This window comes from Galbibacter sp., from assembly GCF_048266365.1.
In the GTDB taxonomy this organism is placed as follows: Bacteria; Bacteroidota; Bacteroidia; order Flavobacteriales; family Flavobacteriaceae; genus Galbibacter.
Map to the genome: position 1 here is coordinate 230,687 of NZ_JBLWZP010000004.1, position 57,671 is coordinate 288,357.

The 57,671-nt window shown below is 37.7% G+C and carries 49 protein-coding genes and 1 tRNA gene (2 of these 50 running past the window's edge); 33 read left to right on the forward strand and 17 right to left on the reverse strand.

Annotation, left to right across the window (positions count from 1 at the left end; all coding sequences use genetic code 11):
• On the forward strand, nt 1–600 hold the final stretch of the coding sequence (lysS, locus tag ACN0TV_RS08235; RefSeq protein ID WP_417361926.1) for a lysine--tRNA ligase. It extends 1,092 nt beyond the left edge of the window; only the last 600 of its 1,692 coding nucleotides appear in the window; its start codon lies beyond the left edge, outside the window; its stop codon occupies nt 598–600.
• An 84-nt stretch (nt 601–684) separates the two neighbouring features.
• Here lysS and ACN0TV_RS08240 read toward each other — a convergent pair whose 3' ends face one another.
• Nucleotides 685–3,129 carry a ribonuclease HII gene (locus ACN0TV_RS08240; RefSeq protein WP_417361928.1) on the reverse strand — a complete coding sequence of 815 codons (2,445 nt, stop codon included), beginning with the start codon at nt 3,127–3,129 and terminating at the stop codon, nt 685–687.
• 265 nt (nt 3,130–3,394) lie between these two features.
• A complete protein-coding gene (locus tag ACN0TV_RS08245) occupies nt 3,395–3,994 on the reverse strand; it encodes a ribonuclease HII (protein ID WP_417361930.1) in 600 nt (199 codons plus the stop codon).
• Between the two features lie 153 nt (nt 3,995–4,147).
• Between ACN0TV_RS08245 and ACN0TV_RS08250 the strand changes: the two genes are divergently transcribed.
• Entirely contained in the window at nt 4,148–6,124 is a 1,977-nt protein-coding gene (locus ACN0TV_RS08250) for a putative porin (protein WP_417361932.1), read from the forward strand.
• Between the two features lie 30 nt (nt 6,125–6,154).
• A complete protein-coding gene (locus tag ACN0TV_RS08255; protein ID WP_417361934.1) occupies nt 6,155–7,249 on the forward strand; it encodes an aminotransferase class V-fold PLP-dependent enzyme in 1,095 nt (364 codons plus the stop codon).
• A 7-nt stretch (nt 7,250–7,256) separates the two neighbouring features.
• Here the strand turns inward: ACN0TV_RS08255 and egtB are convergent, their stop codons facing one another.
• From egtB to ACN0TV_RS08285, 6 genes are all read right to left on the reverse strand, one after another.
• The gene (gene egtB / locus ACN0TV_RS08260; RefSeq protein WP_417361936.1) at nt 7,257–8,420 is read right to left on the reverse strand and encodes an ergothioneine biosynthesis protein EgtB; all 1,164 of its coding nucleotides are present in this window, start codon (nt 8,418–8,420) and stop codon (nt 7,257–7,259) included.
• Nucleotides 8,421–8,531: 111 nt separating this feature from the next.
• Nucleotides 8,532–9,356, reverse strand: coding sequence for a thymidylate synthase (locus ACN0TV_RS08265; RefSeq protein WP_417361937.1), 825 nt, complete (start codon nt 9,354–9,356; stop codon nt 8,532–8,534).
• 134 nt (nt 9,357–9,490) lie between these two features.
• A complete protein-coding gene (locus ACN0TV_RS08270; RefSeq protein WP_417361939.1) occupies nt 9,491–11,107 on the reverse strand; it encodes a NupC/NupG family nucleoside CNT transporter in 1,617 nt (538 codons plus the stop codon).
• Nucleotides 11,108–11,233: 126 nt separating this feature from the next.
• The gene (locus tag ACN0TV_RS08275; protein ID WP_417361941.1) at nt 11,234–11,857 is read right to left on the reverse strand and encodes a bifunctional nuclease domain-containing protein; all 624 of its coding nucleotides are present in this window, start codon (nt 11,855–11,857) and stop codon (nt 11,234–11,236) included.
• 87 nt (nt 11,858–11,944) lie between these two features.
• Nucleotides 11,945–12,913 carry an electron transfer flavoprotein subunit alpha/FixB family protein gene (locus ACN0TV_RS08280; RefSeq protein WP_417361942.1) on the reverse strand — a complete coding sequence of 323 codons (969 nt, stop codon included), beginning with the start codon at nt 12,911–12,913 and terminating at the stop codon, nt 11,945–11,947.
• A gap of 87 nt (nt 12,914–13,000) precedes the next feature.
• On the reverse strand, nt 13,001–13,741 hold the full coding sequence (locus tag ACN0TV_RS08285) for an electron transfer flavoprotein subunit beta/FixA family protein (RefSeq protein WP_417361944.1): 741 nt from the start codon (nt 13,739–13,741) through the stop codon (nt 13,001–13,003).
• A 176-nt stretch (nt 13,742–13,917) separates the two neighbouring features.
• Between ACN0TV_RS08285 and ACN0TV_RS08290 the strand changes: the two genes are divergently transcribed.
• The 4 genes from ACN0TV_RS08290 (at nt 13,918) to ACN0TV_RS08305 (ending at nt 20,598) form a co-directional block, all read left to right on the forward strand.
• Nucleotides 13,918–14,895: a pyruvate dehydrogenase complex E1 component subunit beta gene (locus ACN0TV_RS08290; RefSeq protein ID WP_417361946.1), complete on the forward strand. Its 978-nt coding sequence runs from the start codon at nt 13,918–13,920 to the stop codon at nt 14,893–14,895.
• A gap of 60 nt (nt 14,896–14,955) precedes the next feature.
• The gene (locus tag ACN0TV_RS08295; RefSeq protein WP_417361947.1) at nt 14,956–17,448 is read left to right on the forward strand and encodes a DUF5686 family protein; all 2,493 of its coding nucleotides are present in this window, start codon (nt 14,956–14,958) and stop codon (nt 17,446–17,448) included.
• Nucleotides 17,449–17,599: 151 nt separating this feature from the next.
• Nucleotides 17,600–18,127 (forward strand): inorganic diphosphatase, encoded by a 528-nt coding sequence (locus tag ACN0TV_RS08300; protein WP_417361949.1) that lies wholly within the window; start codon nt 17,600–17,602, stop codon nt 18,125–18,127.
• A gap of 107 nt (nt 18,128–18,234) precedes the next feature.
• Nucleotides 18,235–20,598 carry a sodium-translocating pyrophosphatase gene (locus ACN0TV_RS08305; RefSeq protein ID WP_417361951.1) on the forward strand — a complete coding sequence of 788 codons (2,364 nt, stop codon included), beginning with the start codon at nt 18,235–18,237 and terminating at the stop codon, nt 20,596–20,598.
• Between the two features lie 431 nt (nt 20,599–21,029).
• On the opposite strand, the gene ACN0TV_RS08310 is transcribed toward ACN0TV_RS08305, so the two are convergent.
• Together ACN0TV_RS08310 and ACN0TV_RS08315 are read right to left on the reverse strand one after the other, a co-directional pair.
• Nucleotides 21,030–21,239, reverse strand: a complete 210-nt coding sequence (locus tag ACN0TV_RS08310; protein ID WP_417361953.1) for a zinc ribbon domain-containing protein — start codon at nt 21,237–21,239, stop codon at nt 21,030–21,032.
• A gap of 350 nt (nt 21,240–21,589) precedes the next feature.
• The gene (locus ACN0TV_RS08315; protein WP_417361955.1) at nt 21,590–23,119 is read right to left on the reverse strand and encodes a SulP family inorganic anion transporter; all 1,530 of its coding nucleotides are present in this window, start codon (nt 23,117–23,119) and stop codon (nt 21,590–21,592) included.
• A gap of 291 nt (nt 23,120–23,410) precedes the next feature.
• Here ACN0TV_RS08315 and ACN0TV_RS08320 point away from each other — a divergent pair, with 291 nt between their 5' ends.
• Nucleotides 23,411–24,226, forward strand: coding sequence for a hypothetical protein (locus tag ACN0TV_RS08320; RefSeq protein ID WP_417361956.1), 816 nt, complete (start codon nt 23,411–23,413; stop codon nt 24,224–24,226).
• A gap of 287 nt (nt 24,227–24,513) precedes the next feature.
• Here ACN0TV_RS08320 and ACN0TV_RS08325 read toward each other — a convergent pair whose 3' ends face one another.
• Together ACN0TV_RS08325 and nadE are read right to left on the reverse strand one after the other, a co-directional pair.
• Complete coding sequence (locus ACN0TV_RS08325) at nt 24,514–25,143, reverse strand: response regulator (RefSeq protein ID WP_417361958.1); 630 nt, start codon at nt 25,141–25,143, stop codon at nt 24,514–24,516.
• Between the two features lie 164 nt (nt 25,144–25,307).
• A complete protein-coding gene (gene nadE / locus ACN0TV_RS08330; RefSeq protein WP_417361959.1) occupies nt 25,308–26,096 on the reverse strand; it encodes an NAD(+) synthase in 789 nt (262 codons plus the stop codon).
• Nucleotides 26,097–26,269: 173 nt separating this feature from the next.
• On the opposite strand from nadE, the gene gldB reads away from it, so the two are divergent.
• Together gldB and gldC are read left to right on the forward strand one after the other, a co-directional pair.
• Complete coding sequence (gene gldB / locus ACN0TV_RS08335; RefSeq protein WP_417361961.1) at nt 26,270–27,226, forward strand: gliding motility lipoprotein GldB; 957 nt, start codon at nt 26,270–26,272, stop codon at nt 27,224–27,226.
• Nucleotides 27,226–27,564 carry a gliding motility protein GldC gene (gldC, locus tag ACN0TV_RS08340; protein WP_417361963.1) on the forward strand — a complete coding sequence of 113 codons (339 nt, stop codon included), beginning with the start codon at nt 27,226–27,228 and terminating at the stop codon, nt 27,562–27,564. Before gldB ends, gldC begins: the two co-directional genes overlap by 1 nt.
• Before the next feature lie 15 nt (nt 27,565–27,579).
• On the opposite strand, the gene yihA is transcribed toward gldC, so the two are convergent.
• The gene (yihA, locus tag ACN0TV_RS08345; protein WP_417361965.1) at nt 27,580–28,182 is read right to left on the reverse strand and encodes a ribosome biogenesis GTP-binding protein YihA/YsxC; all 603 of its coding nucleotides are present in this window, start codon (nt 28,180–28,182) and stop codon (nt 27,580–27,582) included.
• Between the two features lie 9 nt (nt 28,183–28,191).
• Nucleotides 28,192–28,956 (reverse strand): alpha/beta fold hydrolase, encoded by a 765-nt coding sequence (locus tag ACN0TV_RS08350; protein WP_417361967.1) that lies wholly within the window; start codon nt 28,954–28,956, stop codon nt 28,192–28,194.
• A 279-nt stretch (nt 28,957–29,235) separates the two neighbouring features.
• Here ACN0TV_RS08350 and mraZ point away from each other — a divergent pair, with 279 nt between their 5' ends.
• The 20 genes from mraZ (at nt 29,236) to ACN0TV_RS08450 (ending at nt 52,297) form a co-directional block, all read left to right on the forward strand.
• On the forward strand, nt 29,236–29,718 hold the full coding sequence (mraZ, locus tag ACN0TV_RS08355; RefSeq protein WP_417362215.1) for a division/cell wall cluster transcriptional repressor MraZ: 483 nt from the start codon (nt 29,236–29,238) through the stop codon (nt 29,716–29,718).
• Nucleotides 29,705–30,601 (forward strand): 16S rRNA (cytosine(1402)-N(4))-methyltransferase RsmH, encoded by an 897-nt coding sequence (gene rsmH, locus ACN0TV_RS08360; RefSeq protein ID WP_417361968.1) that lies wholly within the window; start codon nt 29,705–29,707, stop codon nt 30,599–30,601. Before mraZ ends, rsmH begins: the two co-directional genes overlap by 14 nt.
• 5 nt (nt 30,602–30,606) lie before the next feature.
• Entirely contained in the window at nt 30,607–30,927 is a 321-nt protein-coding gene (locus ACN0TV_RS08365) for an FtsL-like putative cell division protein (protein ID WP_417361970.1), read from the forward strand.
• 2 nt (nt 30,928–30,929) lie between these two features.
• Nucleotides 30,930–32,927: a penicillin-binding protein gene (locus ACN0TV_RS08370; RefSeq protein WP_417361972.1), complete on the forward strand. Its 1,998-nt coding sequence runs from the start codon at nt 30,930–30,932 to the stop codon at nt 32,925–32,927.
• Entirely contained in the window at nt 32,924–34,417 is a 1,494-nt protein-coding gene (locus ACN0TV_RS08375; protein ID WP_417361974.1) for a UDP-N-acetylmuramoyl-L-alanyl-D-glutamate--2,6-diaminopimelate ligase, read from the forward strand. Before ACN0TV_RS08370 ends, ACN0TV_RS08375 begins: the two co-directional genes overlap by 4 nt.
• A 29-nt stretch (nt 34,418–34,446) precedes the next feature.
• Nucleotides 34,447–35,676, forward strand: coding sequence for a phospho-N-acetylmuramoyl-pentapeptide-transferase (gene mraY / locus ACN0TV_RS08380; protein ID WP_417361975.1), 1,230 nt, complete (start codon nt 34,447–34,449; stop codon nt 35,674–35,676).
• Nucleotides 35,677–37,008 carry a UDP-N-acetylmuramoyl-L-alanine--D-glutamate ligase gene (gene murD / locus ACN0TV_RS08385; RefSeq protein WP_417361977.1) on the forward strand — a complete coding sequence of 444 codons (1,332 nt, stop codon included), beginning with the start codon at nt 35,677–35,679 and terminating at the stop codon, nt 37,006–37,008.
• A gap of 13 nt (nt 37,009–37,021) precedes the next feature.
• Nucleotides 37,022–38,224 (forward strand): FtsW/RodA/SpoVE family cell cycle protein, encoded by a 1,203-nt coding sequence (locus ACN0TV_RS08390; RefSeq protein ID WP_417361979.1) that lies wholly within the window; start codon nt 37,022–37,024, stop codon nt 38,222–38,224.
• Nucleotides 38,211–39,317, forward strand: a complete 1,107-nt coding sequence (gene murG, locus ACN0TV_RS08395; RefSeq protein WP_417361981.1) for an undecaprenyldiphospho-muramoylpentapeptide beta-N-acetylglucosaminyltransferase — start codon at nt 38,211–38,213, stop codon at nt 39,315–39,317. The genes ACN0TV_RS08390 and murG overlap by 14 nt, the downstream gene beginning before the upstream one ends.
• Nucleotides 39,318–39,324: 7 nt before the next feature.
• Nucleotides 39,325–40,677 carry a UDP-N-acetylmuramate--L-alanine ligase gene (gene murC, locus ACN0TV_RS08400; protein ID WP_417361983.1) on the forward strand — a complete coding sequence of 451 codons (1,353 nt, stop codon included), beginning with the start codon at nt 39,325–39,327 and terminating at the stop codon, nt 40,675–40,677.
• Nucleotides 40,661–41,380: a cell division protein FtsQ/DivIB gene (locus ACN0TV_RS08405; RefSeq protein WP_417361984.1), complete on the forward strand. Its 720-nt coding sequence runs from the start codon at nt 40,661–40,663 to the stop codon at nt 41,378–41,380. The genes murC and ACN0TV_RS08405 overlap by 17 nt, the downstream gene beginning before the upstream one ends.
• Before the next feature lie 3 nt (nt 41,381–41,383).
• A complete protein-coding gene (gene ftsA, locus ACN0TV_RS08410) occupies nt 41,384–42,763 on the forward strand; it encodes a cell division protein FtsA (RefSeq protein ID WP_417361986.1) in 1,380 nt (459 codons plus the stop codon).
• A gap of 64 nt (nt 42,764–42,827) precedes the next feature.
• Nucleotides 42,828–44,768 carry a cell division protein FtsZ gene (ftsZ, locus tag ACN0TV_RS08415; protein WP_417361988.1) on the forward strand — a complete coding sequence of 647 codons (1,941 nt, stop codon included), beginning with the start codon at nt 42,828–42,830 and terminating at the stop codon, nt 44,766–44,768.
• 98 nt (nt 44,769–44,866) lie between these two features.
• Nucleotides 44,867–45,316 (forward strand): GatB/YqeY domain-containing protein, encoded by a 450-nt coding sequence (locus ACN0TV_RS08420; protein ID WP_417361990.1) that lies wholly within the window; start codon nt 44,867–44,869, stop codon nt 45,314–45,316.
• Between the two features lie 23 nt (nt 45,317–45,339).
• Nucleotides 45,340–45,413 (forward strand) — tRNA-Arg (locus ACN0TV_RS08425).
• A gap of 667 nt (nt 45,414–46,080) precedes the next feature.
• Entirely contained in the window at nt 46,081–46,560 is a 480-nt protein-coding gene (locus ACN0TV_RS08430) for a MarR family winged helix-turn-helix transcriptional regulator (RefSeq protein ID WP_417361992.1), read from the forward strand.
• 92 nt (nt 46,561–46,652) lie between these two features.
• On the forward strand, nt 46,653–47,900 hold the full coding sequence (locus tag ACN0TV_RS08435; protein ID WP_417361994.1) for a CynX/NimT family MFS transporter: 1,248 nt from the start codon (nt 46,653–46,655) through the stop codon (nt 47,898–47,900).
• A gap of 376 nt (nt 47,901–48,276) precedes the next feature.
• Nucleotides 48,277–49,614: a DEAD/DEAH box helicase gene (locus tag ACN0TV_RS08440; RefSeq protein WP_417361996.1), complete on the forward strand. Its 1,338-nt coding sequence runs from the start codon at nt 48,277–48,279 to the stop codon at nt 49,612–49,614.
• Between the two features lie 3 nt (nt 49,615–49,617).
• Nucleotides 49,618–50,928 carry a DEAD/DEAH box helicase gene (locus ACN0TV_RS08445; protein WP_417361999.1) on the forward strand — a complete coding sequence of 437 codons (1,311 nt, stop codon included), beginning with the start codon at nt 49,618–49,620 and terminating at the stop codon, nt 50,926–50,928.
• 10 nt (nt 50,929–50,938) lie between these two features.
• Nucleotides 50,939–52,297: a DEAD/DEAH box helicase gene (locus ACN0TV_RS08450; RefSeq protein WP_417362001.1), complete on the forward strand. Its 1,359-nt coding sequence runs from the start codon at nt 50,939–50,941 to the stop codon at nt 52,295–52,297.
• A 121-nt stretch (nt 52,298–52,418) separates the two neighbouring features.
• Here the strand turns inward: ACN0TV_RS08450 and ACN0TV_RS08455 are convergent, their stop codons facing one another.
• The 3 genes from ACN0TV_RS08455 to ACN0TV_RS08465 form a co-directional block, all read right to left on the reverse strand.
• Entirely contained in the window at nt 52,419–53,234 is an 816-nt protein-coding gene (locus ACN0TV_RS08455) for a DUF1853 family protein (protein ID WP_417362003.1), read from the reverse strand.
• A gap of 91 nt (nt 53,235–53,325) precedes the next feature.
• The gene (gene thiE / locus ACN0TV_RS08460) at nt 53,326–53,970 is read right to left on the reverse strand and encodes a thiamine phosphate synthase (RefSeq protein ID WP_417362005.1); all 645 of its coding nucleotides are present in this window, start codon (nt 53,968–53,970) and stop codon (nt 53,326–53,328) included.
• Nucleotides 53,971–54,004: 34 nt separating this feature from the next.
• Nucleotides 54,005–54,616, reverse strand: coding sequence for a DEAD/DEAH box helicase (locus ACN0TV_RS08465; RefSeq protein WP_417362007.1), 612 nt, complete (start codon nt 54,614–54,616; stop codon nt 54,005–54,007).
• 194 nt (nt 54,617–54,810) lie between these two features.
• Between ACN0TV_RS08465 and ACN0TV_RS08470 the strand changes: the two genes are divergently transcribed.
• From ACN0TV_RS08470 to ACN0TV_RS08480, 3 genes are all read left to right on the forward strand, one after another.
• Entirely contained in the window at nt 54,811–55,272 is a 462-nt protein-coding gene (locus tag ACN0TV_RS08470) for a cold shock domain-containing protein (protein WP_417362217.1), read from the forward strand.
• A gap of 280 nt (nt 55,273–55,552) precedes the next feature.
• Nucleotides 55,553–56,551: a metal-dependent hydrolase gene (locus tag ACN0TV_RS08475; RefSeq protein ID WP_417362009.1), complete on the forward strand. Its 999-nt coding sequence runs from the start codon at nt 55,553–55,555 to the stop codon at nt 56,549–56,551.
• Nucleotides 56,552–57,085: 534 nt separating this feature from the next.
• Nucleotides 57,086–57,671: the 5' portion of a hypothetical protein gene (locus tag ACN0TV_RS08480; RefSeq protein ID WP_417362011.1), read on the forward strand. The gene runs 386 nt beyond the window's last position; the window shows 586 of its 972 coding nt (coding positions 1–586); it begins with the start codon at nt 57,086–57,088; its stop codon lies off the right edge, out of view.

The following is a 57,671-nucleotide window of genomic DNA, read 5'->3' on the forward strand; positions in this document are numbered from 1 at the left end:
GATGAGATTTTTGGAGAAAAGTGTGAAGCATACTACATACAGCCTACCTTTATTACAGATTATCCAAAAGAGATGAGTCCGCTTACTAAAGAGCATCGAGATAATCCAAAGCTGACTGAACGTTTTGAGTTGATGGTCAACGGAAAGGAATTGGCCAATGCCTATTCTGAGTTAAATGACCCAATTGATCAAAGAGCTCGTTTTGAGGATCAATTAAAACTTTCTGAAAAGGGAGATGATGAGGCTATGTTTATTGATCAGGACTTCTTAAGAGCTCTAGAATACGGAATGCCACCGACTTCTGGTATCGGAATTGGAATCGATCGATTGGTGATGCTTATGACCAATAACTCATCCATTCAAGAGGTTTTATTTTTCCCGCAGATGCGACCTGAGAAAAAAACTGAGGTGGTTCTTAACGAGGAAGAAAAACTTGTCTTTGAGCTTCTGAAAGCAGAACAAAAAATGCTATTGGATACTCTTAAAGAGAAGTCAGGCTTAAGCAATAAGAAATGGGATAAAACCATTAAAGGACTTACCAAACACAAGGTAGTTAAAGTTGAAAAAACTGACGACGGCTTGTATTGTGAAGTGGTTTAAGTAAGCGTTTATAAATCGTAAAAAGTGCATAGGAAATTGTTTCACAACAACCTATGCGCTTTTTTGTTTTGTCATTTAATTATGTTAGTTGATTTTATAGCAGATAACCGAATTATTGTCACCCTTGGTGACCATTTCTAACTTGTTGTCATTATCCATATCATCTAGATCAATTCTAGAATCCCCGAATACCGGGAAGTTCTCCATCAGTTCAGCATCACTGTTGAACAGATACACCTTATTGGTTTGAAGATCGGTCGTGGTGACGTAAATCACATCGTTGATATAATAAATTTTAGGTAAGGTATAAATACCAAAATCCAGGGTCGTCGAATTGTCCTTTATCGTTAATACATTTTCTGAAATGCTAGCCAGGGTCTTTGTGGTTGCATCAATAAGGTGTTGGTCCTTTAAGTTGAGTTCCAATTTATTGATGCCACCATTTTGATCGATTTGTATGAGGTCTCCATCGGCGTTTGTGGTAGTGAATTTACCATCATAGAGGTACACTTGGTTACCTGAAAAATCTATGGTGCCTTTGACATTGATTCGAACATCACCTGTACGGTGAAGGATGTCTAACTTCCCATTACTTTCCTGGAAAATAAGATAATCTTTAGAACCGATTCTAATGTGTTTTGGGTTGTTGATGATAGAGTTTTTAGCCTTTCTGAAGGTGAAACCATTCACTGATTTTCCGTTGCGATCATACATTTTTACGTCCTGATCCATGACCACTACAAAGCGATAGTCCTTCGTCTTACTGTAATCGAATACTGATAATGGCTGGGTGATGGTTCCTTTAAATTCAATAGGGAAAGGAGAAACATCTTTTCCGTTTCTATCCACTATCATGAGTTTTGATGCTGTGGTAAACGCCAGTTGAAGTCTACCATTTCTGTAGAGATCCACCTGAGTGATTTCCCCTCTTATTTTGCTGTCTAATTTTTTCTTCCACAATACTTTCCCTTCCGTTGAAATGAGATACAGATTGTTCTCCACGTCTTGAACCACTATTTCTTTCTTTTTAGTGTAGTGATTCAATACGAATTGTGGGTTTGTGGCAACCTCTGCGTCCAATATAGTGGAAAATATTTGGGTGATCAAATTGGAGTTTACCGTTGAGGTGTTTGCTTTTTTGAGTAAGGTATGGAAATGTGCAAAATCTCCTTCTGCGATATACTGGAAGGCAATAAATTTATACTCTCCCAAGTCCTTTTCGGAGAAATAATCTTTAAAATTGTCATTTAGAATAGCTTTGTTTCCCTTGATCTTATTTAAATTTCCAATCACCAGTATCGAAGATTCGCCTGCGAGTTCATTACGAAGCGTTTTGTAACTTGACAATTGGGCTAGGGTAGCATTGTTCTGAAAATTGGTTATCATGCTCTCTAATGGTTCCATAGCATTGGTGAACACGTAAAAGCTACCGACTTTCGCGACATGCTTGCTCTTTATTTTTGGGAATAACTTCGGATAATGTTTTGAAACTACAGTGCTGTCATTGAGGTTCCAAATTACAAAGTCTCGAAAATCGCCTTGGTCCTTTACATATTTCTGTAAACGATCTTCAAAATCCAGGTTGTCTGAGGTACTCACTGCAAATATCTGTTGATCACTTATGCCAATTTTAAGCAATTCACGTGAATTGTAAAATAGAGAATCTGTGGTGTTTTTGTTTTCAACTAATCCAGAGTTCTCGCTGTTAAGGGAAATAAAGTAATCTGCATTTATGGGGACAATATCCGCTCCCTCGCTGGTTGCGGGAGTGGTATTCGTTACGAGGTCTAAGGTGTTTTTACTTCCCGGGTTATTTAAGGCCACGCCATTTAATTTGATGTAGTCCTGTGTTATTTTGCTATCAAAAGAAGTCCAGTCATTTAGTTGAGTTACCTCATTTGCTAATGGGCCTGATAGAACGGTTGAAAATAAGTTTTCACCTTGTTTATGGTTTACAAAGATATTGGCAGAGGAGTTGTTCTGTGCTACCTCAAAGAGTTTTACCAAACTTGGATCTGCCTTAAGATCTCCCTGACTTCTAATGAGATTTTCAATGATGAGTTTAGAAGAAGATCCGATGAAATAATTCTTAAAAAAAGTGCTGTATACCTTGTGTTTGTCGATAGTTAAAACCCGAATAGATGCGGATTCATAAGTGAGGGTTTCAATGGTGCGATTCACTGTGGAATCAATGGAAAATAATTCATTGTGTTTTTTTGTGATAAAGGTATAGTCATAGTTCCCTTTGCCAATTTCATTTATAGCCAATAGCGAAGGGTCCTTGGTCTGAATATAACTTAAAGTGGATAGCAGTGATTTGCTGTCCAAATAAGCATTGGATCCTTTGGTGAGCTCCAAAAAATCATTGTTGATCAATTCGCTTTTGAAGGCTTGAAAGTCATTGATCTTGATGACTACTGCAGCCTTTCTGGGGGTATAATGGATAATGTCTGATACTGGGATGACAGCCTCTTGGCAAGAGTGAAATCCTAAACAAACTATGAGAATAATTCCAAAAAAATATTTCATTTGGCCGTTTTTAATTTAATGGTTCAAAACTTTTTAAAACATGCTGCTTATCAAATTCTGAACGTGACCGCATTGGTCCAACTGAATTTATGTTGCAAAATCTTTGATTACAAAAATATGAGTTACAATTTAAACAATTTGAAAAATCAAGTTTAATTGTGTGAACTCATACTTTCTCTGGTTTTGCTTTGTGGGCATTCCACGGATTTATTGGGATGCTTTATGTTTAACGTCTTTAACATCAAAGTGTTGTGTTTTTGTGATATCATAAATCTAGTTTTAGCTGTTGGGGAAGCAGTCGAAATGATTTTCTGTGATATTCAGTACTTCCATATTTTCGAATAGCTTCTCGATGCTCTTTAGTTGGATACCCTTTATTTTTTTTCCAATTGTACATCGGGAATTCTTCGTGAATTTTATTCATAAACTCGTCGCGATACGTTTTGGCTAAAATTGAAGCCGCCGCAATACTTAAGTATTTACCATCTCCTTTTATGATGCACTCATGTGGTATTTCTTGGTAGTTTTTAAATTTATTGCCGTCCACAATGATGAATTCAGGTTGGTATAGGAGTTGCTCTAGCGCATGGTGCATACCGAGAATCGACGCGTTTAAAATATTAATGCGATCGATTTCTTTTGGGTCGATGTGAACTACGGCATAGGCATGGACCTGTTCTTCAATGATAGGTCGCAGTTGTTCTCTCTTTTTTTCTGACAGCTGTTTGGAATCATTTATAAGCTCGCTTTGAAAACCCTCTTTTAGGATGACGGCAGCGGCCGTAACGGGACCCGCAAGGCAACCACGACCCGCCTCGTCAGTTCCGGCTTCTAAAATCAGATTACTATAGGTGTTTAATAGCACTTTATATAATTTTTATCAATGCGAATTTAAGAAATTCCTATTCGATGGATAAAATTCGATAATAGGTAAATTGAAACTTTTAATTTCGTTCAAATAGTATACCTTTGTTTTTGAAGATGTAGCCTAACAAGTGTGTGCTAAAAGAATTAACGTGTGAAATACTTTAACAGCTTATTTATATTTTTCTTCTCGCTGGGTAGTTGTTTTATCTACGCCCAAGAGGAAACAACAGTACAGAAGGTTAACGACACTACCACTGTACTTTCCGGAAAGGCAAAAACTCCTAAGAAAGAAGAGGAGAAATTTCCAATTACTGATTATAAAATCATCTCTTACGAGCGTGACACTACCTATTTTGATACGACACTGACCATTTACAAACAGTATAAATATAATTATTTAAGAAAGGATAATTTTGAGCTTCTCCCTTTCAATAACATAGGGCAAACTTATAATCGCCTTGGCGCGATGACAAGAGTAAAGGGTATGTATCCTAGATTAGGAGCAGAAGGAAAGCATTTCAGCTACATGGAAGTCGAAGATATCGATTACTACCGTGTTCCGACCCCTACTACCGAGCTGATGTATAAGACAGTGATGGAGCAGGGACATATCTTGGACGCAATGATTACTGTAAATCCTTCGCCTCAACTCAATATGTCTATAGCCTATAAAGGAATGCGTTCCTTGGGGAAGTACCAACATATTTTATCCAGTACAGGTAATTTTAGATTCACCTCGAGCTATCATTCCAAAGACAAAAAGTATTTTCTACGCCTGCATTATGCAGGTCAGGATATCCTGAATCAAGAAAATGGAGGATTGCTCATTCCACAGCAGTTTACTAGTGGTGATGAAGAGTTTGTGGATCGTTCTCGAATTGATGTTAAATTTGAAGATGCGGAGAATTTCTTGTTGGGCAAGCGCTACTTTTTAGATCATGAATATTTTATTTTTAAAGAACAGGACTCTTTAAAAAACTATGGACTGTCTGTAAGACATGAGCTTGCGTATGAGACCAAGAGTTATGAATTTAGAAAGGAATCAGCGAGCACTTATTTTGGACAATCATACCAGGCCTCAAAATTGCATGACAAGTCAAAACTCAAGACCTTTAATAACTTATTGAGCTTAAATTATCAAAATAAGATTATAGGTAGGGCTAGTTTTTTGGCTAACTTCTATAAATACAATTATTATTTCAACAGTATTGTAGTAGGACCGGAGGGAACCATTACCAACCAATTAAAAGACCAGGAAATTGCCCTTGGCGGAAAATGGGAAAAGACCATTGGAGGTTTTTCACTTAAAGGATCATTGATGCAAAATATCGTTGGTGAAATGGGGGGTACCCAATTGGATGCTCAAATGGGCTATCAATTGACTGACGCGATTCATCTTGGTGCTTCAATAAATGCCTCTACACGTATGCCTAACTTTAATTATCTCTTATATCAAAGTGATTATAAGGGATACAACTGGCAGCATACGGATGATTTTGAAAAGCAAAAGTTCAGTACGTTCAGTGGAAAGTTGAGTCATCAGAAATGGGGTAGCCTTGAGGTTGAATATACCGTTAGAGATGGTTATGCTTATTTTAGAGAGCATGCCACCTATGATAGTATCTCTGGTGTGGATACAGAGCAATTGGTCACTGCCGAACAATTTAATGGAAGTATCAATTCTATTAAGGTGAAGTTTCAAAATGATATTCATTTCTTAAGGAATTTAGGTCTAGCCAATACCATTATGTATCAAAATGTAAGTCAGAGTGAAAACATTCTGAATGTGCCACAGATCACCACACGCCAATCTTTGTATTACGCTAACGACTTGTTTCAAAAAGCCCTTTATTTTCAGACAGGAGTTGAATTGAAGTATTTTTCGAAATATTATATGAATTCATATAGTCCTGTATTGGGGGAACTATTAATTCAGGATCGTGAAGAGTTTGGTGGTTATCCTATGCTTGATTTCTTTATCAATGCAAGGGTTCAACGTACACGTATTTATTTGAAAGCAGAACACGTGAATTCCCTTTTCGGTGAAAAGGAATATTATTCAGCTCCTTTCAATCCTTATCGAGATTTTATTATAAGATTTGGGGTGGTGTGGAATTTCTTTACCTAAGCCGAGCTCAGAGCCATAAAACAAAATTATATGACAATAGAACAGTTTGCTAAAGATTATCCAGCGGTAACGAGATTTTGCTATCTTAATACTGCAGCCTCTGGCCTTTTAGGTGAGAGTCTCATGGAATGGCGTCAAAACCATGATATTGATTTTTTAATTGGAGGAAGTCAATTTCGATTGTCTGCCGATCAAACTGTAAACGGCGTTAGGACAGATGTTGCCAATTACTTTAGCGCTGAGGTTAATGACACCTTTTTAACACCAAGCTTTACCTTTGCATTAAAAGCCTTAGTGAGTGGATTGAATAACGACCAATCGGTGCTTCTTTTGGAAGACGATTATCCTTCGTTGAGTTTTCCTTTTGTTTCAAATGGATTTAAGGTGGAAACCTTGGCGATAACTTCTGATTTAGAGGATCGCATAGTTCAATATTTCCAAAACAACACACCTGATATTTTTGCCTTTAGTTTGGTGCAATACATTAGTGGAATTAAATTAGATCTTAACTTTATAAATTCGCTTAAGAAAGAGTACCCCGAAGTACTTTTTGTAGCCGATGCGACTCAGTATAGCGGTACGGAAATGTTCTCCTTTAAGGATTCGGGGATTGATGTCTATGGTGGAAGTGGTTATAAGTGGTTGCTTTCCGGTTATGGCAATGCTTATATATTGGTTAAGGAAGCGCATCACAATAAATTTTATAACAATACACTTTCGATAGAACCTTTAAAACAGCCTTTTTTACAATCCAAAAGTCATATACAGCTTCATTTGGAGTCAGGGCATTTGGATACGCTTAATATCGGGAGTTTGGGCTATAGTTTAAAACAGTTTGCGGCAATCGGCCAAGAAGTGATTCAAAATCATATTGCCGAAGTGTCTGCCTATGCAAAAGATCAATTCCTTGCCCTAGGACTTCTAGAGGAGCTTATCGAAAAGCGAACTGCGAGTCATTCAAATATATTTAATATTGCAATTACCGATAAACAGGTACAGTTGCTTAATGAACGCAATATCATACACTCCAAGAGAGGAAAAGGGGTACGATTAAGTTTTCACCTCTACAACACTAAAAAAGATGTTGATAAGGTGGTGAAACTGCTCCGAACCGATAGAAGGTAAAATTGAGTTAACCCTTAGCTAAACGAATTCCACTAAAGAGCCATCTTAATGACGGGTGGTAGAAGTTTCTATAGGTGTATCGTGTATGGTTTTTGGAAGTGACTACAGATCCTCCGCGTAGTACTTTTTTATTGACCATGAAATTTTGGTTGTACTCCCAAATGAAATCTGTTCGTTTTTTAAACTTTGGATAAGGCTGATAGGCGCTCTCTGTCCATTCCCATCGTTTTCCCCAATCAAAATGGTCCTGAGCTACCTCCCATTCAAATTCTGTAGCTAGACGCAAATCACGCCATGTTGCATAGGCGAATGCTTCATAAAAAGAAACATGGGTTACCGGGGCTTCGAGATCCAATACACGCATTCCCTTTAGGGTATACTGTTGCCATTGTCCATCGACAAAATGCCAATACATAGGTGTTCTTATATGATGCCTCTTAAGCCATTGCCAGCCCTCTGTATGCCATAAATTGTCATTATCATAACCTCCATCCAATATGAATTCTAAATACTCACCGTTGGTTATGAGTTTGTTGGAGATTTTATAATTATTGAGATAGACCTTATGTTTGCCAAGCTCGTTGTCAAAACAAAAATCGGTGGTGGCATGACCTATTTCATAGAGTCCTTCTTTGACCTTAATCCACTTGTTTTTTTGTTTTTCAATAATGTTTTCTTCATAGGTCTCTGAATATCGAGGGCGTAAAGGGTTACTACCTAATAGGTATTTGATGTCTGAAAACAACAATTCCTGATGTTGTTTCTCATGCTGTATTCCCAGGGTTAGGAGAAAAGACATCTCCTGATCAGGATGATCGTCTAAGAATTCTGCCAAATAATTGGTGATATGATCACGATATTCATAGACTTCCTCTACAGAAGGTCGCGAGAGATTGCCTCGGCTGGATCTGATTTGACGATCTTCAATATGCTGGTATGCACTGTTGAAAATATGCTTAAATGCAGGGTTAAACTCCTGATAATTTTTATCAAATTTTTTAAGAATGAACTCTTCAAAGAACCAACTCGTATGGCCTAAATGCCATTTTGGTGGAGACATATAATTGCGTAACTGAATCACGTAATCCTCTTGCGTTAAGGGTGCGCAAATTTCTTCGGTTGTTTGCCTAGTTTGTATGAAGTCGCCAATAATTTGGTTGGAGATTAACATGTAGTATACATTTACACTGTTTGATGTCCTAAAATTAATGATTTTATAACAATTCGAATAGTGTTAAGGCGTAAAAGTTGATTTAAAGGCTTGTAGCGATAATACTTGTCATTATACGGCTACACGTCCTTTGATGTGCGGATGTGGATCGTAGTTCTCCAGACTAAAATCATCAAAGGTAAAATCGAATATGGATGTAATCTCTGGATTTAACTTCATAGTAGGTAAAGACCTCGGTGTTCTGGAGAGTTGCAATTCTAATTGTTCGAAGTGATTGTTGTAGATGTGTGCATCACCGAAGGTGTGGATGAAGTCGCCTGCTTGGTAGCCGCAAACTTGTGCCATCATCATGGTCAATAGGGCATAAGAGGCGATGTTAAACGGTACGCCTAAGAATATGTCGGCACTTCTTTGGTACAGCTGACAAGATAATTTACCGTTTGCGACATAAAATTGGAAAAATGCATGGCAGGGTGGAAGAGCAGCCTTACCGTTTGCTACATTCTGAGAAAAACTTGCGGAGTTATCTGGAAGTACACTGGGATTCCATGCACTGACTAGCATACGTCGGCTATTAGGATTGTTTTTTAGGGTATCAATGACTTCAGTTATTTGATCAATTTCTTCGCTGTTCCAGTTGCGCCATTGATGGCCATAAACAGGGCCTAGATCGCCATTTTCATCCGCCCATTCATTCCAGATGCGAACACCGTTTTCTTGTAAATACTCAATATTAGTATCTCCTTTTAGAAACCACAACAACTCATAGATAATTGATTTTAAGTGTAACTTTTTGGTGGTAACCATCGGAAAACCTTCGCTGAGATCAAAGCGCATTTGATAACCGAAGACACTTTTTGTACCCGTACCTGTACGGTCCCCTTTTTCATTGCCATTTTCAAGAACGTGTCTAACCAAATCGTGATACTGCTTCATCTCCTTGTTGTTTATTGTTGTTGGAATTTAATCTTTAAATCTAAACTTTTGCATGAAAGTAAAAGTTGGATTCAGACTCAGGGCTAAAATATGAAAACTATCTTTAATTATTCAATTTATATCCTTTTCTAAGATTAACCTAAAATCATTCCTGCGATAGTGGCTGATAACAAGGAAGCAAGTGATCCTCCTATAACGGCCTTTATTCCAAATTCAGATAGGGTTTTACGTTGGCCGGGTGCTAGAGAGCCGATGCCTCCGATCTGAATACCTATGGAAGCGAAATTTGCGAAACCGCATAACATGTATGTAGCCATGATTACGGATTTGTTATAGGTAAAATGAGTGCCGCTGGCAATGTTTTTCAATTCTGACAATTGGATATACCCCACAAATTCACTTGCGGCTAATTTAATACCCAATAATTGACCCATGAGCATCATGTCTTCTTTTGCTACACCGATAAGCCACATTAAGGGTGAAAATACTATCCCTAAAATGGATTCCAATGAAAACGAGGAATAAGGAGTGTAATTGGCCAGCAAAGTGTTTAAACTAGTGATATCTCCTATCCAATTTAGTGCGTAGTTAAGCATGGCAATAAAGGCGATAAATACTAGGAGCATTGCACCGACATTAGCCGCGAGTTTAAGACCTTCAGTAGTTCCGTTTGCAATAGCGTCCAGGATGTTGGATCCGATTTTATCAGCCGTCACTTCTAGGTTGGTATTTACCTTTTCCTGTTGTGGGTATAGCATTTTTGAGATCACAATTGCACCAGGTGCCGCCATTACTGATGCTGCTAGTAAGTGCTTGGCAAAAACCAGGCGTAGCTCAGGATCATCACCTCCCAAAAAGCCAATATAAGCGGCTAGAACACCTCCTGCAACAGTAGCCATTCCTCCGACCATAACCAGTAAGATCTCTGAGCGATTCATGCGTTCCAAGTAGGCTTTGATCATTAGTGGCGCTTCGGTTTGACCAAGGAAAATGTTCCCGGCAACCGAAAGACTTTCTGCTCCGGATATTCCCAAAAGCTTTGTCAACACCCAGGCCATTCCTTTTACTACAACCTGAATAACTCCCAGATAAAATAAAACGGAGGTCAGTGCAGAGAAGAAAATAATAGTGGGTAGCACTTGGAATAAAAAGATATAACCAAAGCTATCTGTATTCATAAGTCCACCAAGTAAAAACTCACTACCTGCGGCTGTAAAGTCTAATATTAAGATAAAAATGCTTCCAAGCCATTCAAAGGTCTTTTGAACCATGGTTATCTCTAATACACCAACGGCTAAAATCAATTGTGCAACAAGGCCTAAGCCTACGGTTCTCCAGTTGATAGCAGCTCTGTTATGACTAAAGAGAAAAGCGATAAAAAGCAAAGCTAACATTCCTAATACTCCACGCCATAAACTGTTAAAACTAAAACCTTGATTCGGAATTATCACGTTCTGAGTAGCAGCTTCTTTCTCTGTAATATTGGAAGAAAGTAGGGGCGCTTCATCATGATCTTCCAATTGTCCTGGAATTTCAACATAGGCTAAATCTAAGTTCTCATCGTTTTGTTTGTAATTATTTTGAAATGTTTCTGTGGCTGAATTGGTGTTGAGATCTCTGTTTTCAAAACTGATTACCGTGGTGGAAACTCGTGAATCTGATTCGGCAACTTTCCATTCTTTTTCGAGATTATGCCCCAAGGCTATCACTGAAAAAAGAATGCTGAATAAGAATGCGATACGTTTTTTCATTAGTTGTAAGGTATGTCTTTTGTGAACGTCAATGTAGCGGTCAGGTTGGTTCTTAAGAGTTTTCTACACCTATGAACAATACATCTAGATAGTATTATAGTTAATTGTTTGAAACCTTGATTTTGATTATTTATTTTTTGGTTCTCTCCTAGAGATCTCATCTCGTATTTTGGCCGCTTTTTCGTAATCCTCACTTCGTACCGCTCCGTCCAAGAGGTCGTGCAACTCCTGTAAGGAATGTGAACGATAAGAACTGTCATCTGTAGAAGGCTTGTCTTCTTTACTGATGATTTCGTCCACAATAATGCTTTCGTTCTCTTTTTCTTCTTTTGGTGAGAATTTTAAATAGATTCCGGCTTTGTCCAAAATGTTTTTGTAGGTAAATATAGGAGCATCAAACCTTAAGGCGAGTGCGATAGCATCACTAGTTCTTGCATCAATAATCTCTTCGATTTTATCCCGTTCACAAATGATACTTGAATAAAACACGCCATCTACTAACTTGTGAATAATGACCTGCTTTACAACGATTTCAAATCGATCGGCAAAGTTTTTAAAAAGGTCGTGGGTTAGCGGGCGGGGAGGTTTGATTTCTTTTTCCAGTGCAATGGCAATAGACTGCGCTTCAAAAGCGCCAATCACAATAGGGAGCTTTCGTTCGCCGTCTACCTCATTGAGAATAAGTGCATAAGCTCCATTCTGGGTTTGGCTGTAGGAAATTCCTTTTATGTTCAATTTTACTAAACTCATACATCATCAAAATAATAAAGGCTGCCTAAATAACGGGACGTATCCCTATAATTTAGACAGCCCTCTGCGGGCACAATTTAGCAAAAATTATGCGTTATTCACTTTAAATTCTTTCAATTTTTCGATCAGCTCAGGCACCACCTTGAATGCATCCCCAATTACACCGTAATCTGCGGCTTTGAAAAAGGGAGCTTCAGGATCATTATTGATGACTAATTTCACCTTTGAAGCATTTACTCCAGCTAAGTGCTGAATGGCTCCAGATATACCGACTGCAACATATAAATTTGCCGCTACTGGTTTACCTGTTTGTCCTACGTGTTCGCTATGTGGTCTCCATCCCATATCCGATACAGGTTTTGAACAAGCTGTTGCAGCGCCTAGTACTTCTGCAAGATCCTCAATAAGGTGCCAATTCTCTGGTCCTTTTAGTCCACGTCCCCCGGATACTACAATATCAGCATCTGCAATCGCAATTTTCCCGGTGGTTTTATCCACAGCGCTTACTTGTATATCAAAATCTTTTTCATCAAAGCTTGGTTGAAAGGATTCGGCACTTGCTGCGGCACTATTTTCTTTAAGGCCGTAAGCGTTATTTGCTAATCCTACAATTTTGACTTCGGAGGTGATTTCTGTGCTATTAAAAGCCTTATTGGAAAAAGCAGTTCGTTTAACCGTAAATGGTTCAGTGCTTTCTGGAAGTGCAACTACATTGGAAGCATAGCCAGCTTTTAATCCTCCTGATAACAGTGGCGCCAAATATTTGGCGTTGGCACTTGAACTAATTACAATTACTTTGCTAGAACTTTGCTCTGCAGCTTGTTGCAGTACGTCGGCATAGGCTTTAGCGTTGAAGTTTTCAAGTTTATCGTCCTTTACTTCAAGGACTTTATCGACTCCGTAATTACCTAGAACGCTGCTGTCTTGCGCATTCACAGTTACTGCTACCACCTGGGTATTTAGCTGATCCGCAATACCTTTAGCGTAGGAGGCAACCTCTAAGGCGCTTTTTTTGAATTTTCCGTTTTCTGATTCGGTATATACTAATATTGACATGTTTCTATCTTTATCGTTTTATGAAATTTTATTGGTTTTTAGCAGTTATTTCTAACTGAGACAAACCATGTTGCTGAGACGAAAAAATCAAATGACTTTCGCCTCGGTGTGTAATAAATCGATTAAGGCATCAAGATTATCAGCCTCTACTAATTTAACGACTCCTTTAGGTGCAGGCTTTTCAAAAGATACGGCCTTTGTCAGGTTAGTTGTTTCTACAGGTTCTAGGACGGTTAATGGTTTTTTTCTTGCCATCATTATGCCACGAACGTTAGGGATCTTTAGCTCACGCTCTTCCACCAATCCCTTTTGGCCTCCCACCACTAATGGAAGTGAAGTTTTAAGGGATTCCTTTCCGCCATCAATTTCTCTGGTAGCCGTTACGGTAGCACCATCAACTTCTAGACCGATACAACTATTGACAAAGTTAAATCCTGTGAGCTCAGCGAGTATTCCTGGAACCATTCCACCGTTGTAATCAATAGATTCTTTACCTGCAATAACGAGGTCATAATCTTTGGCTATTTCTGCTAATTGGACTGCAGTATAATAACCGTCGGTCGGCGTAGCGTTGATGCGGATCGCTTGATCGGCGCCAATCGCTAGTGTTTTTCTAAGAGTAGGTTCAGTGCTGATGTCTCCAACATTTATAACAGTTACTTCAGCCCCTTGTTTTTCCTTAAACCACATGGCACGTGTAAGACCAAATTCATCATTAGGATTAATGATAAATTGCACGCCATTGGTGTCAAACTTCTGATCACCATCTGTAAAATTTATTTTAGATGTGGTATCAGGAACATGACTTATGCAGACTAATATTTTCATTTTTGAAGATGTTTTATATGATGTAAATATATTGTGTAACGAAGATACTGATTAATTTCAGAATATGCTATGCATGCATAATAATTTTTTATCAAAATCTTATGGAGATAGTTGTCCTAGAATTACTATTTTTGCTAAGCTTTTAAAATAGATGTCAATACTATCAAATAATATAAATGAGAACAATTCAGTTTAGAGAGGCAATTTGTGAGGCCATGAGCGAAGAAATGCGCAAAGATGAAACCGTTTATTTAATGGGTGAAGAAGTTGCGGAGTATAATGGTGCCTACAAGGCCTCTAAGGGGATGCTTGATGAATTTGGCCCGGATAGAGTAATTGATACTCCTATCTCCGAGCTTGGTTTTGCGGGAATTGCTGTTGGTTCAGCCATGAATGGGAATAAACCTATTGTGGAGTTTATGACTTTTAACTTCGCCTTGGTGGGGATTGATCAAATCATCAACAATGCGGCGAAGATTCGTCAGATGTCTGGTGGTCAGTTCAACTGTCCAATTGTCTTTAGAGGACCTACTGCATCTGCTGGTCAATTAGCAGCTACGCACTCTCAGGCCTTTGAAAGTTGGTATGCGAACACTCCTGGTTTAAAGGTTATTGTTCCTTCAAATCCATATGACGCAAAAGGTTTGCTTAAAGCGGCTATCCAAGATCCTGATCCAGTGATCTTCATGGAGTCTGAGCAAATGTATGGTGATAAAGGAGAAGTTCCTGAAGGGGAGTATATTATTCCAATTGGGGTTGCTGAAATTAAGAGAGAAGGTAAGGATGTGACCATTGTTTCTTTTGGTAAAATTATCAAGGAGGCCTACACTGCAGCCGAAGAATTGGAAAAAGAAGGCATTAGTTGCGAGATTATCGACCTTAGAACGGTTCGCCCAATGGATCACGATACAATCTTGAACTCTGTTAAGAAAACCAATAGATTAGTGATATTAGAAGAAGCTTGGCCTTTTGGTAACGTAGCTACTGAGATCACTTATCAAGTGCAGTCACAAGCCTTTGATTATTTGGATGCTCCAATAGTTAAGATAAACACTGCAGATACTCCAGCACCGTACTCACCTGTTCTATTTAAAGAATGGTTACCAAATCACAATGATGTGATTAAAGCGGTTAAAAAGGTATTATACAAATAATGATTTTATTACGTTAATTAACTTCACTGACTTTGAAAAGCTCAGTGAAGTTTTTTGTTTATGAGAAGTTTAGTAGTATTAATAGCAATATTGTTTTCAGTGGCTACGGCTGCGCAAACTAAGGTCAGCGGAGTAGTTGTTGATGACCAAGGGGAGGCGATTCCATATGCCAATGTGATGTTCCCCAACACCACAGAGGGGACAATTACCAATGAAGAAGGACGTTTTTACTTAGAATCAGAAAACAACTATCCAGTATTGAATATTTCATTACTTGGATATACCTCTTTGGATATTGAACTCAAGAAAAAGGTGAACTATGATTTAGAAGTAGTTCTCAGTGAAGGCGAGATCTTGGATGAGGTGGTAGTCTATGTTGGTAAACAACCGAAAAAAGGAAATCCTGCTATTGCTATTCTTCGTAAAATTTGGGAAAAGAAACGGCAAAACGGCATTCATTTGTTTGAGCAGTACAAGTATGATAAATATGAAAAAATAGAATTTGACTTCAATACCATAGATAGTAGTTTTGTCAATCGTAAGATATTTAAGGGGATGGAGTTCATATTTGATCAAGTGGATACCTCTAGAATTACTGGTAAGACTTACCTGCCCATCTTCATCAACGAATCCTATTCCCAGGTTTATGGTGATAATAAGTTAAGCGAGAACATTGAAAAGCTACTCGGAAATAAAAACTCCGGTTTTAGCAACAACCAGAGTATTGTCATGTATGTTAAGGATTTGTATGCTGAGTACAATATTTATGACAACTACATTCGACTTTTTAATAAAAGCTTTGTAAGCCCACTGTCACGTACCGGTGTTGATGTCTATAATTATGTTTTATCCGATAGTGCGTATATTGGTGATAAATGGTGTTACAATATTATCTATTATCCGAGAAGGTCTAATGAATTGACCTTTAAAGGGAATTTCTGGGTTAATGACACCACTTTCGCGGTGAAAAAAATTAATATGCAAGCCTCCAAGAGCGCAAACTTGAACTGGGTTAAGGAACTGTATATTGAACAGGAATTCGATGTGCTTAACGACACGGTGTTTTTATTGAAACGCGATTATTTGTTAAGCGATTTTAGCCTTCGTCAAAAAGAATCTTCTAAGGGTGTTTACGGGAAACGTACCACGATTTACGATCATTATGAGTTTGATCAAGAAAAGCCAAAAAGCTTTTACATCAAACGAGTGGATCCTTATAATGAATTGGTTTACAGCAGAGACAGCGTCTTTTGGCAACAAAATCGATTAGAGGAGCTCAACAATGATGAGAAAGGGGTTTATAAGATGTTAGACACCTTAAAAACTGTTCCTAAATTCAAAAGACTTTATGATCTTGCGACGATATTGGTCTCAGGATATGTGGAGTTTTCGGATCTGAATTTGGATTATGGACCTATCTACTCAAGCTTTGGATTTAATGATGCAGAAGGCGTAAGACTTAGAGCAGGGGGTAGAACCTATTTTGGGCCAAACGATGCTTGGCGTATAGAAGGGTATACCGCATATGGCTTTAAGGATAAAAAGTTTAAATATGGATTCTCTGCCAAATGGTTGCTGGATCGTAAAAATCGTTTGATTGTTTCTGCAGGTACACGTAGAGATATCGAGCAGTTAGGGGTAAGTCTAACGGCTACCAATGATGTTCTTGGGCGTAGTTTTGCCTCCTCGGCAATCTTCACCTCTGGTAGTAATTATACCTTAACAGATCTAAATCTGACGACCTTTGGCGTGGAGTATGAGCCTATCAAAAACCTAACCTTCAGAACAGGTATGACCTTTAGGACGCTTAAATCAGCCATACCGGATCAATTTAATCTGGACTATGTTGATATAGACAAACCTGATGGTGTGGCTAGTCTGGTGAAACAATTTGATATCAAGACAGAGATCGAATATACACCTGGCAAGAAGACCATAGGTTATGGTGTGGATAGAGGGGTAGTCAGCAATGATTACGCCCGAATTCAACTTTTGTATACAGCGGGATTTAAAGGGTTTTTAGAAAGTGATTTTGATTATCGAAAGTTACAGTTTTACTATCGACAACCCTTCCATTTAGGAGGGCTGGGCCGTAGCATTACCACCTTAGAAGCAGGTAAGACCTTCAGTGAAGTTCCTTTGAGTCTTTTGAGCCCAATACCAGGGAACCAAACGTATTTCTCTATTTACAATACCTTTCCGAACCTGAATTTTTACGAATTCGTAACCGATACGTATGTATCAGGACAGCTTGAACATAATTTTAATGGTAAAATATTTTCAAGAATACCGTTGTTGAAGAAATTAAACCTTCGAGAAATTGTCGGTATTCGTGGAGTTTGGGGAGATATTTCTGATAAAAACATCATGCTGAATGCACCTTCCGGGAACGTACTTATCGCACCCTCAGATCAGGTATATTATGAGTATTCATTTGGTATTGGGAATATATTTAAGCTGCTTAGGATCGATTTTAACTTTAGAGGGAATTACTTGGACCTGCCAGAAGCAAGAAACTTTTCTGTTACAGGGAATCTAGAATTCTCTTTTTAGGTATTTCGATGTCTTAAATTAATAACAAATTCTACACTTTACATTGTTATTAAAGAAGCTTTTCATTACTTTTGCACCCCATTAAATAAGAGTTATAACAGCTTTTGTCAATACTTTAAGGATGTAGGCAAGGCTTTAAATTTATAAATAAATGAGCGCAGATCAGATTTCTTCATTCGATGTACTTATCGAGATTCCTAAAGGAAGTAGAAATAAATATGAATATGATTTTAAATTAAAGAAAGTAAGATACGATCGTATGATTTTTTCTTCGATGATGTATCCAGCTGATTATGGATTCGTTCCAGAAACTTTAGCGTTAGATGGTGATGCATTGGATGTGTTGGTGCTGGTTACCGAGCCTACCTTCCCGGGTTGTGTTATGGAGGTAAAACCAATTGGTGTTTTTCATATGGAAGACGAAAAAGGTCCAGACGAAAAAGTGATTTGTGTACCGGTTTCAGATCCAGTTTGGAACCGCGTAAATGATTTGTCTGAATTGAACCCTCATTTAATAAAAGAAATCGAGCACTTTTTCCAGGTTTATAAAGATTTAGAAAAGAAAAAAGTATCTATCGGAGGATGGGGTGACCACCAGGAGGCAAAAGAAATTGTCGCTAAATGTATTAACCGATTCCAAGATAGTGATGTGCCACGTGATGAAGTTTGCATCGACTAAGGATTAGAGATGATAATATGATATGAGCAGCAACTGTAAAGTTGCTGTTTTTTTTTTCTATTGGTTTTAGTACATTTAACAATATTTGTATTAACTAACTTTTATTTATGGAAACCAATATTATTTATCTGCCCATTATCATGGCCATTCTTGGCCTTATTTTTATGGTCGTTAAAGCTGGATGGGTTAAAAAGCAACCAGCAGGTAGCGAAAAAATGCAATCAATCTCAAAGAGTATTAAGGAGGGTGCGCTCGCATTCCTAAATGCTGAGTATCGATTGCTTCTTATTTTTGTAATCATTGCTTCAGTGGCTTTGTTTGGGATTTCATTACTTGTCCCCACCACTAGTTGGATGATTGTACCGGCCTTCATCTTTGGAGCTTTCTTTTCTGCCTTAGCAGGAAACATAGGGATGCGTATTGCCACAGAAGCCAATACCAGGACTACTGAAGCTGCCAAAACTAGTCTCCCTCAGGCCTTAAAAGTATCATTCTCTGGAGGAACGGTGATGGGATTGGGCGTTGCAGGCCTAGCAGTACTAGGGCTTAGCTTGTGGTTTTTGTTTCTTGTTGGGCAATTTTCTGGTTTCACCGCGGATTTCTATGGTGATATGACCGTAGTATTGGAGGCTCTTGCCGGGTTTTCATTAGGTGCTGAATCTATTGCCTTGTTTGCTAGAGTTGGTGGAGGAATCTACACCAAGGCGGCTGATGTAGGTGCGGATTTGGTCGGAAAAGTCGAAGCTGGAATCCCTGAAGATGATCCTAGAAACCCCGCTACAATTGCCGATAACGTAGGTGATAATGTTGGAGACGTTGCTGGAATGGGAGCTGATTTATTTGGTTCTTATGTTGCAACCGTACTCGCTGCGATGGTGCTAGGGAATTACATCATTAGAGATATGAGTGTTGAATCTCCATTTACGGATGCTTTTAATAATATGGGACCTATACTACTTCCTCTAGTTATTGCTGGAGTGGGTATATTGGCTTCAATTATAGGAACCTTCTTGGTTCGTATATCAAGTAATGATGCCAGGGAGGCCCAGGTGCAAAGAGCGCTGGACACTGGAAACTGGGTCGCAATTGGAATTACGCTGTTGTCAAGTTATTTCTTGATTCAATATATGCTTCCGGAAGTTATGTATATGAACTTATTTGGTAGGAGCCACGCTGTTGCAGTACCTTCAATCAATGTGTTCTGGGCTGCCTGTATCGGATTGGCAGTGGGTGCTTTAATATCATATGTAACGGCTTATTATACTAGTTTAGGTAAAAAGCCAGTAATGGATATCGTACAAAACAGTTCTACAGGCGCGGCAACTAATATTATCGCAGGTTTGGCAGTAGGTATGAAATCAACCTTCTGGTCTGTGTTATTGTTTGCAGCAGCCATATACGGTTCATATGAGTTGGCTGGGTTTTACGGAGTGGCATTAGCTGCATCGGCTATGATGGCTACCACGGCTATGCAGTTAGCTATAGATGCTTTTGGGCCTATTGCAGATAATGCCGGAGGTGTCGCTGAGATGAGCGAATTGGAGCCTCATGTGCGTGAGCGTACAGATATTCTCGATTCCGTAGGGAATACTACTGCAGCGGTTGGTAAAGGATTTGCAATTGCTTCTGCGGCCTTAACCGCTTTAGCTTTATTTGCGGCCTATGTAACCTTTACAGGGATTGATGGTATTAATATTTTTAAAGCTGATGTATTGGCTACCTTATTTGTAGGGGCTATGATTCCAGTGGTTTTTTCAGCCTTGGCAATGAAATCCGTAGGTAAGGCTGCTATGGAAATGGTACAGGAAGTTCGTAGACAGTTTAGAGAAATCCCTGGTATACTAGAAGGAACCGGTACACCTGATTATGGGAAATGTGTAGAAATATCGACCAAAGCGGCATTAAAAGAAATGTTATTGCCTGGTCTGTTGACTATAATTACTCCTATTGTTATTGGGTTGCTTTTAGGTGCTGAACCACTTGGAGGGTATATGGCTGGAGTTTGTGTTTCGGGAGTAATGTGGGCGATCTTTCAAAACAATGCCGGAGGAGCATGGGATAATGCAAAAAAATCTTTTGAAGCTGGGGTTGAAATCGATGGTGTAATGACTTACAAAGGTTCTGAAGCACATAAAGCTGCTGTTACTGGTGATACCGTTGGGGATCCATTTAAAGATACCTCTGGACCTTCTATGAATATTTTGATCAAACTCACCTGTTTGGTAGGACTTGTAATTGCTCCAATCCTTGGTGGACATCACAATGAAACTGCTGTAGCCTTAGATAGCTATCAAGAGCAAAAGGTCGTCAAGATGGAGGTTACTTCTGAAAATGATGGGCAGGTTAAAGCCATTATTAAAACTATTGAGGTTAAAGATGGAAAAGAAACTGCAACTGAAACGGTTCTAGAAGGAACAGCCGAAGAAATAGAAGTAGCAGTAAAACAACTAAGGGAGGCTAAAAACGAATAAGTGATCTTTAGTCTTAGGTGAAAAATCACCAATGTAAATACGATCAAGTAACTATAAATAAAAAGCCTCTCGATATAAAAACGAGAGGCTTTTTCCCTAAACTAATACCTACTACTATGTAATGATTACTTTATATACGCTGCATTTTTAGATTTGGATTTCGAAAAATTAAAATTTTTTAATTTATTTTTAATTTATTTCGTGGTTGGATTATAAATAATTGATTATTAATTAGTTGAATCGTCAAGTTGTTATGGTTATTTTTTTAAAATTGAATAAACTTTTTAGATCTAAAATGTGCTTAGCTCCTAATAGTACCAGATGGATATTCTAAAATTTATGGAATCTCTTAGAGATTTGAACTGCAAAGGGTAGAAATTATTAAAGATCACAGAACTCTACTTTTCCTAATCTCAAAATACCCTTATAAACTACCCAACCACGCATAGCGATGGATTGGGTTTTAAACCTGAAGCTAGATGAGCAATATCGCAACACATAGCATTCGATTTTTCATCGCGGTTTACGGCGCGTCCAAGGGTAGCGATATTGATCGATGCGTTTACATCCGCGTCCATATGGCTTCCACAGTTGTTGCACTTAAAGTGCTTGGCAGTTCGTTTACCAATATGTTTACACACATCGTTAGTTTGCCCTCTAAAGAATAATAACAGATAAATAAATTATGAAGTATACCTTTGGTAAGAAGCTCTATCTGCTGCCCTAACTTAGTTACACACTTAGATAAAATCTACCTGAGATATCAAGGACAGCAGATTTATTGAGTCAAAGCCAGAGAGTATTTAGGGAAAAACCCATTATCACGATGTCAGCCACTCAATACGGAGCATAAAACAAATATTATGCAAGTATACGGAATTGAGATGCTAAGTTACAGCTGTATGTGTTCTTAACTTTTTTGCGCAAAAATGAAGCATTCGCTATCGAAATAAGAATGCTTCAAAAGAAGTGTAGCAACTCCAAATGTGTTTTAAGGCATTACTTTGTAGGTTGGATCTTCAATTATATTGACATCAATAACCGATTCTGCATTTTTAATCAATTGTCGGCAGTCAGAGCTAAGATGTCGCAAATGCACCTTTTTACCTTCCTTTCTATACTTCTCTGTTAGTTTGTTTAGAGTGTCGATGGCCGACATATCTACCACCTTACTTTCTTTGAAATCAATAACGACTTGCTGAGGGTCATTGTTTACTTCAAATTTTTCCATAAATATGGAGGTGGATCCAAAAAATAAGGGACCAAAAATTTCATAATGTTTTGTACCCTGGTCATCAATGTATTTTCTGGCTCTGATTCGTTTGGCACTTTCCCAAGCAAATACCAATGCCGAAAGCACTACACCTATTAAAACTGCAAGTGCAAGGTTGTGTAATATCACTGTGATTATAGCAACCAGCATACCGATTAAAATATCGTGACGTGGCATTTTATTAATGATCCTGAAGCTAGCCCATTCAAAAGTACCTACAGCTACCATCATCATTACACCAACTAAGGCGGCCATCGGAATTTGTTCTATTACGGGACCTCCAATTAATATAATAAACAGGATGGTCAAAGCACCTATAACAGCAGAAATTCTGGTTCTTGCCCCGGCACCTACATTAACTAAAGTTTGAGCTACCATGGCACAACCACCCATACCTCCAAAAAATCCATTGGTGATGTTGGCAAGACCTTGAGCCGTAGCCTCTCTATTAGAAGATCCTTTGGTGTTGGTGATTTCATCTACCATATTAAGGGTGAGTAGGGACTCTATTAGGCCTACCCCTGCCATAACTAGAGCATAGGGAAAGATCACTTTTAAGGTCTCTAATCCAAAGGGTACCTGTGGGATGCTAAAAGGTGGAAATGTACCTTGAACAGAGGCAATATCAATAACTTTTTTTGTGTCAATATTTAAAACGTAAACCAATCCAAAAACAATCAATATTGCCACTAAGGAAGAAGGTACTGCCTTTGTAAATTTAGGTAGTATAACGACAATGGCAATGGTTAATAAGGTGAGTCCAGCCATAATATATAATGGTGTACCTTGGAGCCAATGTTCAATTCCGTTCTCTTCGATTTTAAATTGTGCGACCTGTGCCATAAAAATTATTACAGCCAAACCATTTAAAAATCCATACATGACGGGCTGAGGTATGAGGCGTATAAATTTCCCGAGTTTTAGGAGTCCTACGAGCATCTGAAATATTCCAGCGAGTATGACTGCTGCAAACAAATATTCGACTCCGTGAGAAGCTGCCAATGCCATCAAAACTACAACAGTTGCACCGGCACCTCCGGAGACCATAGCTGGTCTACCTCCAAAGATAGCGGTAACTATGCCCATCAAAAATGCAGCATACAATCCTGTAAGTGGGGAGAGTCCCGCTAATATAGCAAAGGATAAGGATTCCGGTATCATGGTCATAGCAACCGTTAAGCCTGCTAAAATCTCATTTCTAAAATTTACCTTTTGATTGAGATCAAACAAATTTAAAACTTTTTGCATCCTTTGGAAAAATTAAGGTGCAAAAGTAATGTTTTATGGATAAAATTTCCGCAGTTCTTCGTTTTTTTAGTTTAGTTGACGTTTTCCGAAGTGGTCCTAAAATAGTTAAATTCAAGGTTTTATTCCAATTATGGCGTTATGATTTTGTGTTACAATTCTTTCAAAAAATATACTATTTAAGGAAAAACATAATAATAACGATTATATTACGTTCTAATTCAGATATAGTATTAAGATTTATAGTACTTTAAATCTTCATAAATTGATTCATTTTAATAGCAAAACAAGATCATGAAAATCATTAAAACGACCCCGGCCTTTAGTGTATTACTAGCATTAGTATTTATGACCACATCCTGTTCAAGTGGTGATGACGATCCGAAATCCCCATCAGAGAATTTTGCTCAGCAGGCTAAAGTATACCCTTTAAGTGTTGGGTTAATGCGTAATAACAATATAAAAATTTTCGCCAGTGAGCTTCCTTATGAGTCCTTCGATACTTTTGATCCTATCACTTCGGTTGAGGTGCCCGAGGATCTTGCATTTGAAGAGTCTGTGGCTATAGATATGGAAGCATATGTGGGGAAAACCCTTTATTTTGTAGCGCTTCGTAAATACCTTCTTTCCGATGATTACTACAATATTACTTCTACCGCCTCAGAGCCTTTATCAGCACACAGTGCGACTATTGGAGAAGAGGAAGGGGCAGCTTACCAAATTTCCTTGGTTTTAGCTGAACCAGAATCAGAAGATTACTGGCAAAAGGCTAACCTAACTTTGAAAGTTGAAAGTAATGGCCAAGTGGTTGCAAGCCAAGATGTGTATTGGTTTGGAAAAAGTCTTCTTTGGTCAGATAGTTTGAAACAAAATATTGAAGATCGTTATGTCATTGACGAAACTGTCGCATATTCTGCTGTAGCTCAAACGAGTGCTGCCGGTACTGTGGAAATTGAAATTCCTGTGGATGAGGCTGGAACTGTCGAAGGAGGAAGTGGACCTATCAATAACAATGAACACGTGTTCTTTGTTATCGATGCCAATGGCAAAGTACAAACTGCGATCGTTGATATAGCTTCTTTGGAAATGGAGCAAACCTTGAGTTACTAAAATTCAAATTTGTTTGCTGCTTTTCTAATTGATAGTAGGAAACACTGCCCGAGTGAGGGCTTAAAATAATAAAAAAAAACCCTTCTCTATCTGGAAAAGGGTTTTTTGAATATATATAGACGCTTGGAGCGGTATGTTTTGAATATATACGCCCTTCTATCCCTTTTTGGATTGTGCACTTGTGTTAAAAAAAATCAAATTTTTTTAACACAACACTTTGCTGTATTAAGAAACCGACCAAGTTATTTCCGGGTCGTTGTAAAGGGTGTCGCTTACCTTGATTTAGGTTAATACAACTCCAGCGCCTTGGCTTGTTGGAGCATATCAACCATGTTATCAACATTTAGCTTTTTCATCAGTCTTGCCTTATAGGTGCTGACCGTTTTTTCATTGAGTCCTAACTCCTCTGCTACTTGTTTATTTCTACGCCCACGGGCAAGAAGTTTAAGTACCTCAATTTCTCTTGAAGATAATTTTCTGAAAAATTTTCTGGGTTTGTTTGAGCTTTCATCGAAAGCGATTCGTTGTGCGAGTTCATTAGTTATGAACATACCGCCTTCTGCTACTTTTAAAATAGCAGTGTTAATGGTATCTAAGCTAGCTGATTTTGAAATGTAGCCAGATGCCCCCGCTTTAATTGTACTCAAGGCGTACACTTCTTCAGGTTGGGTGCTGAAAATAATTATTTTAATATCAGGAAAATCTCTTTTAATCCTTCGTAATGCAGTAATACCATTAACCTCTGGTATATCCATTTCAAGAATAATGACATCAGGTTGCCTACCAATTAAGAACCCGAACAATTCTGAAGTGGTACTCACATTTCCAACAATCTCAATTACTTCATTATCTTGAAGTACGTTTTTTAGGCCTATCCTAACTATAGGATGGTTATCAGCCACTAGAACTTTAATCATACATTGACCGTTTTAAAGTTAAGTTTCGATAAGCCATGTTAAGAAGATACATAGGCACCTTCTCTACGGCTTGGGGGGTGTTGTGGTATTAGTAATAGGCAAAGGTAGTGAAATTAAATATTTCAACAAAAAACAGTTGAAATTAGATGATTTATTTAATTCTACTACCTTAAATTATCAGGGATTTCGCACACCGGTATAGGGGTCATCTTATGTTGATTTGCTTTGTTTAATCTGGTGTAAATTTCAAAAACTTCCAGTTCTCGACCGCTAAAGTCTGTAGCTTTTTTCCCATTTTCGCTCATCTCCATAGCCCATTCTAATTCAGGGTATGAGGCTCCAATTTGATCTTCGTCATTTCTATGGTCTCCCCACAATCCATCTGTTGGGGCGGCTTTTTGAATTTGTTGATCTATTCCCATGGTTTTTGCAAGAGCATAAACTTCTGTCTTACTTAGGTCTGCAATAGGACTAATATCCACGCCGCCATCACCGTACTTGGTGTAAAATCCTATTCCAAAATCTTCAATTTTATTTCCTGTTCCTGCTACCAGGTAATTGTGAAGTCCAGCAAAATAATAGAGTGTAGTCATACGTAATCGAGCCCTAGTGTTCGCAAGCGCCATCATGCGGTCCTGTTCCTTGTTTACCTTGGGTACAACTTGTACAAGTTGGTCGAACACTGTGGTAAGGTCCGTAGTTAGGGTCTCAACATTGGGGTAGTTCTCCTTAAGCCATGTGATGTGATTTTGCGCTAGTGTGACCTGAGAAGGGTGTTGGTGTATTGGCATTTCCACGCACAATAGCTGCAGTCCCGTTTCTGCACATAGGGTTGAGGTGACTGCAGAGTCAATTCCTCCTGAAATGCCTATAACAAATCCATTGATCTTAGCGTTTAAAGCATAGTCTTTTAGCCAGTCGACTATATGAGTGATAACAGCTTCTGTTTTCATGGTCTTTTAGGAGTCTATTAGGAGTTAATATTTTAAATTTGCGACTTCGGTTACTCTAAATATAGGAATTCGTGATATGTTCCGATATTTAGAGTCCAAAGTACTAAATACAAAAGTAGATGAATCTTAAATTATTGAAAAGTAAAATGCCTAAGGTTTTACAAATACTGTCTATGTGTAAATTTTTGCGGCTATTTTTTGCGATACTCGTAATAAGTTGCTCCTCAGATAGTAAATTGGAGGCAGAGATTGCCAAGGTAGCCGTTGATGTTCGCATCGATCGTTTTGATGTTAAATTCTCCAATGCGAATCCTGGTGAGCTTCCACAATTAAAAAAACAATATCCGTATTTGTTTCCCCTGCAATTTTCTGACAGCGTTTGGATCGAAAGAATGCAGGATAGTTTACATCAGGTCATGGCTTCAGAAATCGATAAAAAATTTAGTGATTTTCAGCAGGATACCTTGGCGATACATGAATTGTTTCAACATATAAAATATTATTTCCCTGAATTCAATATCCCAAAAATAGTGACAGTTAACTCGGATGTAGATTACAAGAATCGCATCATTTATGCTGACTCCCTGATGCTCGTTGGCTTGGATAATTACCTAGGGGAGGAGCATGAGTTTTATAAAGGAATTCAACAGTATATCAGAGAGAATTTTGAAAAAGAGGCTCTGGTAGTTGATATGGGAAAAGCTATTGCAAGGAGTACCATTAAAACAGCTCCATCTAGGGATTTTCTAAGTAAAATAGTGTATTACGGGAAGCTCTATTATTTGATGTCGCAGTGGATGCCAAAGACCGAATACTATGAACTAATCCGGTACAAGGAAGATCAATTTCAATGGTCCTTGGCTAATGAACAGTACATCTGGCGCTACTTTATCTCAAACGAACTACTTTTTTCAACGGATTCCAAATTAGACGATCGTTTTATTAACCCGGCCCCGTTTTCTAAATTTTATCTTGAATTGGATAATGAATCCCCAGGAAGACTTGGGCAATTTATAGGATGGAGGATTGTTGATTCTTATATGAAAAATAATGAAGTATCTTTGCACGAGCTGCTGGAGGAGCCGGCGGCAACAGTATTTAAAAATTCACAATACAAACCAAAGAAATAATGGCAGTAGTACATAAATCAGAAATAAATTTAAATGTAGAATTGGATGAAAATAAGGTGCCTGAAAAATTGAGCTGGACCGCCAAAGATGGAGGTGTTGAAAATGAAGCAGCCAAAGCAGTTTTACTTTCAGTATGGAACAGTGAGCAACAGGAAACCTTAAAAATTGATTTATGGACCAAAGATATGCCTATGGACGAAATGAAAAAGTTCATGCATCAAACTTTGGTCTCTCTTAGTGATACTTTCTACAAGGCTACACAGGATGAAAAGATGACCGCCACCATGAAGGATTTTTGTGATTACTTTGCGGAGAAACTCGAATTGAAAAAGGAGTAAAAAAGTGGTTTAGACTTACTGGATTTGCTTGTTGATCTGATCGATGTAGTTCAGTAACTCATCTCTTCCAACACCTTTAGATGAGGAAGTGATGAAGTAGTTAGGAGTCTCCTCCCAAGCATCATCAAGCATCGCCTGCAGGTACTCCTGAACATTTCGTTCAATCGCTTTCGGTTTTAACTTATCCGCTTTAGTGAAAATAATTGAAAAAGGAATTTGATTTTCTCCAAGCCACTGCATGAATTCCATGTCAATTGTTTGTGGACTGTGTCGAATATCAATAAGGATAAAGGCAGAAACTAATTGCTTTCGCTGAGAGAAATATGCGGTGATGAATTTTTGGAATTTACTTTTGGTCGTTTTAGAAACCTTGGCATAGCCATATCCCGGTAAATCCACTAAAAACCAATTTCCATTGATCTTGAAGTGATTTATCAGCTGCGTCTTTCCAGGCCTTCCTGAAATCTTAGCGAGACTTTTTCGCTCTGTCAGCATGTTGATCAAAGATGATTTGCCCACATTAGAGCGACCAATGAATGCATATTCCGGCAACGGTTCATTGGGACACTTGCTTACATCCGTATTACTGATGATAAAAGTTGCTGATTTAATCTGCATGGTGCGGATTTAGAAATTACGTTCTTTAAGCCATTTGTGTAAAATGGTATTAAATTCATTTGGATGTTCCATCATTGGTGCATGTCCACATTTTTCAATCCAGAAAAGATCGGAATCTGGCAATAATTCATGAAATTCTTCGGCTACATTCGGCGGAGTAACATTATCGTTCTCACCCCAAATAATGCAAGTGGGCGTTTGTATTTGTGGAAGATCCTTAGACATATTATGTCGGATTGCACTTTTGGCAATAGCTAGAGTCTTGATAAGTTTACCTCGATCGTTCACTGTGGCGAAAACTTCATCCACAATTTCTTTGGTTGCAACCTCAGGATCATAAAAAACCTCTTGGGCCTTTTTCTTCATAAACTCATAGTTCCCACGTTTAGGGTATCCATCACCCATGGCGCTTTCATACAAACCTGAGCTACCTGTGATCACTAGAGCCTTGATGTTTTCTGGAAATAATTTGGTATATAAAAGACCGATATGTCCTCCAAGAGAATTACCTAGCAAAATAACATCATCTAGTTCTTTGTGCTTTATAAATTTTTCAAGATTCGTTGCAAAACTCTTTACATTAGTCTTAAGCAACGGCATTGTATATATTGGAAGTTCAGGGATTAATACTTTGTAACCATTGGTGGAAAAATATTCGGCTACACCATCGAAATTACTGAGGCCTCCCATTAGTCCATGTAGTACAATCATAGGTTTTCCTTCTCCCATTTCTAAGTAAGTAAATTCACCTTCCTTCTTTAAATCGTGTACCATTAAGGGTTTGTTACATTTCTTCGGAAACAAATATAGCGAATTAGGATATATTTTAAATCATTTCGTAGGCCATGCTGTGAATTAAATGTAAAAAACTACACATTCCAATTCATATCTCCTTTTAAGTCAGTTATTAACAATTTTTCAAGCTTGAGTTTTACTGAGGCCTTCGCGTAAATTGAAGAATTTATCAACAAAGTGGTAAAAAGTGGTAAAAAGTGATTATTTGTGGTAAATATTTCTCTATATTTGAAAAGTAAACATTTAAAAGAGTTCAACTTGATTCAGTTTTCAGAAGAATATGAGTGTAAGGCAGATAGCAAGGGGCGCATCATGGTGCCGTCCTCGCTGCGCGCCAAATTAGCACCCGTCTTAGCTGATGGTTTGGTGTTGAAACGCTCTATTTTTCAAAAATGTCTTGAGGTCTATACTATGGCCGCATGGGAAAAAGAAATGAAACAAGTGTCTAAATTAAATCGTTTCGTCAAAAAGAATAATGATTTCATAAGGCAGTTTACTGCTGGAGTAAGAGTTGTTGAGATTGATTCAAATGGTCGATTAAGTATGCCTAAGAATCTAATGACTTTTGCCGGAATCGAGAAAGAAGTCGTGCTTTCAGAATCTATTGATCGCATAGAGATTTGGGATAAACAACGCTATTACGATGTTTTGGAACAGGGAGCGGATTCGTTTTCTGATTTAGCAGAACAAGTTATGGGAGGTTTTGAAATAGAACAAGAAGATGGAGATGGAGTATCATAAGCCAGTATTGTTACAGGAAACTGTTGATGGTCTGAACATCAAAGAAGATGGTATCTATGTGGATGTCACCTTCGGAGGAGGAGGGCATTCTAGAGAGATTTTGAGCAGGTTGGGATCAAAAGGAAAATTGTATGGTTTTGATCAAGACGAGGATGCGCAGGAGAACGCACTTGATGATGAGCGTTTTGTGTTGATCCCTCAGAATTTTAGACATATTAAACGTTTTTTAAAATTTCACGGTGTACGAACTGTGGATGGAATCCTAGGGGATTTCGGCGTTTCATCGCATCAATTTGACGTTCCGGAGCGTGGATTTTCAACCCGATTCGATGCAGATCTCGATATGCGAATGAGTCAGCAAAATACCCTTAGTGCTTATGATGTGGTGAACACTTATGAGCAAGGAGATCTAAAACGAGTTTTTGGTCTTTATGGAGAATTGAAAAATGCAGGGACCATCGCAGCAACCATCGTTGAGAAGCGTGCAGAACAACCTATAAAGACAACAGAAGATTTAAAGAATTGTTTGCGCAGGTTGTTGCCTGCTTACAAGGAGAATAAAATATTAGCACAACTCTATCAGGCAATCCGAATAGAGGTAAATCAGGAAGTCGAAGTATTGCGAGAGTTTTTATTGCAGACACCTGAGCTTATAGAAAAAGGTGGTCGGTTGAGTTTGATAAGCTACCACTCATTAGAAGATCGTTTAGTGAAGCGCTTTATAAGGAGTGGGAAGTTTGAAGGTGAAGTGGAGAAGGATTTTTACGGTAACCCTCAGGTGCCGTTTAAAAAAGTTTCAGGCTTGATCGTGCCTTCTAAAGAGGAGATTGAAGTCAATAGTAGAGCGCGAAGTGCAAAATTGCGAATCGCTGAAAAACTCTAAAGAACATGAGAAAAGGGATGTTGGACATATTAAAAGGTAAGTTCCTGGTGAGTGATGACTCGGTCAAGAACTGGAGGTTTATATTGTTTGCTTCCTTTTTGGCTGTTATTATGATTTCAAGTGCGCACAATGCGGATAGAAAGGTTCATGAACTCGCAAAGCTAAATAATAGAGTGTTGGAATTACGTAGTGAGTTTGTGGATGTACGTACCAAAGTTCAACAAGTTAGATTAGAGTCACATATAACTTCAAAGGTGGAGTCCATGGGGTTAAAACCTTCTTTGAACCCACCTAAGAAAATAAAAGTAGTAGGAGATAATAAGTAATTATGCCAATAACGGATAAATCCATATTGAGTCGATTGTATTTTGTGGCAGGCTGTATGTTCCTGCTGGCATTGGCTATTGGGGTTAAGCTTGTGAGTATACAGTTTGTTGACGGAGATAAATACAGAGCACTTTCTCAAAAACGTACCATAAAGAACTTTACTATTGAGCCTAAACGTGGTAATTTGTATTCTGATGATGGAAGTCTATTGGCAACTTCTGTGACTAAGTACGATGTTCGTTTCGATGCACTTACGCCGAGTAGAGCAGTATTTGAAGAGCTTATTAAACCTCTTTCTGATTCACTTTCAAAAGTTTTAGGGAAACCTTCTTCTTATTATCAAAATTTAATGAAGAAGGCCAGATTAGATAAAAACAGGTATTTGCTGATTGCTCGTGACTTGGGTTATACAGAGTATATGCACATAAAAGGCTTTCCAATGTTTAATCTAGGACCTTATAAAGGAGGTTTTATTGTAGAACAAGAAACCCAAAGAGAATACCCGCTTGGTGGTATTGCACATCGTAGTGTGGGATACGAAAGAGAAAATGGACCAAGTGTAGGTCTTGAAGGTGCTTTTGGTGAATTCCTCAGAGGAGAAGAAGGGCATCGCTTAAAACAAAAGATAGCACAAGGGCAGTGGAAGCCTATTACCGATTACAACGAAATTGAGCCTAAGGATGGCTATGATGTGGTGTCGACCATTAATGTCAATATCCAAGATATTGCACATCATGCTTTGCTAACACAGCTGGAGAAATATAAGGCCATGCACGGTACTGTAGTGGTTATGGAAGTAAAAACTGGAGAGATTAAAGCGATTTCGAATTTAGGGAGAACTTCCAACGGAAAATATTTTGAGCGTTTGAACTATGCAGTTGGTGAATCTCATGAACCTGGATCTACTTTCAAGTTGTTTTCTATGATTGCAGCTCTTGAAGATCATGCGGTAGACACAAGTGATATTATAGATACAGGAAAGGGAGTCATTTCCTTTTATGGTGAAAAGGTAGAAGACTCCAAATGGGGTGGCTATGGAGAAATATCCGTATCCGATGTTCTAGTGCGATCTTCGAATGTTGGTATTGTTAAAATCATTGATGATTTCTATGGAGACCAACCAGAGAAATTTGTCAACAGGCTTTATAATATGGGGCTGAATGAAAAATTAGGTCTCGCTATAAAAGGAGAGGGAAAACCATTTATTCCACATCCAAATGATAAAGAACACTGGAGTGGTATTGCCCTGCAGTGGATGGCTTATGGTTATGGAGTGTCCTTGACACCTTTGCAAACTTTAGCTTTCTACAATGCCGTTGCAAACGATGGTGAGCTGCTTAAACCTAGATTGATTAAAGAGGTTCGCGACTGGGATAAGGTCATTCAAAAATTTGACAAGGAAGTATTGAATCCTTCGATTTGCTCGAAAGAAACATTAAAAAAGGTACAGGCTATGTTGGAGAATGTGGTGAAATCAGAGCATGGTACAGGTCATGGATTGTACTCCCCGAATTTTTCAATGGCAGGTAAAACCGGTACGGCTCAGAAAAATTATGCTGATAAAAGTAAGCTTAAATATATCTCAACTTTTGCAGGATACTTTCCATCTGATGAACCTAAGTATTCTTGTATCGTAGTAATCCATGAGCCAGATAAAAGTGTGGGTTATTATGGTGCCGATGTTTCGGGTCCAGTATTTAAAGCCATTGCTCAGAAGATATATATTAATTCACCACTGATAGATACCATTGATGAATTAAACAAAGAAGATAAAGATTTACTAGAGGATTATAAATCGTATTACGCAAAAGTTAAACTAGACAATTCTATCATACCAAACGTGCAAGGTATGAGCGGAATGGATGCTGTTTCCATATTGGAAAATCTAGGACTAAGAGTAGAAATAGAAGGATCCAATGGGGGGACAGTTAAAAGTCAATCCGTAAAAAGCGGCGCAAAAGTGGAGTCAAACCAAACCATAGTTTTGAAATTAACGTGATTGTATTAAAAGACATATTGTACAAGGTGAAGATCGATGCTGTTTATGGCAATACCGATACGCATATTAATGCAATACATTTCGATTCTAGAAAAGTATCGTTAGATGATGTGTTTGTTGCTATTCGCGGTACTGCGGTGGATGGTCACGATTATATTACAAAGGCTATCGAAAATGGAGCGATTGCAGTAATTTGTGAAAAATTACCAGCGGAACTCATCAACGGAGTTACCTATATAAGCGTTGAAGATGCACATCACGCTTTGGCTGTTATGGCTTCTAATTTCTATGGTAATCCATCTGAAAATTTAAAGTTGATTGGAGTTACAGGCACCAATGGTAAAACTACTATAGCGAGCCTTTTGTATGAACTCTTTAAAAAGGCAGGTTTTAAAACAGGCCTTTTATCCACGGTTAAAGTGATGGTAGGTCAGGATAGTTTTCCTGCTACCCATACCACTCCGGATCCCATGGCTATCAATGGGTATTTAAAATCGATGAATTTAGCAGGTGTAGAATACTGTTTTATGGAGGTGAGTTCTCATGGAATCGATCAACAACGCACCACCGGACTTGAGTTTGTAGGTGGGGTGTTTAGTAATCTTACGCATGATCACCTTGACTATCACCATAGTTTTGCAGAATACAGGGATGTCAAAAAACGATTTTTTGACCAGCTGTCTCCAAGGGCATTTGCTCTTGTTAATGTGGATGATAAAAATGGGGTATATATGCTTCAGAATACCAAGGCTAAGAAATTGACCTATGCTTTAAAGTCTTACGCGGATTACAAGGCGCAAATTCTCGAAAATCAATTTCATGGTTTACTGTTGAAAATTGACAACAATGAGGTCTGGTCAAAGTTGATTGGCAATTTCAATGCCTACAATCTACTTGCAGTTTACGGGGTGGCAATTGAATTGGGATTGGAAAAGATGGAAGTGCTTCAGTATTTGAGTGAATTGGAAAGTGTAGGCGGAAGATTCCAATACTATATTTCACAGGGAGAGATCACTGCCATTGTTGATTATGCACATACACCAGATGCTTTGAAAAATGTTCTGGAAACCATAAATGCCATTCGGACTGGAAATGAAAGCCTGATTACTGTAGTAGGTTGTGGAGGAGATCGCGATACTACCAAAAGGCCATTGATGGCCAATATAGCTGCTAAATTAAGTTCTAAAGCTTTATTTACCTCGGATAATCCTAGAACCGAAAATCCTGAAAAAATTTTAGAGGATATGGAGTCTGGCGTAGAGCCACAGTTTTACAATAAAACCCTCACTATTCAGGATAGAAGACAGGCGATAAGAACGGCTTGCCAACTTGCACAAAAGAATGACATCATATTAATCGCAGGAAAAGGACATGAGAATTACCAAGAAATTAATGGAGTTCGCAGAGATTTTGATGATATGAAAATTGTAATTGAATTATTAAATAATATGAATCAACATTCCCAGGATACATCCAACGGGAATTCATAATATGATTATTAAAGGATAGACGATAACGTATGTTGTATTATTTGTTTGAATTTTTAGAAAATGAGTATGATTTTCCTGGGGCGGGACTGTTTCAGTTCCTAACCTTTAGGGCTGCTGCTGCAGTGTTGTTGTCTTTGCTGATATCAACGATCTACGGTAAGCGAATCATCAATTACCTAAGGGCGCAACAAATAGGAGAAAGTGTACGTGAATTAGGCTTGGAAGGTCAGTCTCAAAAAGCTGGTACTCCAACTATGGGAGGGATCATAATTATTTTGTCTACCCTTATTCCAGTATTGTTGTTCTCAAAACTTGATAATATTTATATCATCATCCTTATCGTGACAACCCTATGGATGGGGGTGATCGGTTTTATAGATGATTATATCAAAATATTTAAAAAAGACAAAGAAGGTTTAAAAGGCAAGTTTAAAATTCTTGGACAAATCGGTATTGGTATTATCGTAGGTGCGACACTTTATTTTCATCCACAGGTAACTGTAAAAGAAGAACTATCGCTGATGAATGCCACAGAAGTGGTTTCCACCGGCACAAAAACCGAATATGGAAAGGAAGAAAAGTCTACCAAAACAACCATTCCTTTTGTAAAGAATAATGAGTTTGAATACGCTGTGTTGCTGCAGTGGCTAGGTGATAACTATAAGAGTTATGCTTGGTTGATATTTATTCCAGTGGTAATTTTTATCATTACTGCGGTATCCAACGGGGCGAATCTTACCGATGGTATTGATGGTCTGGCGGCTGGAACCTCGGCAATTATTGTGATTACCCTAGGCATTTTCGCCTGGGTCTCTGGTAATATCATTTTTTCTGATTATTTGAATATTATGTATATCCCCAGGGCCGGTGAAATAACTGTCTTTATTGCGGCTTTTGCCGGAGGACTTGTTGGGTTTTTATGGTACAATGCCTTTCCGGCTCAAGTTTTTATGGGTGATACCGGGAGTTTAACCATAGGAGGGATCATTGCAGTCATTGCCATTGCAATCCGTAAAGAATGGTTGATTCCTATCATGTGTGGAATCTTCTTAGCGGAAAATCTATCTGTAGTAATGCAGGTGAGTTATTTTAAGTATACCAAGAAAAAATTTGGAGAGGGACGTCGTGTATTTTTAATGGCTCCCCTTCATCACCATTACCAAAAGAAAGGATATCACGAGAGTAAGATCGTTACTCGATTTTGGATTGTGGGCATATTATTGGCCATTGTTACCATTGTTACGCTAAAATTAAGATAGATGCGGTTAGTAGTATTAGGTGGCGGAGAAAGCGGTGTTGGTACTGCTATATTGGCAAAAAAACATGGATATGAGATTTTTCTATCCGATAAGGGAAAGATCAAAGATCACTATAAGAACGTTCTTGAAGATTTTGGAATTAATTGGGAGGAAGAAAGGCATACAGAGGCTGAGATTTTAAAGGCTGATCTTGTCGTAAAGAGTCCGGGAATTCCTGATCATGTTGAGCTGATTACAAAACTGGTCAAACAGGGGGTGTCAGTGATATCTGAGATTGAATTTGCATCGCGATATACTGATGCTACCCTGATTGGAATTACAGGGAGCAACGGAAAGACCACCACAACCATGCTGACCAATCACTTGTTAACCGCTGGTGGATTAAAGGTTGGGATGGCCGGTAATATTGGCGACAGTTTTGCTCAGATGGTGGCTCAGAAGGACTTGGATCTCTATGTGTTGGAGATTAGTAGTTTTCAACTCGACGGTATCGAGCGCTTTAAGCCGCATATGGCTATAATCACCAATATAACTCCTGATCACTTAGATCGCTATGATTACAAGTTTGAGAATTATATCGCCTCTAAGTTTAGGATAACCATGAATCAAGGCCCGGAGGATTATTTGATTTATGATGCGGATGACCTTGTGATAGTAGAGTGGCTTAAAAATAATAAAGTGGCTGCTCGTTGTATCCCATTTTCCATAGAAAAGAAGCTTGAACAGGGCGCATATTTAGAAGATAATAAAATAATAATAACTATAGATAAACACCATTTTCAGATGTCAACAGATACTTTAGCACTTGAAGGAAAACATAATGTTAAGAACGCCATGGCTGCTTCAACAGTAGCGCAATTGTTGAAAATTAGAAAGGCTACTATTCGAGAGAGTCTAGAGAATTTTCAAGGTGCAGCGCACCGACTTGAGAAGGTACTAAAGATTCAAGATGTTCATTATATCAATGATTCCAAGGCAACCAATGTCAATGCTACTTATTATGCTTTAGATAGCATGACTACTCCAACAGTATGGATCGTTGGAGGACAAGACAAAGGAAATGATTATTTGGCTCTTATGCCTCTAGTTAGAGAAAAGGTCAAAGCGATCGTTTGTTTAGGTTGGGATAATGCTAAAATTATCGAAACCTTTGGAAGTGTTGTGGAATTTGTAGTAGAAACTACCTCTATGGAGGATGCTGTTAGAGTAAGTAAAGAAGCTGCAGAAGCTGGTGATACGGTGTTGTTGTCACCTGCATGTGCTTCATTTGATTTGTTTTTGAATTACCAAGACAGGGGTGATCAGTTTAAAGAGCAAGTAAGAAAATTATAATTCATTAGATAAGGTGCAGGATATTTTTGAAAATATTAAAGGAGATAAAGCTATTTGGGCCGTAGTGGCGCTTTTGGCCCTATTTTCTTTTTTGCCGGTGTACAGCGCCAGTACAAACCTCGTTTACGTGGTGGGTAGCGGGACAACATTTGGTTACCTGCTTAAGCATGGGTTCTTATTGCTGCTAGGACTGGGAATAATTTATGCAGTACATCAAATCCCCTATAATTACTTTAAAGGTCTGTCAATTATAGCTATGCCGATTACAGCGCTATTGTTGATTTATACCCTAGCCCAGGGAACCACTATTGGTGGCGCAAATGCGAGTCGATGGATACAAGTGCCCTTTGTAGGTATAAGTTTCCAGCCTTCAACTTTGGCGAGTATTGTTTTACTGACTCATGTGGCTCGGTACCTGTCTAAAATTAAAGATCAAAATATACGTTTTAAAGAAAGTATACTACCGCTTTGGATTCCAGTGTTTGTGTTTTTGGCACTGATACTGCCAGCCAACTTTTCAACCACGGCCATGCTGTTTTTTATGGTAATAGTGTTGTGCTTTTTAGGGGGGTATCCATGGAAATATTTGATGGCTATCATAGGAGTAGGAATTGTAGTGCTAAGCATGTTTATACTAACAGCTAAGGCTTTTCCAGGACTGTTTCCAAACAGGGTGGATACTTGGGTTAACAGGGTAGAGAATTTTACTGACGGTAAGGATACTGGAGAAGACTATCAAATTGAAAGAGCTAAAATAGCCATTGCCACTGGAGGTGTTGTGGGAGTAGGTGCAGGAAAGAGTATAATGAAGAATTTCTTACCACAGAGTTCTTCGGATTTTATATATGCAATTATTGTTGAGGAATATGGTTTAATAGGTGGGTTTATCATCATTTTAATCTACCTCTTTTTGCTTTTCAGAATCCTTATTGTGGCCAATAAAGCGAACTCGACATTTGGAAAACTATTAGTGATTGCCGTTGGGCTGCCTATCGTTTTTCAGGCTTTTGTTAATATGGCCGTTGCCGTAGAATTATTACCGGTTACAGGTCAAACATTACCCCTGATTAGTAGTGGAGGAACCTCGATTTGGATGACCTGTTTAGCCATTGGGGTTATATTGAGTGTGAGCTCAAAAAGACAAGAAGAATTGGAATTAGAAGAACAAGATATAGAAAGACAAAACCCATTAGATATCTTAAGTGAACAATTATAGATTTATCATATCAGGAGGAGGGACTGGAGGTCACATTTATCCAGCGATTGCTATAGCTAAAGAGCTAGAAGCACGCTTCCCTGATGCCTCATTTTTGTTTGTTGGTGCTAAGGATAAGATGGAAATGGAGAAGGTGCCTCAAGCAGGCTATAAAATTGAGGGCTTGTGGATCTCCGGATTACAGCGAAAACTCACTTTAAAGAATTTGATGTTTCCTTTTAAATTGATCCATAGTTTGATTAAATCACGAGGAATCATCAGACGATTTAAACCAGATATGGTTATCGGTACCGGTGGATATGCAAGTGGGCCATTGTTAACAGTGGCAGCCTCTAAAGGAATTCCAAGTGTCATTCAGGAACAGAATTCTTTTCCTGGAATTACCAATAAGGTACTGGCTAAAAAAGTACAGAAGATCTTTGTTGCATACGATGGCTTGGAACGCTATTTTCCAAAAGGAAAAATCATTAAAACAGGGAATCCAGTTCGTCAGGATTTGTTGAATCTGGCTGCATATAAAGATAAATATTTAGGATTTTTTGATCATAATGAAGATCGTAAAACCTTGTTTGTCATGGGCGGGAGTTTAGGTGCCAGAAGAATTAATCAATTAGTGGAAAAGCAACTAAACTTTTTCAGGCAGCACAACGTACAAATTATATGGCAATGTGGAAAGTTGTACTATCCTGAATACAAAAAGTATCAAAGTGAGTTTGTTAAAGTGTATGATTTTATAAACAACATGGAATTGGCGTATACCGCGGCTGATTTTATTATTTCACGCTCCGGAGCTAGTTCAGTGTCTGAACTAGCCTTGGTAGGTAAACCAGTAATTTTTATCCCTTCACCAAACGTTGCTGAGGATCATCAGACGAAAAACGCCATGGCTGTGGTGAATAAACAAGCGGCACTAATAGTACCCGAAAACAAGTTGGATGCAGAATTCGAAGAGTTGTTCTTAATGGTGTTAAACTCCGAGAAAATGCAATATTCCCTTGCTGAAAATTTTAAAGAATTAGCATTGCCTAATGCTACAAAAGATATTGTAGATCATTTAGAGCAATTATTAAAAACTAAAGCAGTAGCACCGTAAGAAATCAATGAGTTTAAAAGAAACACATAACGTCTATTTTATTGGTATTGGAGGCATAGGTATGTCTGCACTGGCGCGTTATTTTAAATTCACAGGTATGAATGTCGCAGGTTACGATCGCGTTGCTAGTCCGATTACCGAAGGACTTATTGAGGATGGCATGGCGGTTCATTATCAGGACAGTGTAGATCTTATCGGAGAAGCCTTTAAGGATCCGGAATATACTTTAGTTGTGTATACCCCGGCGGTAAAAAACAATGCGGAATACGGATTTTTCGAAAATGGGAATTTTACCATTGAAAAGAGAGCCGCAGTTTTGGGGCGTATTACTAAGGATTCCTATTGCTTTGCTGTTGCCGGAACTCATGGTAAAACAACCACGAGTACTATTTTGGCTCATTTGCTCAATGAAATCAATACACCATTGACCGCTTTCCTAGGTGGGGTGTCCGAGAATTTTAATAGTAATTTCATTATTAAAGGAAAGCAATACACCGTGGTGGAAGCAGATGAATTTGATCGCTCATTTTTACATCTATCACCTACGGTTGCCTGTATTACTTCTATGGATGCAGATCACTTGGATATTTACGGTGATAGTGAAAGTCTAGAACTCGCTTTCAAAGAATTTGCAGGACGACTTAAAGACGGCGGTACAATGTTCGTCAGATACGGACTGCCAATTGAGGGCTACACATATGGTTTAGAAGAAGAAGCTGATTATTCAGCTCAAAATATAACGATAACTGACTCAACCTACCAATTTGATTTTAAGACACCTAAAGAAACTGTTTCTAAGGTGAAGTTTAACAAGCCTGGTAAGCATAATTTGTTGAACGCATTGGCTGCAATGGCAATGGCGACTACTTTAGGCACCCCCCTTGGTCACATTGCCAAAGCACTAGAAAGTTTTAAAGGGATTAAACGAAGGTTTACCTATCATATCAATGATGAGAAGCTGGTTTATATCGATGATTATGCGCACCACCCTACGGAGATAGATGCGGCGCATCAAGCTGTAAGATCAGCGCACCCCAACAAGAAGGTTACTGTGGTTTTTCAGCCACATTTATATAGTAGAACAAAGGATTTTGCCCAAGAATTCGCGAAGAGCTTAGCCAATTTTGATGAAATAATCTTACTGGAAATTTACCCTGCCCGAGAACAACCCATAGAGGGAGTTGACTCCGACTGGTTACTTAGCTTAATCAACCACGGTTGTAAGCAAAAAGTAGCAAAGGAGAATCTCCCCGATGTACTTCGAAAGAGTACATCCGAGGTTTACCTCACTTTAGGTGCAGGAGATATAGGACTAGAAGTTAATTCCGTAAAAGAAGTGTTAAGTGAAAAAGTATATTGATAATATAAAGATATCCCTTGCGGTCCTTGGACTTGTTTTTCTGTTTTCTTTCTCAAATAAGAGAAATAATAACAGGATCTTGGCCGAGAATTGTGCTGTGGAATTTTTAAATGACGACGCTCATTTTATTACCCGTAGCACGGTTAATAAATTGTTGATACAAAATAGGGACTCTACTTCGAGGGTAACCAAAGATCAATTAGTTTTGAGTAAGGTAGAAGAATCTCTCAATGCCCATAGTATGGTTCAGCATGCAGATGTGTATGTGTCTATAAATGGGGAAGTTGGGGCTAAAGTACGCCAACGTACCCCTATTGCGAGGGTGATTGGCGAACAGGAGTATTATATAGATTCTTATGGGGAAAAGATGCCTTTATCGCCGGTATATTCGGCAAGAGTACCATTAATTACAGGAAATAATGTTGATAAAGCTTGGTCTTCTTTGTATGAGCTGACAAAATTCATCTATAAAGATGAGTTTTTGAAGAAGACAATTACGGGGATTCATGTAGAAGATCAGCATTTTGAATTAGAGCTTAGAGAGGAGGATTTCACCCTTTTTATTTCTAGAGTTAATAAGCTGGATTTAAAGTTTAGCAACTTTAAGGCCTTCTATCAAAAAGGCAGAAATGACAAAACTCTGGGAAATTATAAAATGGTAAATCTCAGTTTTGATAATCAAGTAGTGTGTACCAAAAAGTAAGATATGGAAAATACTAAATACGCGGTAGGATTAGATATTGGAACCACAAAAATTGTGGCAATGATCGGTCGTGAAAACGAATACGGTAAGATTGAAATACTTGGTATTGGAAAATCCAAAAGTTTGGGTGTTCATAGAGGGGTGGTTAACAACATAACCCAAACCATTCAGTCTATTCAACAGGCAACACAGGAGGCAGAAGCCGTTTCCGGGTTAAAAATAAAGGAGTGTGTGGTAGGTATTGCCGGCCAACACATCCGCAGTTTACAACACAGTGATTATATCACCCGTCCAGATTCTGAAGAGGTGATCAATGAAGATGACTTGGATAAACTCTGCAATCAGGTGTATAAGCTCGTTATGTTACCTGGTGAAGAAATTATTCACGTATTGCCGCAGGAATACAAAATAGACGGACAGGCAGAGATTAAAGAGCCTATGGGAATGTACGGAGGACGTCTTGAAGCTAATTTCCATGTGGTGGTTGGGCAGATATCATCCATTCGAAATATCGGACGCTGCGTGAAAAGTTCAGGTTTGGATCTAGCAGGTATTACCTTAGAGCCGTTATCTGCGGCTAATGCAGTTTTGAGTCAGGAAGAAAAAGAAGCTGGTGTAGCTCTAATTGATATAGGAGGTGGAACTACTGACCTGGCCATTTTTAAAGATGGCATTATTCGTCATACTGCAGTGATCCCATTTGGTGGAGGTGTGGTTACTGAAGATATTAAAGAAGGTTGTTCTATTATTGAAAAACAGGCAGAGCTGTTAAAGATCAAATTTGGATCAGCTTGGCCAGGTGAAAATAAAGAAAATGAAATTGTTTCGATTCCTGGATTAAGAGGAAGAGAGCCAAAAGAAATCTCTCTTAAAAACTTGTCTAAAATCATTCACGCCAGAGTCGTGGAGATCATAGAACAGGTATATGTTGAGATTAAGAATTACGGACATGAAGACCAAAAGAAAAAATTAATTGCTGGAATTGTATTAACTGGAGGTGGTAGTCAATTAAAGCACTTAAAACAGCTTGTAGAATACATCACTGGAATGGATACTAGAATAGGGTATCCTAATGAGCATTTGGCTGGAGATTCTGATACAGAAATCGCTAGTCCTGTGTATGCAACTGCAGTGGGATTGGTGATGAATGCGCTCCAACAACAGAAAAGAAATGCAGTGTTTAATGCAGAGCCTACAAAGCAAGAACGACCAGAAGAGCAACAGCAACAACAGCAGCATTCAGTTGCTGATAATACTATAGGAAATCAAGAAAGTAGTGATACGCAAGCAGCCCCAAAGCCTACAGCGCCAAAAAGAGAGCGTAAATCGTTCCTTGAAAAATGGTCAGAGAAATTAAAGGATTTTTTAGATAACGCTGAGTAAGATGTTATTAAAAAATTGTAAGGAATTAAGTAGTAAATAGCAAAATAGGGTAAAACAAGTTATTATGAGTAGCAAAACAACAGACTTAGGGAATATCTCGTTCGATTTGCCGAAGAATCAGAGTAATGTAATTAAGGTTATTGGCGTTGGAGGCGGCGGTAGTAACGCGATTAATTACATGTTTCAACAAGGAATTAACGGTGTAGATTTCGTGGTATGTAACACAGATTCACAGGCTTTACAAAATACTGGTGTACCAAACAAGGTTCAGTTAGGAGTTTCCCTGACAGAAGGACTTGGGGCAGGTGCGAATCCAGATGTTGGCGAAAAAGCAGCCATAGAAAGCCTGGAAGAGTTGCAATCCATGTTAGATTCCAATACCAAAATGGTGTTTATCACCGCCGGTATGGGAGGTGGTACTGGTACAGGAGCTGCACCAGTCATAGCCAAATTGGCCAAAGACATGGACATTCTTACCGTGGGTATCGTAACAATTCCATTTCAATTTGAAGGGAAAATGCGTAATGAGCAAGCACAACGTGGGGTTGAGAAATTAAGAGCCCATGTAGATTCACTCATTATGATTAACAATAACAAACTTAGAGAAGTTTATGGTAACCTAGGTTTTAAAGCTGGGTTCTCTAAAGCTGACGAAGTATTGGCAACTGCAGCCAAAGGTATAGCGGAGGTAATTACTCACCACTATACGCAAAATATTGACCTTAGAGATGCCAAAACGGTTCTCTCTAACAGTGGAACAGCAATAATGGGGTCTTCTCAGGCTTCGGGTGCTACAAGAGCATCTGACGCCATTATGAAAGCATTAGATTCACCATTGTTGAATGATAACAAAATTTCCGGAGCACAAAACGTACTGCTACTTATCGTTTCCGGTGCCGATGAAATTACCCTAGATGAAATCGGTGAAATCAACGATCACATTCAAAACGAGGCTGGTCATAATGCAAACATCATTATGGGTGTTGGTGAGGATGATAGTTTAGGTGATGCTATAGCCGTTACGGTAATAGCAACTGGTTTTAATGCAGAACAGCAACATGAGATTGTAAATACAGAAGCTAAAAAAATCATCCATACCCTAGAGGATGAACAAAAAGCTGAACGTAATTTGTTTTCAAAAAACCCAACATCAATAGTCAATAGAGTGCAGGAACCAGAAACACCTCCAGTTCCCGAGCCGGTACCAGAACCTGAGCCGGTAGTTCGACACACTCTTGAACAAGAGAAAGAGAATGGAATGGAGCTGATTTCTACTTCAGAGATCATCAAGAATATGAATGTGATCTATGAAGAAGTCTCTTTGGAGAGCGAAGAGGATTTTATAATCATTGATACAACGCCTAAGATCCGTGAGATTGAGGTTTCAGAACCAGAAATAGTTAGACCTGTTTCACAGCAACAAACAACCTTAGCCTTCGACATGCCATTAGATGGTCATGAGCAAGAAGAAGAGCAAAGTAAGGTGGTTACCTTCGATATGGAAGAGAATGTGGAGCAATACGAAGTAAAGGATGCCGTCGAGGTAGTTCCAGTTACCGAAGTTTCTGAGGATGGGACTAAGCGATACAGCCTTGATGACTACATGGAAATTGAAGATCGTCTTAACAGTGCTAAGCCTTCGCCTAAAAAGCAGGAACCTGTAGTAGAGAAAGAACTTCAGTTCGAAAAGAAAGTCGTTGAGCAACAACCATCTCAGAGACCAGAATCTGACGAGGTTGATCCTATGAATAGTTCAATTGAAGACAGTCTTAGAAACAGAGCAGACGAACGTCGTAGAAAACTAAAAGATTTTAATTATAAATTCAATAAAAACAGCCACTGGGTTGAAGAGATAGAAAGACAGCCAGCGTATAAACGTATGGGTATTGATATTGATTCTAGGGGAACTGACGATCAATCTTCCCGAATGAGTGTAGGTTCGGATAACAATGATGAAGTACAGTTACGAAGCAATAATTCATTTTTGCACGATAACGTAGATTAACCCTTAAAGTCAGGTCTATAAATTACCCGATTCTTAGTTAAGAATTCGGGTAATTTATTTATCTTCGCACAGCATTTTTTACACCAAATAACAACATTATGAGTTTACAGGATAAAGTAATGGCAGAGATGAAAGCTGCAATGAAAGCAAAGGATTCGGTAGCTCTTGAATCATTAAGAGCTGTAAAATCAGAAATTCTTCTTGCAAGTACTAGTGCAACTTCGAAAGATGGCCTAACTGAGGAAGAAGAGCTTAAATTATTACAGAGACTTGTAAAACAGCGTAAGGACAGTGCAGCTATATTTACCGAGCAAGGGAGAGAAGATCTTGCGGGTCCTGAACTAGCTCAAGCGGAGATCATTTCAAAATTTCTTCCTGAACAATTAGGTGAAGACGAAATTGCTTCTGTGATTGAGAATTTAATTCTACAGACTGGTGCAAGTGGAATGAAAGATATGGGTAAAGTAATGGGAGTTGCAAATCAAGCACTTGCTGGGCGCGCTGATGGTAAAACTATATCTGGAATTGTAAAAGCTAAATTGAGCTAATACTTAAAGTACAACAATAATAAGGCCCCTTAGCTCAACTGAATAGAGCACTGGATTTCGGCTCCAGCGGTTCGGGGTTTGAATCCCTGAGGGGTCACTAAAGGGGATAGGTCAATTTTTTTGATTTATCCCCCTTTATCTTTCGATCCTGCATGGTTGCTAATTACCGTGATTGTTGCTAAAACTTTATTGATTTTAGCAGTTCTAATTTTTCAAAACATGATTATCATTTTGTAGAGTAAATTGGAGAAAATAACTTTATTTAAAAAAAGAACATCTCCTTTTTTGATAGAGAAAACCTAACATAGAAATACAATTGTAAGTTTTTTCTAATGGGTATTAAGATGGATATTATCATTCTTAAAATCAGATAACTCCCATGTAATACAATATCTCAACTTCACCAGTTTTGTAAATTTTACCGAGGGATTGTCCCCGATCCCGACACTTACCTAACTTCTAGCTCCGTTTCGCGCGTCACTAATCACTTTTTTCGTTAGTGCAATCGTATGTGATATGTATTTATCTAAGCGCAGGTCGGACTGATAATTCCGAATGTTTGTGTCGATTGAAATGTCGATGTTCGCTAGTCATTTATAATAGCTGTAAGGTGCCTATTGATAGAAAAATAGAGAGATTGGAATTGCTAATTATAGCAGATCAAATTATTTTAAAATAGGGACTGTTAAAAAATCATTAAACATAATCAATTTATGTAACCGGTTATATAAATTGATTATGTTTGCGCTCCAATTACATTGTTTATGGAAGATTTTTTAGTTGAAATGGGAGTTTCTGGACTAACAGGAAGGCTCAAGCGGTTAAACGATTTATTTGTTTATCAAACCAAAGAATTTTATGATGAATATAATATAGATATAGAGCCTAATTGGCATATGATATTTTTGATGTTAGAAAAACACAATAACCTTACGGTTTCCGAAATATCCGAATCCATTCACATATCGCATCCTGCGGTTATAAAATTAATCGGCAAGATGAAGAAAAATGGATATATCGAATCTTTTCAAGATCCTGATGATTTGAGAAAACAACAATTAAAACTATCCAAAAAGGCTATCGGAAAAATGCCTCAATTAAAAAAATATTGGGAAGCGGGAGAAAAGTCATTGAATGATTTGCTGAATGAAAGTGAAGCGCTCTTGTTTGAACTTGAACAATTGGAAAATAATTTACAATTAGCCAGTTTTAAGGACCGCATGAAAGATTATCTAAAAACATGATAACCGCAAAATTGTCAACTAAATGAATTGATTGATTCCGTGGGTTCGGTTCGGGATTAGTAGTTTAAAAAGATATCATAATACTTTCTTTAATGCAGTTATTTTATATTAATACATACAAGGGTAAGCGTAGGTTACTTAAGGAACAATCTAATCAGCGTAAAAGCTATAAGATAGTTCTATTGTTGTTAGGAGTGATTTTTATGGCTTCTAATTTAAGAGCTCCTTTAACAGCTGTTGGTCCAGTAATTGATGAAATAAGTCGGGATTTGAATTTATCCAATGCTGCTGCCGGTCTTATCACTACGATTCCACTTATGGCTTTTGCCTTGTTATCAGGGATAATTCCTAGGATTTCAAAAAAATATGGGATGGAGTTAGTGCTGTTGTTTTCCCTAATATTGTTGAGTATTGGGCTGGTTTTTCGTTCAATGGAAAATATTGTCACCCTATTCTTGGGAGCAGGTTTTGTAGGCGCCGCCATAACAGCCGGAAATGTATTAATGCCTGCATTTATTAAAAATAAATTTCCCAAGCACTTAGGGAGTATGATGGGAGTTTATTCTGTTATGATGAACTTAACAGCTGCTTTGGCTGCTGGATTTAGTATTACATTAGGTAAGGTTACGGGTCTAGGTTGGAAAGGATCTATAGGGATATGGGTAATTCTTTCTCTAATCACAATTCCGATATGGTTGCCGCAGGTTAGAAGTAGAGCAAAAGGCATTACAAAAGACAGAAAGGACTTAATCATTAATGAGGGTAAAACAAATATTTACAAGTCGAGATTGGCTTGGGCCATCACCATTTTTATGGGAGTTCAGTCATTAATGTACTATAGCTTGGCTGCTTGGTTACCAAAAATAATGCAGACTTGGGGTATGTCTGAGGAGAGTTCTGGATGGGTATTATCTTATGTGCATTTTGCCCAACTCCCAATGGCTCTTTGTGGAGCAATTATTGCTGGAAGAATGAAAAATCAACAAATATTATCTGGGATAATTGGTCTTTTATATGCGATAGGAATAATAGGAATTATCATCTTTAAAACAGAATATATATGGATATGGTGTATATTAATTGGATTAGCTAGTGGATTTGCCTATAGCTTATCCATGATATTTTTGATATTGCGAACTCGAAATACATCACAGGCAACCGAAATGTCCGGAATGGCTCAAGGGTTTGGTTATCTGATTGCAGCTTGTGGTCCACCCTTATTTGGTGTTTCTTTTGATATTTCTAATTCATGGACACTTTCACTTACTCTTTTATTATTTACATGTAGTATCCTAACCTTTTCAGGAATAATAGCAGGAAAAGCAACTTATATTAAATAGGTAGTTAAGTTTAATCAAGTTAGATTGGTAAGAGTCTTTCTAGAATATTTATTGTGATTCTAAGATGTCGTAAATTGTTAGAGTTAGGCGGGGTTCATTAATAATGAAATAGCATTTCTATCCTAATACATATACATCGATTCCAGATGCTATATTGACCCATATAATTTGATGGTGTTACTGTTGTTTATTTTATTTGGTGGTATAAAGAGTCACTTCCCCGGAGCTTCTATGCACTTATATTTAACGGTTGCAAGTGAATATGACCATTCATTATAGAGGTAAATTATTCTATTGAATGTGGGTTTTTAGAGATATCTATAATTAAACAGGTTGCTTTCCGCATATATACAATATCTTTGCCCAAATTATATTCATGTCCACACCGTTCTCAAAATTAGGGGTAATTGAACCTCTTCAGCGTAGTTTATTCGATTTAGAAATAAATACTCCAACAGAAATTCAAGAAAAAGCAATTCCTATAATTCTTACTAAAAAGGATGATTTTGTAGGGCTCGCGAAAACTGGAACAGGGAAGACTGCTGCCTTTGGTTTACCTGTATTGCAGTTGGTAAATACTGAGAACGCACATATTCAAGCTGTTATTGTGGCTCCAACTCGCGAATTGGGACAACAAATTTATACTAACTTAGTAGCTTTTGCCAGTAAGTTACCGGAAATTTCTATAGCTTCAATTTGTGGGGGAATCCCCATAAAGCCACAAATAGAGCGGCTTACACAAGACACGCATATAGTGGTTGCTACTCCAGGGCGGTTGATAGACCTAATAAAAAGAAAAGCTATTGATATAAGACAAGCTGATTATTTGGTGTTGGATGAAGCCGATGAAATGGTAACTTCTTTAAAAGAAGGATTGGATGAAATTGTAGCCGAACTTCCAAAAAATCGTCGTACGTTTCTTTTTACAGCCACGATGCCTGGTATTATAAAACAATTGATTCAGAATTATATGTCTAAACATGTAATTCAAGTAGCCGTTGATATGGCAACCAGCGGACACCAAGGGATAGACCATAAATATGTTGTTGTAAAGCCTATTGAAAAACTAGATGTATTAATGCATTTTCTCAATAGTAAAAGCGGACAACAGGGAATAATTTTTTGTAAAACAAAAGCTGCGGTAAATAAGTTGGCAAAAAATCTAGCTATCAATAAATTTTCTTCTGGAGCATTACATGGAAGTCTTTCACAACCAATTCGAGATAGAATAATGGGGCAGTTTCGAGAAGGATATCTAGATATTTTAGTTGCTACCGATTTAGCAGCCAGAGGGATTGATGTGAAGGAAATTGCTTATGTAATAAATTACCATCTTCCAGATACTTTTGAAGCTTATGTACATCGAAGTGGACGTACAGCAAGAGCAGGAAGCAAGGGCTTGGCTCTTACCGTCCTCCAAGAGGGAGAAGTTAGCGAACTTGCAGAATTTGAAGATGAGTTAGGAATTACATTCCATAAATTCCAAAAGGCAGATGCTAAAAGTATAGAAGAAAACAATACACTTTTATGGGCAAAAAAGATTTTCAAAACAAAGCCTAATCATACTATTTCATCGGAATTTAAAGAAAAAGTACACACTGTTTTTCATCATTTAACAAAAGAGGAGCTTATCGATAAGTTACTGGCAAACTATCTAAATCAACAAGCATCTCCTATTAAAGAGGTTAATGAGAAGAAACGAAAAACGAATTAGGAGATGGCTAATACAATAAAAGAACAACAAGAGATTCTTGAAAAATTGAATATTTTTCAATTGAATGAAATGCAGGAAGAATCGCTTTCCGTCATAAAAAACACCACGAATACGATTATTCTTTCCCCTACGGGAACAGGAAAAACATTAGCTTTTTTACTTCCTTTAATAGAACGATTGGATCCAGAATGTAGTGATGTTCAAGCTTTAATTTTGGTCCCATCACGAGAATTGGCAATTCAAATTGAGCAGGTTATCCGAAATATGGGGACCGGTTATAAAGTAAATGCGGTGTATGGCGGTAGGGCAATGTCAAAGGATAAAATTGAATTGAAGCATACGCCAGCCATTTTAATAGGGACACCTGGAAGAATGTCGGATCATTTTCTCCAAGAGCGTTTTTCTACGCATTACATTAAAACCTTAGTTTTGGATGAGTTTGATAAGTCATTAGAAATTGGTTTTGAAGACGAAATGCATCAGGTTATAGGAGAGCTAAATCATGTGAATAGACGTATATTAACTTCTGCAACACAAGGTGTTAAGATTCCTAAGTTTGTGCGTTTAGATAATCCTGTAGTTGTAAATTATTTAAATGAAGGAAGCGCTAAATTAGCCATAAAAACGGTGGTTTCTCCTTCAGAAAAAAAATTAAATACCTTATATGAATTATTGGAACATGTAGGGAATGATCCTGGAATTATCTTTTGTAATTTAAAAGATAGTATTCAGGATGTTAGTGATTTTTTACAGAGAAAAGGAATCTCTCATGGCTGTTTCCATGGAGCGATGGAGCAAAAAGACCGGGAACGTTCACTGATAAAATTCAGAAATGGAACTTTTAATGTGTTATTAGCAACCGATTTGGCTGCTCGGGGGATTGATATTCCAGAGATGAAATACATTATTCACTATCAACTTCCTTATAAGAGTGATGAGTTTACACATAGAAACGGTAGAACAGCAAGAGTTAATTCAAAAGGAACTGCTTATGTGCTGAAGTGGGAAAAAGAAAACTTGCCAGATTTTATTAAAAATACTAAGAATACAGATATTTCTAAGAAAGTTCCTTTAAAAGCAAATTATTGGCAAACGCTATTTGTTTCCGGAGGAAGAAAAGATAAAATTTCAAAAGGAGATATTGCTGGTTTATTTTTTAAGCAAGGAAACCTTAATAGAGACCAATTGGGGGTAATTGAATTAAAGCAAGATTGCACCTTTGTTGCTGTACCGGCTTCTGAAGCTAATACATTGGTTTCTACATTGAACAATAGCAGGTTAAAAAAGAAAAAGGTGCGTATCAGCATCATTTAAAATAGAGCAGATGTCATATTTCGAAGAATTTAATATATCCAATCAATTACGCTACGCGATAGAAGATTTAGGATTTGAAAATCCAACTCCTATTCAGGAGAAATCGTTTCCAGTGGTCATGTCCGGAACAGATGTTATTGGAATAGCCCAAACGGGAACAGGAAAGACATTTGCATATATGTTGCCAATTCTTCAACAATTAAAGTTTTCAAAACAAGTAAATCCTAGGGTACTTGTTATGGTTCCTACGCGTGAGCTTGTTGTTCAGGTAGTTGATGAAATTGAAAAATTCAGTAAATATTTGAATATTCGGGTGGCAGGCGTTTATGGTGGTGCCAATATAAATAGACAGAAAGAAACGTTGGCACAAGGAACGGATATTGTTGTCGCAACCCCAGGAAGATTATACGATTTGGTAATCAGTAGAGCGCTTCAGTTAAAATCGATTAAAAAATTGGTCATCGATGAAGTCGATGTGATGTTGGATCTTGGTTTTCGATTTCAGTTGAATAATATCTTCGAACTTTTACCAGAACGCAGGCAAAATATTATGTTTTCGGCTACTATGACCGATGAAATAGAAACGCTGATAAACGATTTCTTCAGAGGAACAGAAAAAGTATCTGTTGCGGTGAGTGGTACTCCGCTTGAAAATATAGCGCAGCATTGTTATAAGGTGCCAAATTTTTATACTAAGATTAATTTATTAGCACATTTGTTAAAGGACAAAGACACCTATCAAAAGGTGTTGGTGTTTGTTGGTAATAAAAAGAATACCGATTTGGTTTTTAATACATTAGAAGCTGATTTTAAGAATGAAATATCGGTAATTCATGCTAATAAAACCCAAAATTATCGATTGCGTTCCATTGAAGCTTTCGATCAGGGGGAGCATAGAATCTTGGTAACTACCGACGTCATGGCACGTGGTCTCGATTTGAATAAGATATCACATGTTATAAATTTTGACACCCCAAATTTTCCTGAAAATTATATGCACCGTATCGGTAGAACGGGTAGAGCAGAAGCAAAAGGAAACGCTCTTTTATTTTACACGGAAAAAGAAACGGATGATAAAAAAGCGATTGAAACTTTAATGAAAATGGAGATTCCTGAAGAAGTTTTTCCTGAAGAAGTAGCAATTTCTACTAAACTTACCCCAGAAGAACAACCAAGAATTTTAGAGCCCGATAATCCACATAAATTAATCGATGATGATGCTCCCGGAGCTAGTTTTCATGAAAAGAAAGAAAAAAATAAAAAAATCAATCAAGGAGGGTCCTACAAGCGGATTGTAAAACAGAAGTATAAAAAGCCAAAAACCAAAGGTGATAAAAACTACAATAAACGAAACAAGAAGAAGAGATAATAGTTTCTGATGTAGTTAAAAGTAGATCCTCTGCACATCTAGCATTTTTTGCAAAAAATTAAGCAGCTCATAAATATCACATTGAATTATCAAGCTAATTTCATTCAAATCTTTATTTCAACTACCACCAAACAACAAAGAATTTTTCCAAGGTTCCGTTGGGATACTTTATCCAACACAATGGCGACATTCTTTGAGAAGTAAGCGCTTTGATTTCTTCGGAAAACTGATTGTAGGTTTGCCAGTGTACTTGTGGATGCACCGCAATAAGCCAGTCCTTTTTGGATGGAATGTAGAATTTACAATCTCTAAATTGATTGATTTCCGAAACATTAACATAAAACCCATGTAAGCAAGCTTCATTTAATTGCTCAAATTTGAAAGAATTCTTTTTGTGAGGAGCGAATAACTGTGCCTTAAACAACACGCGTTGTGATATATTTTCAGCTTTTAAGTTGAGTCCTTCTAAAATAGTTTTTGTATGCGGATTATAGAGTAGCGGAAGCTGTTTTTCTTTGAGTTTCGTGAGCTTTTTTATCAAAGTATCGTTTCTATTCGGGCCTACCCAATGCGCAATCTCTGAACCCAATGCAGAATCATCGTATAAGTAAAACTTATAAACGATTTCTAAGTGAATCGGGGTTTTATCATACTCTAAAATACAATCTAATTCACCAATAGTTTGTTTCTCGTTCTGTACCTGTACGTTTTCTAATAAAATTGAAATTTCTTTAATCGCATTTAGCTCTTCACCTACAAATTGTTCTACCAATTTTCCAAGCCGTAAGTTATGAGCTGTTTTCCTATTAAAAATTATTGTCTTTTGCTTAGGAATTTGTAGCTGATGTAAGCCGAAAACAGCCTGTTTACCCCATAATAAAGGTGTCTGAAGGTATCCCTGGAATTGTTGCTGTAGTTGCTTCGATTTTATATCCATTATTGCCAATGTACATATTTCACCTAGATATTACCCTTCGGACAGGCTTATGGGCGTAGGCAGCCACTTAAAGATAAACTTAGATTTTAATTCACCCAAATGTATAGTGTTGTTCATCTGTTATGGAGGCGTTTAGCAAAAGATTAAATGTTCTTATAGTATTAAAATTACGGGTGATCGCACCAGAGACTGCAATTCCAGAAACTCCCGTTTCTAATATGCTTTTAACATCTTCCGTGCTAATACCTCCACACCCAATAATTGGTGTTTCAGTATTTAAGGCCTCAGTAATTGCTACATACCCGTTTAAACCTAAAACTGTACCTAAATTATCTTTAGTGGCAGTTGATCTAAAAGGCGCTAAACTAATGTAATCAACATCTTTACTAATTAAGGTTTCACATTCTTGCAAGGTATTTGCCGTTCCACCAATAATTTGCCAAGTGTATAAATGTTTTCTCGCCATAGTAGGGCAGGAGTCTGTTTTTCCTAAATGCACTCCATCTGCTTTAACCTCTTTTGCTATTTTAAAATAATCGTTAATTATTAATCTTGTTTGAAAATGGGCGGTAATCTCTCTGACTTGGATTGCTATTTTTAGAATTTTCTTCTCAGAAATATCTTTTATACGTAATTGCACTAACTCTGCACCAGATGTACAAGCTTTTTGGATGTTCTCCAAATGCTCTTTTGGAGAACATCCTTGGGAGATATAATGTAGTTTTGGTATTATCATGTCTTTAATGTTAGGACGCAAATTGTAGGAGTTCCTAGCCAGTAACTATTGTGGAATATTCCATAAAATAGGATTCAAAGCGCTTCAATGTTGGATTCATTTTATCCGAGTATAGCACATACTGGCATTTTATAATGCTTTGTGTAATAGACATCAGCGCATTGTATGCCGAATTTTGAGATAGAAATTCAGCATCATCTATACTAAGGATCTTTAATTGAGCAATATTGACTCCATTTAATAAAAATAACTTGTTTATAGATTCCGGTGTGGAAATAAGAATGTCTATCCCTTCAAAAATTTCTGATTTTTGTATATCGATATGAAGCTGTTCATATCCTACATAAACTCGTAGCGAATTATGCCTAGTATATATTAAAAAAGAAGCATATAACTCCAAAGCCTTTTGTTTATTCTCTACAAGGATTACAGCCCTCGGACTGTTTCCAACAGCCTCACATTTTAATTTTTGTAAGGTAGTCAGTATTAGGGTGGTGGTTTTTCCACTTCCCGCAGGAGCCGTGCAATATACATTGGCGCCACTTTTTATTGTAGGAATACTACCACTTTGAAAAGGGGTAGGGGTAACTATTTCTTTAGATGCTAGGATCTCTTTTATATCGGAATGTAATTTTTTAAAAGGCATGAGGCAAATATACACTTTCTAAAAACCAATCTAAGAGAAGGATTAAAGAAATGGAAAAAGACTAATAATTGAAAATTATTAAAATTTTGTCCACTTTTAATACAACTACCTTGAATTTTGGGAGTATTAATGCTATTAAAAAATTAAAAATGAATACCTTGCAAATTAATTATAAAACACTCGTAAATAAAAGAATGGCTAAGTCTCAACAAACATACAATAAAACAGAAAAAGAAAAAAAACGCTTAAAAAAGCGTGAAGAAAAAAGAAAAAAGATGGCAGCTCGGAAGGCAGAATCTAAAGATTCTAATAAAAAAGGAATTGAATTTGCTTATGTAGACCACAATGGTAATTTAACAGATACACCACCGGATCCATCATTAAAAGTTGAAATTGATGTCGAAGACATTGCGATTAACGTTTCTAGAACATCAGACGAAGATCGTGAGGCATTTGACCCTGTTAGAAAGGGAACTGTATCTTTTTTTGATCCTTCAAAAGGATTTGGTTTTATAATTGATGCTGAAGATCAAGAGAAATATTTTACCCATGTAAGTGGTATTATTGATGAAATTGAAGAAAATGATAAAGTATCTTTCGAACTTGAAAAAGGGCTCAAAGGCTTAAATGCCGTTAAAGTTACTTTACAAAAATAAATCGAGGTTGGTACCTGCATATTACATCATGGTTAATTATAGCCGTCAAGCTCATTTATAGTGGTTACTTTCTCCAATATAAGTTGCTATATACTTGATTTGCTAAATGAGATTAAGCTCATCTGCTTCGGTGAACTTGTTACCAATTAAATTTCTCAAATTATTATGTTTAGGGATAAAATGTTTATTATATAATAAATAAACTATAATCATAGTTTATAGGTGTTAATAGTGCTTGGAGCCGTATACCAGGATCATGATACCTATGTTTGTAAAACATATGGATTCACTCACACAAATAGTATTAGGAGCAGCCGTCGCAGAGGCCGTTCTCGGAAAGAAAATTGGCAATAAAGCTATGCTCTATGGAGCAATTGCAGGTACCATCCCCGATTTGGATGTGTTTGTAGGCTCTTTTACAGATACTGTAACTGCTTTAGAAATGCATCGAGGATTTACACACTCCATACTTTTCTCCATACTCTTTGCACCTGTTTTTGGCTGGCTAGTTTCGCGCTATGAAAGCTATAAAAATGTAAAAGGATGGTCGTGGTTGTTCTTTTGGTGCTTCCTTACGCACCCTCTGTTGGATGCCTTTACGACCTGGGGGACACAGTTGTTTTGGCCGTTTAATACAAGAGTGGCCTTTAAAAGCATTTTTGTTATCGATCCTCTCTACACGGTGCCTTTCATCTTGTTTTTAATACTTGCAATGTTCCAAAAACGAACTTCTAAAAAGCGCCACTTTTATAATAATATGGGATTGATACTAAGCACCAGCTACCTAGCAATAACATTGCTCTTAAAATGGATAACGTATACAAAATTTGAAGCAGCTTTAAGCGAACAAAACATTGCTTATACCCAGATGGATACCCGCCCAACACCCATGAATACCATTTTATGGAGTGCCAACGTAGAGACCAAAAGTGGGTTTCTGATTGGAAGTTACTCCTTGTTTGATTCCCAACCCATTGTTTTTAATATGTACCCAAAAAATCATGAATTGATAGCCAATTTTACAGCTAATGATAAAATGCAACGGATGATAAACATCTCTAAGGGATGGTATTGTATTACCACGAAAAACAACGAATTATATTTTAATGATTTACGCTTTGGCTTACTAAGCATGGATCCTGCTGCCCAAGATTTTGTGTTTCAGTATAAGTTTGAAACTAATAACAATGGTGTCTTGCAATTTACAGAAACGGAAAAGGGGAGAGGAGATGCTGAAAAATTACTGGGGGAGCTGTGGAGAAGAATAAAAGGGAATTGAGGTTTTTCCTATGAATTTCAAAACGCATTGATATATCTAAATACCATGAAAAACAAAATTTTCTAAAGATAATTAAGTGTCTGGGATATCATTTTAGAACTTAAACCTGAGCTGATAAGTATGATACCTTTTTGAATTACAGCTTCTTAGTTAACTTAAATCACCGATGAAGTGTGTGAGAAAAGTAGGGTTTCTAATAAAAAATAATTATATTGCATGGATAACTCCAATGTTTTACTAGACTTTTAAGGAAGAGCGAAAGGCTATAAGGTATCCATCGTTTTGTTAGGCATAATTGTCTAAAAGAACTGTTTTTGTTCCCAAATATTAGCATAGCTTATTAGATACGTAATAAAGCCATTTAATAATTTGCAATAGTAATTTAAACTTTCAATGTATTGGGACTCATAATTCAATTAATGAATGCTACTCATAAATTTTATTAAACTTTCGTGTAGCCGCTAATACGGGCTATATTAGGGTAAGAGTTTCCAGTATAATCAAGTTGGTGAAATTAATCTAAAAACAACTTTTATGGGAACTATTAGAAAATACAATAGAACAATGCTATGCATTTTAATTTATACTGTGCTGTTAGTTACTTTTTTGTTTATACAGTCTTGTAAAAACGAGAAAAAAGGCACAACACTTAAAGCAATTCAAACTGAAAATGAAGTCGTTATTGAAATCATAACCGAAGATATGAATTTTATAGCACCAGATACCATCCCTCAAGGGTGGAATACATGGCGGTACATAAATAAATCCAATCAACCTCACTTTATCCTAATTGATCATTATAAGGAGGGTGTAACCGTAAAGGAATATGAGGAAGAAATATTACCTCCATTTGGAGAAGGTATAGCCAAACTCTACGAAGGGAAAAGCGATGAGGCAATGGCTGCTTTTGGTAAATTTCCTGAATGGTATGCTGAAACAAAATGGCATGGTGGAGTGGGGTTGATTTCTCCTGGAAAAACGGCAGAATCGACAATAAAATTAGAACCTGGTTATTATATTATCGAATGCTATGTGAAAATGAATAACGGGATGTTCCATTCTAATATGGGAATGTATAAGGAGCTGATTGTATCAGACAAAAAATCAACTATAGAAGAAC

What these genes read in the sequence shown, in the direction of transcription:
- rsmH (WP_417361968.1), top strand. Translation starts at nt 29,705, where the DNA reads ATGGAGTATCATAAGCCAGTATTGTTACAGGAAACTGTTGATGGTCTG.
- ACN0TV_RS08350 (WP_417361967.1), bottom strand. Translation starts at nt 28,956, where the DNA reads ATGGTACACGATTTAAAGAAGGAAGGTGAATTTACTTACTTAGAAATG.
- ACN0TV_RS08470 (WP_417362217.1), top strand. Translation starts at nt 54,811, where the DNA reads ATGGCTAAGTCTCAACAAACATACAATAAAACAGAAAAAGAAAAAAAA.
- gldB (WP_417361961.1), top strand. Translation starts at nt 26,270, where the DNA reads ATGTGTAAATTTTTGCGGCTATTTTTTGCGATACTCGTAATAAGTTGC.
- yihA (WP_417361965.1), bottom strand. Translation starts at nt 28,182, where the DNA reads ATGCAGATTAAATCAGCAACTTTTATCATCAGTAATACGGATGTAAGC.
- nadE (WP_417361959.1), bottom strand. Translation starts at nt 26,096, where the DNA reads ATGAAAACAGAAGCTGTTATCACTCATATAGTCGACTGGCTAAAAGAC.
- ACN0TV_RS08440 (WP_417361996.1), top strand. Translation starts at nt 48,277, where the DNA reads ATGTCCACACCGTTCTCAAAATTAGGGGTAATTGAACCTCTTCAGCGT.
- ACN0TV_RS08420 (WP_417361990.1), top strand. Translation starts at nt 44,867, where the DNA reads ATGAGTTTACAGGATAAAGTAATGGCAGAGATGAAAGCTGCAATGAAA.
- ACN0TV_RS08280 (WP_417361942.1), bottom strand. Translation starts at nt 12,913, where the DNA reads ATGTCAATATTAGTATATACCGAATCAGAAAACGGAAAATTCAAAAAA.
- ACN0TV_RS08325 (WP_417361958.1), bottom strand. Translation starts at nt 25,143, where the DNA reads ATGATTAAAGTTCTAGTGGCTGATAACCATCCTATAGTTAGGATAGGC.
- gldC (WP_417361963.1), top strand. Translation starts at nt 27,226, where the DNA reads ATGGCAGTAGTACATAAATCAGAAATAAATTTAAATGTAGAATTGGAT.
- ACN0TV_RS08270 (WP_417361939.1), bottom strand. Translation starts at nt 11,107, where the DNA reads ATGAAAAAACGTATCGCATTCTTATTCAGCATTCTTTTTTCAGTGATA.
- ACN0TV_RS08370 (WP_417361972.1), top strand. Translation starts at nt 30,930, where the DNA reads ATGCCAATAACGGATAAATCCATATTGAGTCGATTGTATTTTGTGGCA.
- ACN0TV_RS08315 (WP_417361955.1), bottom strand. Translation starts at nt 23,119, where the DNA reads ATGCAAAAAGTTTTAAATTTGTTTGATCTCAATCAAAAGGTAAATTTT.
- murD (WP_417361977.1), top strand. Translation starts at nt 35,677, where the DNA reads ATGCGGTTAGTAGTATTAGGTGGCGGAGAAAGCGGTGTTGGTACTGCT.
- ACN0TV_RS08285 (WP_417361944.1), bottom strand. Translation starts at nt 13,741, where the DNA reads ATGAAAATATTAGTCTGCATAAGTCATGTTCCTGATACCACATCTAAA.
- ACN0TV_RS08475 (WP_417362009.1), top strand. Translation starts at nt 55,553, where the DNA reads ATGGATTCACTCACACAAATAGTATTAGGAGCAGCCGTCGCAGAGGCC.
- egtB (WP_417361936.1), bottom strand. Translation starts at nt 8,420, where the DNA reads ATGTTAATCTCCAACCAAATTATTGGCGACTTCATACAAACTAGGCAA.
- ACN0TV_RS08240 (WP_417361928.1), bottom strand. Translation starts at nt 3,129, where the DNA reads ATGAAATATTTTTTTGGAATTATTCTCATAGTTTGTTTAGGATTTCAC.
- ftsA (WP_417361986.1), top strand. Translation starts at nt 41,384, where the DNA reads ATGGAAAATACTAAATACGCGGTAGGATTAGATATTGGAACCACAAAA.
- ACN0TV_RS08430 (WP_417361992.1), top strand. Translation starts at nt 46,081, where the DNA reads ATGGAAGATTTTTTAGTTGAAATGGGAGTTTCTGGACTAACAGGAAGG.
- ACN0TV_RS08465 (WP_417362007.1), bottom strand. Translation starts at nt 54,616, where the DNA reads ATGCCTTTTAAAAAATTACATTCCGATATAAAAGAGATCCTAGCATCT.
- thiE (WP_417362005.1), bottom strand. Translation starts at nt 53,970, where the DNA reads ATGATAATACCAAAACTACATTATATCTCCCAAGGATGTTCTCCAAAA.
- ACN0TV_RS08265 (WP_417361937.1), bottom strand. Translation starts at nt 9,356, where the DNA reads ATGAAGCAGTATCACGATTTGGTTAGACACGTTCTTGAAAATGGCAAT.
- ACN0TV_RS08365 (WP_417361970.1), top strand. Translation starts at nt 30,607, where the DNA reads ATGAGAAAAGGGATGTTGGACATATTAAAAGGTAAGTTCCTGGTGAGT.
- ACN0TV_RS08450 (WP_417362001.1), top strand. Translation starts at nt 50,939, where the DNA reads ATGTCATATTTCGAAGAATTTAATATATCCAATCAATTACGCTACGCG.
- ftsZ (WP_417361988.1), top strand. Translation starts at nt 42,828, where the DNA reads ATGAGTAGCAAAACAACAGACTTAGGGAATATCTCGTTCGATTTGCCG.
- murC (WP_417361983.1), top strand. Translation starts at nt 39,325, where the DNA reads ATGAGTTTAAAAGAAACACATAACGTCTATTTTATTGGTATTGGAGGC.
- ACN0TV_RS08445 (WP_417361999.1), top strand. Translation starts at nt 49,618, where the DNA reads ATGGCTAATACAATAAAAGAACAACAAGAGATTCTTGAAAAATTGAAT.
- ACN0TV_RS08455 (WP_417362003.1), bottom strand. Translation starts at nt 53,234, where the DNA reads ATGGATATAAAATCGAAGCAACTACAGCAACAATTCCAGGGATACCTT.
- ACN0TV_RS08305 (WP_417361951.1), top strand. Translation starts at nt 18,235, where the DNA reads ATGGAAACCAATATTATTTATCTGCCCATTATCATGGCCATTCTTGGC.
- ACN0TV_RS08320 (WP_417361956.1), top strand. Translation starts at nt 23,411, where the DNA reads ATGAAAATCATTAAAACGACCCCGGCCTTTAGTGTATTACTAGCATTA.
- ACN0TV_RS08295 (WP_417361947.1), top strand. Translation starts at nt 14,956, where the DNA reads ATGAGAAGTTTAGTAGTATTAATAGCAATATTGTTTTCAGTGGCTACG.
- ACN0TV_RS08300 (WP_417361949.1), top strand. Translation starts at nt 17,600, where the DNA reads ATGAGCGCAGATCAGATTTCTTCATTCGATGTACTTATCGAGATTCCT.
- ACN0TV_RS08255 (WP_417361934.1), top strand. Translation starts at nt 6,155, where the DNA reads ATGACAATAGAACAGTTTGCTAAAGATTATCCAGCGGTAACGAGATTT.
- ACN0TV_RS08290 (WP_417361946.1), top strand. Translation starts at nt 13,918, where the DNA reads ATGAGAACAATTCAGTTTAGAGAGGCAATTTGTGAGGCCATGAGCGAA.
- ACN0TV_RS08435 (WP_417361994.1), top strand. Translation starts at nt 46,653, where the DNA reads ATGCAGTTATTTTATATTAATACATACAAGGGTAAGCGTAGGTTACTT.
- mraY (WP_417361975.1), top strand. Translation starts at nt 34,447, where the DNA reads ATGTTGTATTATTTGTTTGAATTTTTAGAAAATGAGTATGATTTTCCT.
- ACN0TV_RS08275 (WP_417361941.1), bottom strand. Translation starts at nt 11,857, where the DNA reads ATGAGTTTAGTAAAATTGAACATAAAAGGAATTTCCTACAGCCAAACC.